This is a genomic window from Pseudofrankia coriaricola (assembly GCF_032027725.1).
Taxonomy (GTDB): domain Bacteria; phylum Actinomycetota; class Actinomycetes; order Frankiales; family Frankiaceae; genus Pseudofrankia.
Genome location: NZ_JASNFO010000033.1, coordinates 115344 through 170702, shown reverse-complemented (window position 1 = coordinate 170702; position 55359 = coordinate 115344). Strand labels below are relative to the sequence as shown.

Below are 55359 nucleotides of genomic sequence, written 5' to 3'. Positions count from 1 at the left end.
GCTCGCCACCCGGCTGTGGTCGACCGCGTCGCTGGCGGCGCCCGCGGCGAGCGCGCTGCGCAAGCTCGCCGCTGGGGGAGCCGCCACCAGCCCCGGCCTGGGCCCCGGTCCGCCCGGTGAGGCCCCCGCCAGGCCGGCCGGGGCGCCGGGGCCGGCGGAGCTGTTCGGCCTCGACGGGCTCGAGCCGCGCGTCGACGCGGCCGAGGCGGCGTTCGAGCCGTGCCTGGCCGCTGTCCAGGAACGCCGTGCCGTGCGCTTCCCGTACCGCAAGCCGGGGGAGGCCGAGCCGGCGGAGCGCCTCGTCGAGCCGTGGGGCGTGCTGTCCTGGCGCGGCCGCTGGTACCTGGCCGGGCACGACCGCCGCCGCGGCGCGCCCCGGGTGTTCCGCCTGTCCCGGGTCACCGGGCCGGTGCGCCCGGTCGGCCCAGCGGGCGCGGTGGCGGTGCCGGCGGGTGTGGACCTGCGGGCGATGGTGACGATGTCCTCGTCGTCCGTCCCCGACCGGGTGCGCACGGCGACGCTCGCGGTCCGGGTCGGCGCCGGCCATGCGCTGCGCCGCCGGGGCCGCCCCGCCGCGGTGTCCGGCGCGGCCGGCGTACCCGTCCCGGTGGGGGAGGCCGGCGAGGCACGCCCCGGGGTCGGCGCGGACATGGAGGTGCTGCGGATCGGCTTCGCCGACGTCGAGCGGATGGCCCGCTGGGTGGCCGGCTACGGCGCCGACGTCGTCGTCCTCGACCCGCCGGACATGCGCGCCGAGGTCGTCCGCCGGCTGCGCGCCGCCGCCGGTGGCGCGGCCGCCTCGGCCTCCGTCCCGACGACCGCCGCCGTGGGCACCACGGACAGGGCTGGCGGCGCCGGCTCCTCGGCCTCCGCCGCGGGAGCGGGCGGTAACGGCGGCGGGCGGCGCCGGGCCGACGGGCCGGCGGGCCGGGCGGCGGGCCGGGCGGCGGGCGAGGCGCCGTCGGAGGACCGGCTGTCCCGTCTGCTGGCGCTGGTGCCGTGGCTGCGCGCGCGGCCGGGGGTCTCCGTCGACGCGGCCGCCGCGGCGTTCGGGATCACCGCCCGCCAGCTGCGCGACGACCTGGACCTGCTGTTCATCTGCGGCCTGCCCGGGGGCGCGCCCGGTGACCTGATCGACATCAGCTACGAGGGCGGACAGATCACCGTCGTCGACCCGCAGACCCTGGACCGGCCGCTGCGCCTGACCGTGGACGAGGCGACCGCCCTGGTCGTCGCCGCGCGGGCGCTCGCCGACCTGCCGGGCCTCGCCGGCCGGGAGGCGCTGGAACGGGCGGTCGAGCGGATAGAGGAGGCGATCGGCAGCCGCCCGACCGAGCGGGTCGGCGTCCAGCTCGACCCGCCGAACGAGGTGCTGACCGTGCTGCAGCGGGCCCTGCGGGAGCGGCGCCGGGTGCACCTGCGCTACCTGGTCTGGTCGCGCGACGAGCTCACCGAGCGCGATGTCGACCCGATGCGGCTGCTGTCGATGGACGGGCACTGGTACCTGGAGGGCTGGTGCCACCGCGCCGAGGCGGTGCGGATGTTCCGTCTGGACTCCATCGTCGGCGGCGCCGCCGGCGTGCGGGTGCTCGACGAGCGGGCGGCCCCGCCGCCGGACGCGGCCGTCCGTGACGTCAGCGCCGGGGTGTTCACCCCGGGCCCGGGCGACCTGCTCGCCGTCGTCGACCTGTCCGCCTCCGCCCGCTGGGCGGCCGACCACTACCCCGTCGAGTCCACCGCGGAGCTGCCGGGCGGCGGCCTGCGCATGACCCTGTACGCGACCGGGACGGCGTGGCTGCGCCGCCTGCTGCTCGGCCTCGGCGGCGACGCCAGGGTCGTCGGCCCGCCCACCCTCGTCACCGAGATCCACGACGCGGCCGCCAAGGCCCTCACGGCCTACGACGACACCGCCTCTTCCTGACAGGCGCGCGGGTAGGGTGATCGGTCATGCCGTGGGTTCTGGTCGACGTCGCGCTGATCGTCGGGTCACTCCTGCTGCTCGTGCTGTGTGCCCTGGCCGTGTGGCGCAAGGTCCGCGCGGCGCGGTCCACGGCGGGCGAGCTCAAGGAGCGGGTCTCCGGCCTGTCGGCCGAGACCACAGCCCTGTCGGCCCGGCTCGACACCGCCGAGGTGACGGCCCGGCTCGCCGAGCGATCCGCGGCGGGCTGACCGACCGACCCGGGCTCGGTGATCCGCCGCCGTCGTTCCTCCCGCGCTGTCCGTAAAACTCGGTGGATGACGTATGTGGTCTGACCAGCCAGGACGGCGACGTAAGGGCTGATCGGCCGGCTTCATACGCCGGAAGATTCATACACCGGAAGATGCAGGTAGACGGGTTGTGGGCTCATTCCGTCATCTGTGGGTTACCTGGCTGTTGTCTGTTCCGACCTATGCTCTCGACGTAACATCAGGCTCGCACCGGTCGCAGCACCGGTCATCGGACACCGGAGGACGTCTGCCATGCCGAACCTGGGTACGACCGAGATCATCATTATCGCGATCGTGGTGCTGGTCCTGTTCGGGGCGAAGAAGCTGCCCGAGGCCTCACGGTCGCTCGGCCGCTCCCTGCGGATCTTCAAGGCGGAGACGAAGGGCCTGCGCGAGGACGACGTGACGCCGACCCCGGCGCCGTCGCCGAAGCCGATCGCCACCCCGAAGGCGGAGCTGGAGTCGTCGGAGGTCGACGCGCTGCGCAAGCGGGTCGCGGAACTCGAGCACGATGCCGTGCAGGCCCCGTCGGCCAACGGTGTCGGCCCGGTCGAGGCCCAGCAGCAGCACTGACCCCTCGTGCCGCCGACGGCACGAGACTCGGGCCGGTGGGGGTCGCGTCGCACGCCAGCCCGGTGCGGGTCGGCGGCCTGACCACGCCGATTCGCCGTCGTACCCGGGTCGGCGGCCGGGCGGGCCGACAGGCCGACCTCGCCGCGCCCCCGGCCGTGGCGCGTCGTGACGGGTGGCCGGCGGCCTTCCGTAGACCCACGTCCCCGACCCAGTGAGCAGGAGCGGCCCGAACGTGCCTGGCCTCCCTTCGCCGCGGCGCCTCGCCTCGTCCGTCAACCACCGGCGCACGCGCACGGTGGAGGACAGCCGGATGCCGCTGACCGAGCACCTGCGCGAGCTGCGCAACCGGCTGTTCAAGGCACTGCTGGCGTTCCTCGCCGCCTTGGTCGTGGCCTTCGTCTTCAAGAACACGATCATGCACTGGCTGACGGGGCCGTACTGCGACCTGCCCGCGAAGCTGCGCGCGCAGCAGGCCGGCCAGAACTGCCAGCTGTACTTCTTCGACATCACCGGCGCCTTCATGATCGAGCTGAAGGTCGCCGCGATCGCGGCCGCGGTGCTCTCCGCGCCGGTCTGGCTCTACCAGCTCTGGTCGTTCATCACGCCGGGCCTGCACCGCCACGAGCGGCGCTGGGCGCTGACCTTCGTGGCCACCTCGCTGGTGCTGTTCGCGGTCGGCGGGTTGTTCGCGTACCTGACGCTGGAGACCGGGCTCAGGCTGCTGCTCGGCTTCGGCGGCGAGCACCTCGTCAGCCTCCTGTCCGCGGATAAGTACCTCAGCTACGTGATCGCGATGCTGCTCATCTTCGGCATCTCGTTCGAGGTCCCGCTGCTGATCTGCCTGCTCAACCTGGCCGGGCTGGTGACCACGAAGCGGCTGCGGTCGTGGCGGCGGGCCGAGATCTTCCTGACGTTCGTGTTCGCCGCGATCGTGACGCCGAGCCAGGACCCGTTCACCATGTTGGCGCTCGGCCTGCCGATGATCGTCCTGTACGAGCTCGCGCTGTTCATCGGCTGGCTCAACGACCGCCGCAGGAAGCTGCGCGGTGACACGTCCGTCTACTCGGACCTCGACGACGACGCGGCCTCGCCGCTGGAGTTCGACGACTCCGGTGAGACGCGGCGCGTGGCGGCTCTCACCGCGCAGGCCCAGCAGGACGGCCGGGCCGGCCGCAAGGCCCGCAAGCAGCTCGCCGAGCTCGCCGAGGCCGGCGCGCCGGCCGACTCGGCCGGCCCCGCTGCCGGCGACGCCACCTGAGCGGTCCGGCAGCTCAAACCACCCGTCCATCCGCCGGCCCACCTGCCGGGCGGCGCCGCCCGGCGCCCGGGCTGGCCTGTCGGTCCGGTCCCGTAACCTGAAGGCGTGACCTCCCAGCCACCCGAGCCGGGTGCGGAAGTCGACGCCGCCACGGGGGCGGACGGCGACGTTGGCGGGGTTGATCCCGCTGACCGCGCCCCGCGTGCCCACCAGTCGTCCGCCAGGTCCGCCGTCCCGGCCGGCCAGGACGGCCTCCCCGCCGCCGGTGCGGTCCGCGGCGCCGGGCCTCCGGGCGAACTCGCCGATCCCGACCAGTTCTCCTACACCGCGGAGCTCACCAGCCGGGAGACCGGGCCGTGGCCGGCCCCCGCGGCCCCGGCCGACGAGCTGACGGCCGAGCTGGACGCCGAGCTCGCCCTGGAGCTCGAGGCGGAGGCCGAGGAGAAGCCCCCCGGGGTGGCGGTCACCGACCCGGTGGTGGCGCTGGCGCAGTTCGCGGCGCGCTACCCGTTCGGGCTCGACCCCTTCCAGGTCGAGGCCTGCGAGGCCCTCGCCGCCGGCGAGGGAGTGCTCGTCGCCGCGCCGACCGGCGCCGGCAAGACGATCGTCGGCGAGTTCGCCGCGTTCCTCGCGCTGCGCGGCGGGCGGCGCTGCTTCTACACCACGCCGATCAAGGCGCTGTCGAACCAGAAGTACGCCGACCTGGTCGCCGCCCACGGCGTGGCCAACGTCGGCCTGCTCACCGGCGACACCTCCCGCAACGGCGACGCCCCGGTGGTGGTCATGACCACCGAGGTGCTGCGCAACATGCTCTACGCCTCCCCGGAGGGCAGCCACCGCTTCGACGACCTCGCCTACGTCGTCATGGACGAGGTCCACTACCTCGCCGACCGGCAGCGCGGCGCCGTCTGGGAAGAGGTGATCATCCATCTGCCGGCGCATGTCCAGCTGGTGTCGCTGTCGGCGACGGTGAGCAACGCCGAGGAGTTCGCCCAGTGGCTGGTCACCGTCCGCGGCCACACCCGGGTGATCGTCTCCGAGCACCGGCCGGTGCCGCTGTGGCAGCACGTCCTGGCCGACCGCGCGCTCTACGACCTGTTCGTCGAGGACGCCGCCCCGCTCGGTGACGTCTACGGCGGCCCTCGCGCGCTCAAGCCCGCGGGGCCCGGGTCCGGTCCCGGCCCTGGTGCCGCCGCCGGCCGGGATCGGGCCCGCGACGGCGCGCGCGGCGAGCGGCCCGGCCGCGCCGGCGCCCCCGGACGGCAGAGCCGCGCGGCCCGCGACGCCGGGCCAGCCCGGCCGGGCCGGGGTGGCCGTGACAGCCATGATGGTCAGCGCGGCCGCGACGACCGCCCGGCCGGGGCCGGCGACGACCGGAACGGCGCGGGGGACCGGGCCGTCGGGGCGGTTGCCTCGGACGGCCGGCCGGTCAACCCCGAGCTGCTGCGGCTGGCCCGGCTGGAGAGCTCTGGGCCGGAGTGGTCGCGCTCCGGGCGGCCGGGCCCCGGCGGACGGCCGCGGCGGCGGCCCTGGGTGCCGAGCCGCCCGCAGGTGATCGAGCGGCTCGACCGCGACGGCCTGCTGCCGGCGATCACCTTCGTGTTCAGCCGGGTCGGCTGCGACGCCGCGGTGGCGGCCTGCGCGGCCGCCGGGCTGCGGCTGACGACGTCCGAGCAGGCCGCCGAGATCCGCGCCCACGTGCGGGCCCGCACCGCCGGGATCCCCGACGGCGACCTGCGCGTCCTCGGCTACTGGGAGTGGCTCGACGGGCTGGAGCGGGGCCTGGCCGCGCACCACGCCGGGATGCTGCCGGTGTTCAAGGAGGTCGTCGAGGAGCTGTTCGTGCGGGGCCTGGTCCGCGCCGTGTTCGCGACGGAGACGCTCGCGCTCGGCATCAACATGCCGGCGCGCACCGTCGTCCTCGAACGGCTGTCGAAGTTCAACGGCCAGACCCGCGCCGACATCACCCCCGGCGAGTACACCCAGCTCACCGGCCGGGCCGGCCGGCGCGGCATCGACATCGAGGGCCACGCGGTGGTGCTCTGGCAGCCGGGGCTGGACCCGCTGGCCGTCGCCGGGCTCGCCTCGACCCGCACCTACCCGCTGCGCTCGTCGTTCCGCCCCTCCTACAACATGGCCGTCAACCTGGTCGGCCGGCTCGGCGCCGAGCGCGCCCGCACCGTGCTGGAGTCGTCGTTCGCCCAGTTCCAGGCCGACCGGGCCGTCGTCGGGCTCGCGCGGCAGGTGCGGCGCAACCAGGCGGCGCTCGACGAACTGACCGCCGAGGTCGAGTGCGACCGGGGCTCGGCGCACGAGTACGACCAGATCCGGCGCGACATCCGCGAGCGGGAGAAGCGCCTCTCGCGCGAGGGCGCGGCCCACGGCCGCGCGGAGGCGGCCGAGGCGCTGGCGCGGCTGCGCACCGGCGACGTGGTCCGGGTGCCGGCCGGGCGGCGGATGGGGCTCGCGGTCGTGCTCGACGTGGCCGTCGACCCGCGCTCCGTCGACGAGCCGCGCCCACTGGTGCTCACCGCCGACCGGCAGGTCAGGCGGCTCTCCCTGATCGACTTCCCGGTCGCGGTCGAGCCGCTCGGCCGGGTGCGGGTGCCGCGGACGTTCAACCCCCGCGACGCCCGCTCCCGGCGCGACCTGGCGAGCTCGCTGCACCACGCCGAGCTGCGCGCCGAGCCCGGCAAGCGGGAGCGGGCCCGCTCCGCCGCGTCCGACGACGCCGAGCTCGCCCGGCTGCGCCGCGCGCTGCGAGCCCACCCGGTGCACGACTGCCCGCGCCGCGAGGAGCACCTGCGCAAGGCCGAGCGCGCGACCCGGCTGCGCCGGGAGACCGAGGCGCTGGCCCGCAAGGTCGAGGGCCGGACCAACACGGTCGCCCGCACGTTCGACCGGGTCCGCGCGGCGCTGACCGAGCTCGACTACCTGGACGGTGACACCGTCACCCCGAAGGGAGCGCGCCTCGCCCGGATCTACACCGAGCAGGACCTGATCGTGGCGGTCTGCCTCGACCGGGGCGTGTGGGAGCCGCTCACGCCGGCGGCGCTGGCCGCCGCGGTGTCGTCGCTGGTGTTCGAGCCGCGCGGCGACGACCTGGCGATGCCGGCGCTGCCCGGCGACGAGGACCTGCGGGCCGCGCTCGGCGCCACCCACCGGATCTACGTCCAGCTGTCCGGCGTCGAACAGGAGCATGGCCTGGACTTCCTGCGCCCGCCGGAGCTGGGCTTCGTCACCGCGGCCTACGGCTGGGCGTCGGGCCGGTCGCTGGAGCGGATCCTCGGCGAGGACGCGACCGAGCTGACCGCAGGCGACTTCGTCCGCTGGATGCGCCAGCTGCTCGACCTGCTCGACCAGATCGCCCAGACAGCCGGCGCCGGGTCCCCCCTGCGCTCCACCGCGCGCGAGGCCATGGACGCCCTGCGCCGCGGCGTCGTCGCCTACTCGATGACCGTTTAGCGCCCCGGGCCGTCAACGGGCGGAGCGGCGGCGGTAGATGACGGCGGAGGCGGTGTAGCCGACGAGCAGGATGCCGGCGCACCAGACCAGGGCGGCGGCCAGGTCCGAGCCGTCGGCACCGCCGCCGACGAGCAGGCCGCGGACGGTGTCGATCACCGGGGTGAGCGGCTGGTGGTTGGCGAACGCGCGCAGCGGGCCGGGCATCGTGTCGGTCGCGACGAAGCCGCTGCTGACGTAGGGCAGGAACAGGATGAAGAACGTCATCCCGTTCGCCGCGTCCGGGCTGCCGGCGAGCAGGCCGAGCGCGACCGACACCCAGGTGATCGCCAGGACGTAGAACGTGACGACCCCGATGGCGGCGAGCCAGCCCCCGACGCCGGCGTCGGGGCGGAAGCCGAGGCCCAGCGCGATGCCGATGACCAGCGCGGTCGCGACGGCGTTGGCGGCGAGGCTCGCGACGACGTGGCCGGTGAGCACCGCCGGGCCGCGGACCGGCATCGACCGGAACCGGTCGATGATCCCGTTCGTCATGTCGGCGGCGACGGCGACCGCCGTGGACGCCGCGCCCCACCCCGAGGCCAGCACGATGATCCCGGGGACGACGTAGGTCAGATACGCGGCCCGGCCGCCGCCGGCGTCGAGCGCGCCGCCGAACACGTAGACGAACAGCAGCAGGAGCATCACCGGCAGCGCGACGGAGATGATCACCGTGTCGGGCTGGCGCGGCAGCCGGCGCAGGCTCCGGCCGATCATCGCGGGGGTGCCGCCGCCGGAACGGGCGGGCCTGGTGGCGGCGGGCGGGCGGCGTGACGGGACGGCGGCGGTGGTCATCGGGTGTCCTTCCGGGACGCGGAGCCGGCGGTGAGGGCGAGGAAGACGTCGTCGAGGGTGGGGACCCTCAGCTCGACGCGCGCGACCTCGATGCCGCGGCCGTCGAGGTCGTCGAGCAGGTGGCGCAGGGCGGCCGCGGTGCCGTCGGTGGGCACGCCGACCCGGCGGGCCACCGGGTCCGCGTCGACGTCGACCTCGCCGCCCGCCAGGCCCGCCCCGGTGGCCGCCGCGTCGGTGTCCGACGCCGCGGACGACGCCGCCGCGGTTGGCGGGGGAGCCGTGGGCTGGGCGGGCACGGCGGCGCGCAGGGTGGCGACGGCACGGGAGTAGGCCGCGTCGTCGGGGAACGTCAGCTCGGCACGTTCGGCACCCAGGCGGGCCTTGAGCGCCGCGGGGGTGCCCTCGGCGACGATCCGGCCCCCGTCGAGGACGGAGACCAGGTCGGCGAGCTGGTCGGCCTCGTCCAGGTACTGGGTCGTCAGCAGTACCGTCGCGCCGCCGTCCGCGAGCCGCGCGACGACGTCCCACACGCCCTGGCGGCTGCGCGGGTCCAGGCCGGTCGTCGGCTCGTCCAGGAAGATGACCTCCGGGTCGCTGACCAGGCCGACGGCGAGATCGAGGCGGCGGCGCTGGCCGCCGGAGTAGGTCTTCACCAGCCGGCGGGAGAACCCGGCCAGGTCGAACGACTCGACGAGCTCCGCGACCCGGCGGCGCGCCACGGCCCGGGGCAGCCGGAACAGCCGCGCGGCGAGCCAGAGGTTCTCCTCGCCGGTAAGCAACTCGTCGACGGCGGCGTGCTGGCCGGTCAGGCTGATCACCTCGCGGACCCGGCGTGGCGCGCGCGCCAGGTCGTGGCCGGCGACGGCCGCCTCGCCGGCGTCGGCGCGCAGCAGGGTCGCGAGAATCCGCACCAGCGTCGTCTTGCCGGCGCCGTTCGGCCCTAGCAGCGCGTGGACGTGGCCCGCCGCGACGTCCAGGTCGACCCCGTCGAGCACGGTGACGCCGCCGAACGCCTTGCGCAGGCCGCGCACCCGGATGACGGCGTCGTCGGCGCCCGGCAGGGTACGAGGCGCCGGGGACGCCGGTGGGAGTGGGGACGCCAGAGGCTCGCGGCCGGCGTCCATGGTGGTCGGCATGGTCATGACCTTCCTGGTCGGGTTTCCCGCGCTGGTCCGGCCTGCTCTGGCCGGGGCGCTTGGCGGGGTGGGGATGGGCTGATCGAGGCGGGGCGGTCTGGCGGGTCGTGCCGGGTGTCGACCGGCGCGCGGCTGCGAGGCGCGCCGGTCGGGGCCGGCGGGATCAGCGTGGCGCGGTGTCGTGATCCGGACACGGGTCCTGGAACCCGGCCCGGGGTGGGGCTACGCCCACCTCGCGTGCCGAACGAAAACTGTGTATGGCATACACAAGATGTACGTTATACACAGTTGTCGGAAGGTGGTCAACGGGCGGTGGCGAGGCATCTCGGTGGCGGGCCGTCCGGGGGGACGACACTCGAGGCCAGCCCCCTTCCGTGCCAGGAGCGGCGCGTGGGCGGGCCGGCGGGCGAGGGAGAACAGGGCGGTGGGATGACGAAGGAGATGGACGGGGGCGGCGGCCGGGCGGGCGGCGGCGAGCGGCGCGGCGCGGCGGCCGGGGGCCCGCCGGGCGCGTTCGAGCTGCTGTGGGGTGCCCCCACGCGGCCGCGGCGCGGGCCGCGGCCGGCGCTGCGGCTCGACAGCCTCGTCGAGGCGGCGATCGCGCTCGCGGACGAGGAGGGGCTCGGCGCGCTCTCGATGGCCCGGGTCGCCGAGCGGCTCGGCTTCACGACGATGTCGCTCTACCGACACGTCGCCAGCAAGGACGACCTGCTGCTGCTCATGCTCAACGAGGCCGTCGGCCCGCCGCCGGACACGCTGGTGACGGACCCGGCCGCTGGCTGGCGGGCCGGGCTCGACGCCTGGACGAGAGGTATGTACGAGCGGGCGCTGGCGCACCCGTGGATCACCAGGGTCGGGATCGGCGGCGCCCCGACCCTGCCCCACCAACTGGCCTGGATGGACCGCGGCGTCGCCCCGCTCGCCGGTGTGCCGCTGACCGGTCAGGAGAAGCTCTCAGCGATCCTGATGCTGTCCCGCTACGCGATGTCCGCCGCGCAGCTGACGAGCGACGTCGTGGCCGCCGCCGGTGCCGGCACGTACGAGCCTGGCGATGGTGACTATGGCGCGACACTGGCCCGGCTGCTCGACCCGGCGCGGTTCCCCGCGCTGCACGCGATCGCCGTCTCCGGCGAGATCGACCCGTCCGTGCCGCCGGAGGGCGTCGCCGATGAGCTGCACGCCGAGTTCCACTTCGGCCTCGCGCGCATGCTCGACGGACTCGACGTCCTGCTGCGCTCCCGCGCGTCGCGTTAGGCCGCCCGGTGGCGTGTCTGCGTGTGGTCCGAGGTCGGTCCTGGTGTGGGCTCAAGCCGGGGTGTCGTTGTTCCGACGGCCCGCAGACCTGCGGTCCGGCGCAGAATGGGCCGGTGGCGGGGGAGATGGTCCGGGATGACCCGGAGTCGGGTGATTCGCGCCGTACCGAGGGGACGTGCGGGATGGTTGTGGTGGCGAACGTTGACCCGGCGGCCGTGACGCCGCGGGAGGAGATCTTCGTCGGCGGGCTGGAAAAGCGGCCGATCGTGATCGCCGCCTACCGCCCCGAATGGGTCACGCGGTTCGCGCACGAACAGGCACGGATCGTCGGAGCACTCGGCGAAGCCGCCGTACGCGTCGAGCATATCGGCTCCACGTCGGTACCAGGGCTCGGCGCGAAACCGATCATCGACATCCAGATCAGCGTCTCCGACATGGCCGACTCGGCGTGCTTCGAGGGCCCGCTGCTGCGCGCCGGCTACATCGTGCGGGTCCGGGAGCAGGGCGAGCACTGGATGTTCCGGACCCCCGAACAGGACGTCCACATCCACGTCTGCGCCGCGGGCAGCGACTGGGAGCACCGCCACCTGCTGTTCCGCGACTGGCTGCGCCACGACCCGGCCGACCGCGCTGCCTACGAGGCCGCCAAGCGTGCCCTCGCGGCCCTCGACTGGCCAAGCATGCAGCACTACGCCGAGGCCAAGAGCACCATCATCCAGGAGATCACCGCCCGCGCCCGCCCCTGGGCCGCCACCACCGACTGGGCCGTCCCCGCCCCCCGTCACTGACAGCCCGCCTCGCCGGCGATGGTGTGCCGCGACCCCTGAGCGGGCGGCTGGCGCCCCCGGACGCCCGGGGGCGTGGCCGGGGGCCGCGCGGCATGGGTGTCGCGATGAAGAGCGGACGTCCATCGTACTTACACTGTGGTCTACGGCGTTGACATGCGGTCTCGCTACTATATGATCTTGTTATGATCTTGTCTGGAACCACTCTCAGTCACCGCTGGCGGCGGGCCTCGCCGTCGGTACGTCATGATCTGGTGGACTTTCCGGGCTGGAGCACCGACAAAGGCACCAGACAGGTAGCAGGTGCCGACGCCAAGCCAGCCCACGATCAGCCCGCCCAGTGCGGGGCCCGCGAGCATGGAGCCCTGGAAGGCGATCCGTCTCAGCGCCAGTCCGGCGGCCAATTGGTTGGTGGGTAGTAGGTGCGGGATGAAGGTGCGGGAGGCCGGGCCGCTGCCGGCGGCGAAGCAGGATTGCGTCGCGACCAGTGCCAGCACCCCGGCGGTCGGAAGGTGCCCGACGAGGCCCTGCAAAGCGAGCAGGAGCGAACACGCGGCCTGCCCGCTGGTCGTGGCAAGGTAGAACGTCCGCCGGTTCACGCGGTCGACAAGCGATCCGGCGAAGAGGCCGAGCGTGACGAGGGGAATCGCCTGGGCCAGGCCGACGGCGCTGGTCCACACGGTGCTCTTCGTCGCCTCCCAGACCTGGAACATCACGGCGACGAGCGTCATCTGGCTGCCGAGCCCGGAGAACGCCTGCCCGATCCACAGCCGCCGGAAGAGCGGCGACGCGCGCAGGGGAGTGACATCCAGCAGCGTGCTGCTCAGCCCCATGCGGGATCCTCCGCCAGCTTCTCGGCGATCCGGTCGCGGAAGCTCTTGCGCTCCAGGGCCCGCTCGATGTCGGAGACGACCCGGCTCAGCGGATACGGGCTCTCAGCCTCGATGTCGGTGAGGGCGGCCTCGGTGGCTCGCCACTCCGCCGCCAGGCGACCGACGACGCCGCGGGCCTTGTCCGTGAGCGTCACCTTCTTGCTGCGCCCGTCGTCGCCCGCGATGGTCTGGACCCAGCCGGCCGAACGCATCGCGGCCACCTTCTGGCTGAGCGCTGAATGGGTCCGCCCGACGGACTCGGCCAGCTCGGTGATGGTCATGGGGCCGGCGGCGTGCAGCCGCAGCAGCTCCATCGCAAAGCTCGGTTTGAGTCCATCGATCCGCGCCTCTGCGTAGATCCGGGCAATATCCGCGTCCATCGACGCTTGGAGGAGGCGCAGGGGCCGCCAGAGGCTCTGCTGGGTGGGATCGAGTGGGTGGTCCTCAGCCATTCCGCATCGTAACAGTGCTTATGTAAGCACTGTTGCGATGCCGAGAGTCATGAGGTCGGAAGGCTACATCCCTGCCACGAAGCGCCGAGGTCCGGCCCCGGCTGCCGGCATGGGTCAGCGACCGGTGGCGTTGACGGCCGGTGTGAGGCGGGCCAGGACGCGGGCGGCGCAGGTGAGGATGACGTCGGCGGCGAACGCGGCGTCGTCGGGGCCCGTCTTCCAGCTCGAGACGCTGAGGCGCATCGCGGTCTGGCCGTGCCACAGGGTCGGCCCGCACCAGATTCGCCCGTCGGCCTGGATCTCGGCGATGAGCGCCCGCGTGAGCGCCTCGCCGGAGGGCTCGTCGCCGCCGGAGGCCCCGGAGCTCGCAGGGCTCTTGGGCGGCGCGTCGAGGCGGATGAGGACCTGGTTGAGGACGACGTCGTTGACGACGGTGAGGCCGCCGTCCGCCAGCCGGCGGGCGATCTCGGCGGCGGCGTCGCAGGCGCGGGTGACGAGGTCGGCGACGCCTGCGCGGCCCAGGGTCCGCAGGGCCGCCCACACCTCGATCTGGCGGGCCCGCTGCGAGGACTGGGGCGTGTGGTGCATGGCGTCGAACGCGTCGCCGGCGGGGGTGTAGCCGGCGGCGGCGGTGAAGGTGCGCCGCAGCGGAGCCGGGTCGCGGACGAAGGCGAGGCCGCAGTCGTGGGTGACGTTGAGCCACTTGTGGCCGTCGGTCGCCCACGAGTCGGCGCGGGTGAGCCCGGCGGCGAGCCGGTCACGCCGGGTCGGGTCGGCGAGGGCCCACAGGCCGAACGCGCCGTCGACGTGCAGCCAGCCCGGCGCGGGTCCGGGGCGGCGGGCGAGCCAGTCGGCGATCTCGTCGAACGGGTCGAACGCGCCGGTGTTGACCTCACCGGCCTGCGCGCAGACGAGTACCGGGCCGGGAAGGCCGTCCGGCAGCGCGTCGGCGCGCATCCGGCCCTGGTCGTCGGCGGGCACGACGTGTACCCGTGAGCGGCCGAGGCCCACCAGGCCGAGCGACTTGCGCAGCGTCGAGTGCGCGCCCTCTCCGATGACGACGTCGAAGGCGGGGGCGCCGAACAGCCCGTCGGCCTGCGAGTCCCAGCCGAGGCGGGCGAGCAGTTCGTCGCGGGCGGCGGCGAGGCAGGCGGCGTTGGCCATGGTGGCACCGGTGACGTAGGTGACCGCGCAGCCCGCGGGCAGGCCGAGCAGGTCGAGCAGCCAGCCGCGGGTCACGTCGTGCAGCCTGGCGGCGACCGGGGACATCGTCGGGAGGGCCGCGTTCTGGTCCCAGGCGTTGGTGAGCCAGGAGGCGCCCAGGGCCGCCGGCAGCGTCGCGCCGATGACGAAACCGAAGTAGCGTGCGCCGGCCGTGGCCATCGTCGCCGGGCTGCCGGTGTCGTGCAGGAGCCGCAGTGTCGCCTGCGCGGGCAGGCCGGCCTCGGGCAGCGGCTCGTCGAACGCGGCGAGCGCCGCCACCGCCTCCGGTGACGGTGCGACGGGCCGGCTGTCGACCGTCGCCGCGTAGTCGAGCGCCATCGCCGCGGCCGCCCGCAGCACGTCCAGGTCGTCCTCGCGATCCACGACGTCATCCTTTCCGCCTGCCCGCGGCCCGGTGTCCGCCTGTCGTCTGCCCGACGACCGTGGCGCCGGTCCAATCCTGCCGTGTGCCCCGGCCGCGGTGGGTCTGAGCGGGGCAGCGGAAGGGGGTGTGCCCGCGCACATGGGCCCACGGGCCTTGATGCAGGGCGGGAACAGCGCAGGCGGGGGCAGGTCTGGGGAGAGGAGCGCGGCCCGGATGTGCGAGACGCGAAGAGGGGAGGCGGGGTGACGAGTGTCGTGGCACCCGAGCGGACCGAGGCCGGCCGTGACGATGGGAGATCGTTTCGCCTCTCATCCACCAAGATAATCAACGCTGTTGACGAGCCAACAGGCTGCAATTTGATCTTGTGATCACTTAAGACCCAACCACCCTCCAACCCCAACATCGACTAAAGACGTCTCCTAAAATCTTGATCTTCGCTTCAAAGGCGGCGACGGGCGCTCATCGCGAACCCGGGCAGGGGCGTTGAAGGTTATGTACGGAGATGGCCGATGGGGTGGGAGGCGAGGGGTGCGTGCCGACGAGGAACGGGCCTTCGAGGAGTTCGTCGCGGGGTCCGCGAATCGGCTGCTGCTGAGCGCGGTGCTGCTGGTCGGCGGTGACCGTGCGGCGGGCGAGGACCTCCTGCAGGGCGCGTTCGAGCGCACCTACCGACACTGGTCGAGAGTCGCCGAGGGACAGCCGGAGGCGTACGTCCGCCGGGCGCTCGTCAACGCGGCGACCAGCCGGTGGCGCCGGCTGCGGGCGCGGGTCACCGAGGTGCCGCTGCTGACCGAGCATGGCCATGGCGGGTTCGGGCCACAGATCGCCGACCATGCCGAGGCGCTGTCGGCGCGCGACGGGCTGACGCGCGCGCTGCGTACCCTGCCGCCCCGCCAGCGCGCCATCGTCGTCCTGCGCTATCTCGACGACCTGCCGGAAGCCGAGGTGGCCGCCCTCCTCGGCTGCTCCGTCGGCTCGGTGCGCAGCCAGGCCTCCCGGGGCCTGGCGAGGCTACGCGACAACGAGCACCTGGCCGGCATCGGCGGCGGCGGCGCCGCTCGCTGGCCGGTGCGGCCGGCCGGCCAGCGGTCCGCGGCGGTGGACGTCCTGACGAACGAGGGGGGCGGTACCGCCGGTGTCGTCCTGGCCAAGGCGCGGAGCACGCCGGCTGGGCGGCACCGGGCGGCGGCCCAGCCGTCCGGCGGCCCCGCGGGCCTGGCGGCACCGGGCGAGGGTGAGGCGGACGCGACCCAGCAGGTGCGAGCCAGCCAGGCAGGGGGGAAGGCGCTGTGAGCACCGGTGGACGCGACGTGGACCCGCATGACGTGCACGCGAGCGACGCGGACCTGAGCGACGCGGACCTGAGCGACGCGGACCTGAGCGACGTCGAGGCGTGGTTGCGCGCCGCCCGGGCCGAGCTGCCCGCCCTGTCGGTCGGGCCGTGGTTCGCCCAGTCGGTGCGGGTCCGGGCGCGCCGCCGCCGGGCGCGGGTCCGGGCCGCCGGGTCGGTGGCGGCTGTCGTCACCGCGGTCGTCGTGCTCCTGGTCTCGGTGGGCCTGCTGGGCGGAGGTGTGGGGACGAACGGGATCGCGCCGGCCAGCACCGTGGCGCCGGGCGCGCCGGGGGCCCACCACTCCTACGGCGGGATCACGGTCACGTGGCTGCCGGAGGGAACGAAGCACCTGTCAGACAAGGCTGGAAGTGACGTCATGCGCTCCTCGGAGGGTGGCGTTCTCGGGTACTTCGCCTACCTGGCGGGCCGCGACACCCAGGGGCTTTACGCGAGCACCTTCGGGCCGTCGGACGGCGGGGACGCGTCGGAGCTGAAGGTGGGGGTCAACTGGTACCCGGGCTCCATCTCCGTCGCGGGGCTTCAGGCGGCCCTGCATGGCGCGACGCCGACGCCGACGACGGTGGGCGGTGAGCCCGCGGTGCGTCTCAGCACGGAGCTCCCGGCGAACATCTCGGGCGGCGGTGAGACCCATCTGGGGGCGCTGTTCTGGAGCGTGGGGGACGGCGGCCCGCTGCTGGTCGTCAGCGTGCGGGACGTCGCCCCACTCGACTGGGCGGAGATCAAGCGGGTGGCGGAGGGTGTCCAGCTAGGCCGCGAGCCGAACACGGTGGATCCGCGGACGGTGGACCAGGTCAAGGCGGCGTTCAACACCGTCTATCTGGCGCGCAACCCGCCGCTGTCGGACGAGGCGTGGGGGGCGGCGGTGCAGGACCCGGCGGAGATCCTGCCGGTCCGCGGCAGGGTCGCCCAGCGGTACCCGGGGCTGGTCGCCACCATCTCCATCGCCTTCGGCAGCATGACGCAGGACTCTCCCACGACCGTCAGCGTCTCCTTCACGCTGACGTTCACGGACAAGGCGCTGCCCGCCACCACGTCCGACGGCAAGTACTCGCTCGGCACGACTGGTACGGCGGTGCTGGTCGACGGCCATTGGCTGGTCAGCAGGGACACGTACTGTTCGAAGGTCGACATGCTGCCGATGTCGGACCTGAAGTGCCCGTGACCCGGCGCCGGGCCCTGTCACCCGGCTGTGGCCCACAGGTGCGGGTGCGGCGGCCGGGTCAGGTGCCGGCGGTGAGGGAGACGGCGGGCAGGGCGGTGTCGTCGTCGTGGCTGTCGCGGCCTGGAGCCGGGCGCCGCTGTCCGGTGTCATCCGCGGCCGGTCCGGCGGTGGCGGGTGTCGCGGGTGAGCTGAGCGTGGCGGGCCGCGAAGCGGGCCCGGGAGGCGTGTTGGCGGGCCTGGCGGCAGGGGTGGCACTGGGTGTCCTGCGCGGGCGCGGCGCGGCAGGTCACGCACAGCACCACCCCCGGGGCCGCCCCGGGCCTGGGGTCGTCGGCGCCGTCGTCACCGCTGGTCCCACCGGCGCTCGCGGCCGGTGGGTGTGGGTGGCCGGCCGTGGCGCGGGCTTCCCGGAGGGCCTCCTGGCGGAACTCCTCGACGCTGCGCCGGCAGTAGCAGCTCGGCGCCGGGCCCGCGAGGCCGGCGACGGCTGGCAGAGCGGTGCCCGCGGCGGCACGTCGTGTCAGCTCCCGCTCCGGGTCTCGGTTCGGGCCGTCCGTCTCGCTCCCGCCCGTCCGGTCGGCGGCCAGTTCGGCGCCGCTGACGCTGGCCGTGCCCGGGCTGGCCGTGCCCGAGGCGGTGGCGGGTTCGGCCTGGCCGGGGAGGGCGCAGCAGGTCACCCATACGGCCGTCGGACCACCGCCGAAGTGGGCCGACCATGGGTGGCCGCACAGCGAGCACCGCGCGGGCGGCGGGACGGGTGTGTCGGGCTCGGCCACGTTCACAGTCGACCATGCTCGCCGCGCCGCGCGCACGATCCCGGCCCGTCCTGGCCTCCCGCGCCGCCGACGTGCCTCCCTCGTGCCGTGGCCATCGGCGTGCCCGTCCCGCGGAGGGGCCCGACGGGTGGCGCCGTCAGGATGCCGGCGGTCGGCGGGGCTGGCGCGGGTCAGCCCACCGAGGTGACCGGGGTCTTGGAGACGGCGAAAGTGGTGCAGCTGGCGCCGAGGACCTGGCCCTGTAGATGCTGGCCGTCCGTGGACGAGGTGCCGGACAGGCGGACCATGATGTAGCCGACCGGGTGGTCGAGCCAGATCCTGCCGGTCAGTTCAAGATCGTCGCCCTGGAGCGTGCCGTCCATCGTGTACGCCCCGGACGGTACGTCGGGGTTGTCCTTCGTCGCCGAGAACGAGAACAGCGCGGTGACCCGGCCGGGTGCCTCCGGCATGTCGAAGATGGTCAGTTGCAGGGCGGTGGCGCCCTGCTGGCAGGTGTAGGTCCCGGTGAAGCGGCCGGCGAGCAGTTCGGTGTCCCCCGCGCCCGGGATGCCGGCCCCCTGGGGGGCCGGGGAGGCGGCGGGTGTGGTGGCGGTGGCCGTCGGGGTGGGCCCGGGTGTCGGGCTGTTCCCGGCGCTGGTCACCGCCGCGGTGATCCCGGCGCCGGCGAGCCCGGACGCGAGCAGCGCCGCGGCCACGGTCGCCACGAACCGGCCGCGCCGGGGCGGGGCCGGCCGCCGGGCGGGTGCCGGGGGCGCGAGGACGGCCAGTGGCCCGCCGAGGGCCGCGGGCCGTTCCCCGTGGCCGGTCGGGGCAGGAGTGTGGGCCGGTTGCGGTGTCGTGCCGGGGGTCGGGTACGCGTCGGGGGTCGGTGGCGGGAACCAGTGCTGCCCGCCGGCCGTGTCCGGCCGGGTGCCGGGTGAGCCCCACTCGCCCGCTGCCGGCGGGACCGGTGTGGGAGGCCCGGCCGGCCATGGCGACGCCGGCGTCGGTGCCGGCCGTGCGGGCGCGGCGCCGCCGGGCGTGCCTGGAACGGAGGCCGGGGGCTGCCAGAGGACTTCCAGCACTCGGGCCGCGGCGGCCGCCGGGTCGGCCGTGTCGCCGACGAGGGAGGCCAGCAGCCTCGTGGCGGACGGCCGGGCGGGCGGGTCGCGGCGCAGCGCCGAGCGCACCACGGCCAACAGCCGCGGCGGCACGCCGGCGAGGTCCGGCTCGATGGTCATCGACCGGTACAGCAGCGCCCCGGCCGTCCCGGTCCCGAACGGCGGCCGGCCGGTCGCCGCGAACGCGACGGTGAGGGCCCAGGCCCACACGTCCGCCGCGGGCCCGGCGCGCCTGCCCTCGGCCTGCTCGGGCGCGAGGTAGCCGGGGCTGCCGACGACGGCGCCGGTCTGTGTCACCTCGGTGCCGGCCGCCGGGTTGGTCGGCACGGCCATGCCGAAGTCGATGACCTTCGGTCCGGCGGCGGTGATGAGCACGTTCGCCGGTTTCAGGTCGCGGTGCACGATGCCCGCGCGGTGGATCGCGACCAGGGCCTCGGCGAGGCCGACCGCGAGGGCCTCGACGGTCGGCGCCGACAGCGGCCCGCCGAGGCCGACGGCCTCGGCGAGGGTCGGCCCGGGGATGTACTCCGTCGCGAGCCAGGGCCGTGGCGCGTCCGGGTCGGCGGCCAGCACCCGGGCGGCGCAGACGCCGGCGACGGCCCTGGCGGCGGCGACCTCCCGGCGGAACCGGGCCCGGTAGTCGGCCGCGGCGGCGATCCGCTGGTGGATCAGCTTGACGGCGACCAGCCGTCCGTCGCCGGCGGCCGCGGGGTCGCCGCCCGCGAGGCGCGGTGCCGTCGGGCTCGCGGCGGGACCGGGGAGGCCGGGAGCCGGGCGGCGGCCCGGGGTGTCGTCCAGCTGGATGGTGGCTGTGTCGTCGGCGACGCCGAGGAACACCACGCCCATGGCGCCGGCGCCGAGCCGGGCGGTCAGCTTGTAGCCGCCGACCCGCGTAGGGTCACCGGCCTGTAGCGGTTCCAGCGGCATCCGCGCACTCCTTTCCTCGGCGCCTGCGCCGGGTCCCCCGGTGGCCGCCCAGTCCCGTCCCGATCCGACGCCGGGGCCGTGCGGGAGGTGGCCGCCGCGCGCCGCCAGTCTCCGCCCGCCGGTACCGGTGCTGGCGGGCGGTGTCGCCTGGATGTCCTGATCCGCTGGGCCGACACGGCCTTGCTTCGCCGTGGTGACCTCAGGGTTCGCTCATCAGATGATGCTGCCGCACGCGCTGAGCGGTGCACCGCGAGGGAACAATAAGTGCGAATGGCACGATGGGCACAGGAAAGATCCGGGCCCGCAACCATGGGCATCCGCACCGTCGCGCGTCGTGCCGGTGCTCGCCGTGGGACGCAGCCGGGTCGGGTTCGCGGCAGCCGCCGCGGGCCGCACCGCCCACGCGGAAGGCGGCGAGGTGCGCGACGGAGCGCTCACGATCGATGGGCTGTCCAAACGGTACGGTGAGGTTGTCGCGCTGCGCGGGATGACGTTCGACGTGCGGGCCGGTGAGCTGTTCGGCTTCGTCGGTTCCAACGGGGCGGGCAAGACGACGACGATGCGGATCGTGCTCGGCGTGCTGACCGCCGATGCCGGTGAGGTCCGCTACGACGGCAGCCTGTTGACCCTCGCGGCCCGCCGCCGGATCGGCTACATGCCGGAGGAACGGGGCCTGTACCCGAAGATGCGGGTCGGTGAGCAGCTGGAGTACCTCGCCCAGCTGCATGGCCTGTACGGGCCGGCCGCGCGCCGGTCGACCCGGGAGTGGGCCGAGCGGCTCGGTATCGCGGGGCGGCTCGGCGACGAGGTGCAGGCTCTCAGCCTCGGTAACCAGCAGCGCGCCCAGCTCGCCGCCGCGCTGGTGCACGACCCGGCGGTGCTGGTCCTCGACGAGCCGTTCTCCGGCCTGGACCCGGTCGCGGTCGACGTGATGAGTGATGTGCTGCGCGAGCGGGCCGCGGCGGGGGTGCCGGTGGTGTTCTCCAGCCACCAGCTCGACCTCGTCGAGCGGCTGTGCGACCGGGTCGGGATCGTGTCGGGCGGCGCGATGGTCGCCGTCGGGCCGGTCGACGACCTGCGGGCGGGGGGCGAGTCGCTGCTCGTCGTCGAGGCGCCGCACGCGCCGGAGGGCTGGGCGGCGGGCCTGCCGGGTGTTCTCGGGGCCCGGGCGGAGGGTGGGCGCACGGTGCTCGCGCTGGCCGCGGGCGCCGACGACCAGCAGGTGCTGCGGGCGGCACTCGCGTCCGGCCCGGTCCACGAGTTCGCGCACCGCCGCCCGACGCTGACCGAGCTGTTCCGCGAGGTGGTCAGCTCGGACCCGGTGTCGGCCGGGCCGTCGGACGACGGCCAGGGCAAGGCCAGGCGCGGGCGTGGCCGGGGGAGACGTGTCGGGGTTGGCGCGTTGGTGCGGGTGAAGGGCGGCCAGCGGTGAGCGGCACCATCGACCTTGGTACCAGCGCCGCCGGCCACGAGCCGTCCGGGCCCGCTGACGCCTCCGGAGCTCCCAGCGGCGGCGCCGGCCGTCCTGGTCGGGGCGGCGAGGACGCGGGGGGCGCGGCGGCGGTGCGGTCGCGCCGCGTGCTGTGGCTCGTCGTGCGCCGCGAGGTGTCGACCCGGCTGCGTTCCAAAGCGTTCCGGATCATGACCCCGCTGCTGGTCGTCGTGCTCGCCGCGGGGATCAGCGTCACCGCCCTGTTCGGCGGCTCGTCGCCGAGCTCGGTCGGTTTCCTGCCCGAGGACGCCCGCTACGGAGCGGCGCTCACCGCTGTCGGTGACGCCGCGGGCGTCGACGTCCGCGCGGTCACCGTCGCCGACGCGGCCGAGGCGGAGCGCCAGGTCCGGGACGGGACGCTCGACGCCGCCGTCACGGCGAGCGGCCCGGACGGTTTTCGCGTCATCGTCCGGCACACCCTCGACGACCAGGGCCGGGGTCTGCTCACCGCCGTCGCCCGCCAGCAGGCCCTCGACGCGCAGGTCGTCGCGCTTGGCGGTGACCTCGGCCGGGTTGATGGCGCCGTCGCCGCGGCCGGCGTCGACGTGGTCGCGCTCGAGGCGCCCAAGGAGCGCGACAACGCGCGGATCGGGCTTGGGGCCGTCACCGGTGTCCTGATCTACCTGTCGCTGCTGATCTTCGGCCCGGTGGTCGCGCAGGGGGTCGTCGAGGAGAAGTCCAGCCGGGTCGTCGAGCTCCTGCTCGGCACGGTCCGGCCCTGGCAGCTGATGTCGGGCAAGGTCATCGGGATCGGCATCATCGGCCTGATCCAGATGGCCCTGTATGCCGCGGTCGGCGTGCCGCTGGCGGTCGCGACGGGGGTGCTGAGCCTGTCGCTGGTGACGGCGCTCGCCTCGGCGGGCTGGTCGCTGGTCTGGTATCTGCTCGGCTTCGCGCTCTATGCGCTGCTGTTCGCGGCCGCGGGCTCGCTGGTGTCCCGGCAGGAGGACGCCTCCGCGGTCACCATGCCCCTCATCATGATCATCATCATTCCGTATGTCATCGGGATCTCGGTGCTTCCCGGCGACCCGGGCAGCGGCCTGCTGCGGGTCCTGTCGCTGGTCCCGCTGTCCGCGCCGCTGATCATGCCGATGCTCATCGCCGCGGGCACGGCCGCCGCCTGGCAGATCGCGCTCGGCACCGCCCTGACCATCGCCACGATCATTGGGCTGGTGCCGCTGACGGGCCGGATCTACGCCGGGGCGGTCAAGCGCACCGGTACCCGCGTCCGCCTCACCGACGCGCTGCGCTCCGGCTGACCCGCGCCCGGCTCGGCCCCGTGGACGACGGGGTCCGGGCGGGCGTGGCCATGCCCGGTGCGCGAGCGCGGCCGGCCCAGGCCCGGATGGGCAGGCGGGCGGGCCGGGGGCCGGTCAGCCGCCGCGGGGGCGTACATCCCGCCCCGCCCCCCCCCCGCGGGGCCGCCTGGTAATCGCCCGCCCGCCGGCCCCCGCCGGGGGGGGGGCGCACGATTCCCGGCATGCCGGCTTTCTACGGCATCCCGGGCTTTAGAGGAAGCCGGTAAGGCCGGTGGGGCGGTGCGGGCCGATGGCGAGGAGCTCGAACAGGCCGTAGCCGACCTGGCCGTCGCGGGTGAAGCGGGCGAAGGTGTCGGTGATGCCGAGCAGGCGGCCCTGCTGGGCGGGGTCGGCGGTGTCGACGGTCTCCCCGTCGACCTTGAGCGCTCCCTGGTACATGCCGTGCTTCCAGCCGGGGTCGAAGCCGTAGCCGGTGCCGACGCCGAGGTGGGCGGTGACCAGCGTCTCGGCGGTGATCTCGGGGAGCTTGTCGTCGCGGCGGGTGAAGCGGATGGCCGCGGACTTCGGGACGCGGGTGCCGGGGTGGAACTCGATGGTGTAGTCGGGGCGGCCGAGCTGCTCCGCGGGTTTGCCGGTCCCGGCGGGCCAGACGAGCAGTGCCTCCTCCAGGGAGCGGCCGCCGGCCTCGTCCTCCTGCAGGATCACGATGACGGAGTGGTCCTCGAACTGGATCGGCAGGTACAGCCAGAACAGGGTGTGGAAGTCGGCGGGCCGGCCGGCGGGCTCGGGCTCGCCGACGGGCCGGATCCCCCAGGAGCGGTCCCTCGTGCCCCACCAGCGGTCGGGGGTGACGTCGGTTGTCTGGCCGTCGGCGGTGAAGGTGCCCGACCAGCGGCCGGTCTGGGCGAGGCGGCAGGCGTCGATGATGACCCGGTCCGCGGCGCCGCGGATGATCTGGCGGGGTTCGAGGGTCGCGGGCATGGCGCCCTCGAACGTCAGGTCCGCGGACAGGCCGAGGTCGTTCGGTTCGAGGACGAACCGCAGCTTCTTGAGGCCTTCGACGACCTCGACGCGGAAGGGCCCGACCGACGTGTCGGAGCGGTCGGTGCCGAGTTCCCTGGAGGCGCGCACGACCCGGTGCTCGGTGCCGCGGCGCAGCAGGGCGAACGCGTCGGCGGTGCCGAGGTTCGGGTACTGGCCCAGGCCGAGGACCAGGAACGTGTCGCCGTCGTGGGAGCCGCAGTTGAAGTAGTAGCGGTCGTAGAAGTTGCGGTCGGAGGTGGCGACCTCGCGGACCGGCGCGGCGGTCTGGTGGACGGGGTAGTCATCGAGCGGCGACAGCACGGAGGCGCTCCTGGAGGTCTCGGGGGCGGGTGCGCGGTGCGTGGCCCGGGGCCGTCAGCCGGCCGCGGCCGGGGCGCCGGCGGGCGCGGTCCGGGGCTCGCCGCGGGGCGGCGGGGCGCCGGGGGCGGGCAGGCCCAGCAGCTTCGCGAGCATCCGGCTGACCGTGTTGTTGGTGATCATGTCGGTGGTGGGGTCCACCATCCCCAGTTCCACGAACATCGCCAGGATCCGCAGCATGATGACGGCGAAGCGGTAGGCGGCGAACACCTCGTAGTAGTCCAGGTTGCGTACCGGCCGGCCGAGGAGCCGCTCGTAGCGGGCGACCGTCTCCTCGCGGGACGGGAACCCTTCCAGGCGCGGCGCGTCGCAGCCCTCGCAGTGGTGGCGGTCGAGGAACAGGAACCAGGCGAAGTCGGTCTCCGGGGCGCCAAGCGTCGCCATCTCCCAGTCGAGCACCGCGGCGACCTGGAACGCGTCGTCGAACAGGATGTTGCCGATCCGGGAGTCGCCCCACAGCAGGACCGGCGGGCCGGGCTCGGCGGGCTGGTGCGCGCGCAGCCAGGCCCGGGCGCTGGCCAGCGGCTCCGGCGGGGTGTCGAACACCTTCGCCGCCGCCCAGTCGAGCATCTCCTCGTAGTACGCGAGCTGCTGGTCGATGCCGGTGCGGCCGCGCCGCGGGCTGTCAAGGAAACCGAGGCCCAGGGCGTCCGGGTCGAGCCGGTGCAGGCGGGCGAGGACGTCGACGCCGCCCCACCACATCGCGGCCCGGTCGGCGGGCGAGACGTCGTGCAGCCAGCCGCCGACGTGGTAAGGCGGGTTGTCGCCCGGTGCCCGGCCGTCTACCGCGCCCATCACGAAGAACGGCGCGCCCAGCAGCGACACGTCCCGCTCGAGGCCGAACAGCTCCGGCATCGGCAGGCCCGGGTCCTGGCCGGTGAGCGCGGTCATGACCTGGTACTGCTCCTCGAAGCGCGGTTCGAGGAACACCTGATAGACGGTCGGCGCGATCCGCAGCACCAGCCGCCGGGTGACACGGTCGGGCCCGTCGCCCCAGGTCGCGTCGAACAGGTGCGTCTCGTTGGAGAACCCGAGGCCTTCCGGGCTGGTCAGCGGCCCGACGTCCACGCCGCCGCCGTTGGCGCCCGGCAGCCGGGAAGCCAGCCAGCTGGCGAGCCGGGAGCGGGTTAACTCAGGGTCGCGTTCCTGTGCCTGCACGCCGGTCCCCTTCTCCAGGCCACTGCTTCTCGAAGCCACGACGGCCCACAGCCGCGGCCGTCGCCCCGCGGCCCGTGGCCACGCGCGGCCGCGGGCCGTGAGCCACGTCACGCAAAACTGAAACTCGTTCTAACCCGCTCCCGCCGGGCTGTCAATCTCCGCCCGTGGCGCCAGGAACGCCACGGGGAGAAAACAGGGAGCAGGCGCTCATGGCGCGCCAGCCCCTGCCGCGTCTGGGATCGCGAGATACCCGACCTGGACGGGAGGCGAGGGGTGCGTGCGGATGACGAACCGGCGTTCGAGGAGTTCGTGGCCCGATCGGCCGAACGGCTGCTGCTGAGCGCGACCCTGCTGGTCGGCGGCGACTGGGCCGCCGGCGAGGACCTGCTCCAGGGAGCGCTGGAACGGACCTACCGGCACTGGACGAAGATCGCCGAGGACAGGCGCGAGGCCTACTCGCCCGTGCCCGGGTTCTGCTTACAGCAGGCCGAGGTTCTCACCGGCCCGCCCGGCGGCGATAGTCGCGGTATGCGGCTGCTGGTGCTCGGTGGGACGGAGTTCGTCGGTACAGCGGTGGTCGACGCGGGGCTCGAACGGGGTTTCGACGTGACGGTGTTCCACCGGGGACAGCACCCGGCGCCGCCGGGGGTGGCCGCGCTGCGCGGGGACCGGACCGCGCCCGGCGGCCTGGCGGCGCTCGCCGAGGCCGACGGCGAGTGGGACGTAGTCGTCGACACCTGGTCGTGGGCACCGGCCGCGGTCCGCGACGCCGCCAGGCTGCTCGAGCCGCGCGCCGGCCGCTACGTCTACGTCTCCAGCCGTTCCGTCTACACGTTCCCCCGCCCGCCGGGGGCGACCGGTCTGGCCGAGGACGCCCCGGTCGTCGACGCGTCCCCCGACGACGCCGAGGACGGCGGCCTCGCCGCCTACAACCGGATGAAACGCGGCGGCGAGCTGGCCGCGCTCGCCGTGTTCGGCGACGGGCGCACACTGCTGCCCCGCCCCGGGTTGATCCTCGGGCCGGGGGAGAACATCGGCCGGCTGCCGTGGTGGCTGAACCGGGTCGTCCGCGGCGGCCGGGTCCTTGCCCCCGGCCCGGCCAACCTGCCGTTCGGGTACCTCGACGTCCGCGACCTCGCGGGCTGGCTGCTCGACGCGGCCGCGGCCGGCGACGCCGGCCCTTTCGACCTGCAGAGCCCGCCCGGGCACGCGACCACGGCCTCGGTGCTGTCGGCCTGCGTGACGACGACCGGCTCCGACGCCGAGCTGGTCTGGACCGACCCGGAGCCGATCCTCGCCGCCGGGGTGCGGCCGTGGACCGAGCTGCCGGGCTGGTTCCCGCCCGGCGAGTACCACGCCGCGTTCCACCTCGCCGACGTCTCCCGGGCACTCGCCGCCGGACTGCGCGCGCGCCCGGTCCTCGACACCGTGGCCGACACCTGGATTTGGCTCCAGAAGATCGGCGGCCAGGCCCCGCACCGCCCCGACCGCCCTCCGGTCGGCCTGGACCCGGCTGTCGAGGCCGCGATCCTCGACGTGTCCGGGGCTCGCGGCCCGCGCTGACCCGGTTCAGGAGGCGACGACGGCGAACGCCTCGATCTCCAGCAGGAGCTCGGGGCGAAACAGGGCCGCGACCTGGACGGCCGTGCTCGCCGGCGGCCGGGCCGTGTCGACGACCGCGTCGCGGGCGGCGCGGACGGCCGGCAGGTGGGCGACGTCGACGACGAAGAACGTCAGCTTGACCACGTCGGCGAACGTCGCGCCCGCGGCCGCGAGACAACGGCCCAGGTTCGCGAACACCTGAACCGCCTGCGCCGCGGGATCACCGACGCCGACGACGGCGCCGTTCTCGTCGAGCGCGACCTGCCCGGAGACGGCGACCAGCCGGCCCGTGCCGGCGACCACGTGGGTGTAGCCGACGCCGGGGGCGACCCCGGCCGGGGCGGCGATGTGGGTCAGGTGTGAGCAGTCCATGCCAGCAGTGTCCCCCGGCGCCCCACACCGACCGGCCGTGGACACCCGCGGCCGGCCCCAGAGCACCGGTGACCCGCGGCCACGGCCCACGGCTTCTCCGGAACTGTCAGATCTTGCCGAGAGCGGTGCGGGCGAGGGCGACGAGCGGGTCCTTGGCGGTGGAGGGGTCCTTGGCGTCGATGGAGATCGACAGGCTCGCGACCTGGGTGCCGCGCAGGTCGACCACGTAGATGGAGGCGAACGTCACGCCGCCGAGACTCGGCGAGGTGCCGTAGCGGGCCGCGGCGCCGAGGCCGGGGATGTCCTCGGCCTTGTCCTTGCCGTAGACGGAGTCGGCGACGGTGTCGTCGAGCTCCTGCTGGGCGGACTTGCCCGTGTCGGCGGCGCGGATAACCAGCGTCACCGCGCCGACCGGCAGGAAACCGTCGGTGACCGTGCAGGCGGCGGAGACATTCCGCAGGCTGAGGCCGGACCGGCCGCTGATCCGCTCGAGCGACGCGGCGTCAACGAGGTCGCAGGTGGACTTGGGGACGGTGAACGAGCCGGGCTTCGGCCCGCCGGGGCTGGCCGTGGTGCTCGGCGACGTGCCCGCGGAGGGCGTGGCCGTCGTGGTCGAGGCCGCACCCCCGGTCGTCGACGCCGGGGTCGCCGGCTCGTTGCTCTCGCTGACCGCGGAGCAGGCCGTCAGTGCGGCCGCGAGGAACAGTCCAAGTGCCGCTGGTGCCACCGCTCGTATCCGCACAGCCGCACCCTAGTGGCCGCGAACCGGACCGGCCGGACCCGAGTCGCCCTGGCGACACCTGGCCCGCCGTCCCACCCCGCGGCGGTGGGTGAGCCGTGATCTGGCGGAGTTTTCCACGCCCCGGCGCGGGCGAATCCCACCCGTGATCAGCGTAGATCTGGGCTGGCCACGTGGGCGAGGGAAATCCGCTGGTGACGGGTCGGGCCGAAGCCGCGGGTGATCTGGTGGAGTTGTCGGGCCCGGGCTCCGAACATCCCACCGGATGCCGTCCAGGACGGTCGGCGTGGGCACGAAAGACACTGTGCCGGCCACGGGGGACACTGCCGGCGTGGAACCCGCCTACCTGACGCACCTCGCCGACTGGAGGGCATCACCCCTAGCGGTGACTACCATCAGGCGATGAGCGGACGTACGTTCCGGGTGACCGTCAGGGGCATGTTCGACAGCCTGTCCGAGGCGCAGCGCGCCGAGCTGCTCGCCAAGGCCGCCGACCACGACCTGTTCCTGGCGGCGTTCACCCCGGAGGGCAACCTCACCTACGACCTCGACGCCCGGCCGTTCTTCGCCTTCCGTTACCTCGACGCCCGCCCCGCGGGCGAAGCCGACGACGACCCGGCCGGCACGCTGACCGCGGCCGTGACCCGCGCCGAGGCCGCGGCGAGCGCGTGGCTCGACGAGCGCGGCTACGGCTACCGGAACCTGCGCAGCTCGGCCGAGGACCTCGCCCAGATGCCGCTCGGCAGCCGCGCCCGCCGCGAGTCCCGCCGCTCCGGCTGACCTGGCGCGCGTGCCCCGGGCCGCCGGAGTGACCGGGGCCCGCCCCACGCGGCACGCGGGCATCCCGACCCGGCGTCCTCGTTGGGCTGACGTCTCCGGGCTGGCCGGCCCGGCGCGGCTCCGGGGGACCGGCGCGGCCGGCGCCGTGGGCGGCGCGCGAGGATCGGGGGCGTGGACAGCCCACGCATCCGGACCGCCGTGGCCGAGGACCTGCCCGCCCTGCTGGACCTGTACCGGCAGCTCGCCGGCGACCGGCCCGAGTCCCAGCCCGCCGGACCTGCCGCCGCCGGGCCGATCCTGGCGCGGATCCTCGCCGACCCGGCCCGTCAGCTGCTGGTCGCCGACGCCGACGGCCGCGTCGTCGGCACCGCCGAGGTGCTCGTCATCGCCAACCTGACACACGGCGGCCAGCCCTGGGCGATCGTCGAGAACGTCGTCGTCGCGGCGGACGCGCGCCGGCTCGGCGTCGGCCGGGCGCTGATGGCCCACATCGTCGAACAGGCCCGCGAAGCGGGCTGCTACAAGATCCAGCTACTGTCCCGCGCCGAACGCGCCGACGCCCACCTCTTCTACGAGTCCCTCGGCTTCGCCCGCTCCGCCGTCGGCTTCCGCCGCTACCTGTCCTGACATGTGGATCCGCGGGTCGCCGTCGACGAGGGCGCACCCGGCGTGATGCCGCGACGGTTCCGCGGGCGGCGCCACCCGCGCTGCTGTGGCCTCCAAGTGGCCTTAAGGGTTGGCCCGACGACATCGTCACACCGTGATCTTGGTCAGCGGTTCTGTATCCGGATCCGAACTGGCGAGGGCTCGCGGTTCGGATCCGGATACAGTCCTGGCGATCTTCCCGCCTAGGGCGGGCGAACGCCGCCGGGGACGGTGCTAGGCGCCGGCGACGTGGTGGGTGGCGACGTTGAGCCGGTTCCACACGTTGATCTGCCCGATGGCGAGCAGCAGCGCGGCGAGCTGGGCCTCGTCGTAGTGCCGGGCTGCCTCGTCGAACACGTCGTCGGACACCGGGTCGCCGCGGTCGGCGATGCGGGTGACGGCCTCGGTGAGCGCCAGCGCGGCCCGCTCGGCGTCGGTGAAGAACGCCGCGTCCCGCCAGCCAGCCACCGTGTCGATCCGCTCGTCCGGCTCCCCGGCCTTGCGCAGCGCGGCCGCGTGCATCTGCAGGCACCACGCGCAGCCGTTGATCTGGCTCGCGCGCAGGTTGACCAACTCGATCGTCTGTTCCGGCAGCCCGGTGTCCTTCACCGCCTCGCTGAGCGCGGCCAGCGCCTTCATCGCGGCCGGGACGACATACACCGGGTGCTTCATGCGTGCTTCCACGAGAACCTCCTGCGGTTCGCGCCAGGCGCGGTCACATCCGCCTGGCGCCGACGGTCAGTGCTATGACCCGACGCGACGGAGGAACGTGACAGATGCGCGAACGTGACAGCCATCACGGCGAGGCTCTCGGCTCTGGCGAGGACGATGCCGACCTCGGTGATGCCCCTGCGGGCGGCGACCAGCGCGAGGAGGGCCAGTCCGACGGCGTGCAGCGGGACGATGACCCGCGCGGCACTGGCCGCGTCGACGAGGCCGGTGGCGGTCCCGGCGCGGTCGGAGAGGAGACGGCCGCGGGGGACTGGCTGGCCGGGCGGTTCGAGGAGAACCGGCCCTACCTGCGGTCCGTCGCCTACCGGATGCTCGGCTCGTTCGCCGAGGCCGACGACGCCGTCCAGGAGACCTGGCTGCGCCTCGCCCGGTCCGACGCCGACGGTATCGACAACCTGCGCGGCTGGCTGACGACGGTCGTCGGCCGGGTGTGCCTGAACGCGCTGCGCTCCCGGGCGACCCGGCGCGAGGAGCCGCTGGAGGCCCGGCTGCCCGACCCGGTGGTCACCCGGCCCGACGACGCGGCCGGGCCCGAACAGGAGGCCGTGCTGGCCGAGTCGGTGGGGCTGGCGCTGCTGGTCGTGCTGGACACGCTGAGCCCGCCGGAGCGGCTGGCGTTCGTGCTGCATGACCTGTTCGGGGTGTCGTTCGACGAGATCGCCCCGATGGTCGGCCGGTCCGCGGACGCGGCCCGCCAGCTCGCCAGCCGGGCCCGCCGCCGGGTCCGCGGCACCGCCACGACCGCGCAGGCTCCCGGCGCCGACGACACGGGTGACCCCGTGGACGCGGCGGGCGGTGTGCCACCGGCGGACCGGGTACGCCAGCGGGCCGTCGTCGACGCGTTCTTCGCCGCCGCCCGCGGCGGCGACTTCGAGGGACTGCTCGCCGTGCTCGACCCCGACGCGGTGCTGCGCACCGACCTCGGGGCCCAGGTGACGCCCGCGCTCGCCGCCGCCGCCGGCGTGCGTCGCGGCGCGCGCGAGGTCGCGGGAAGCGCCCTGAGGTTCGCCAACCCGGCCGCCGTCCTGCGCCCGGTGCTGGTCAACGGCCTCGCCGGGGTCGTCGCCACCGTCGACGGCCGGCTGCGGGCCGTCATGGCGTTCACCGTCGTCCGCGGCCGCATCACCGAGATCGACGCCTGGTCCGGCCCGGACCGCCTGCGCCACCTGGACCTCGCCGCGCTCGACGGCTGAACGGCCACGCCACGGGGCACCCGCCGGCAGACGCCGGCGGGTGCCCCGGCGATCCGGTGGACGAGTCCGGATGCGTCGAGGGCGAGAAGGAACCGCGCAGGATCGAACGTATGGCCGCGGCCCGCGTCAGCCCCCCATGCGGCGGGCCAGCGCGGGCAGGAGCCGCAGCGCGTTCTCACGGTTGACGCGGCGGCGGGTGGCCGGGTCGAGGAACGGGTCGGTGTCGATCGCCCGCGCGTTCAGCCTGGCCCCGTCGGCGGTCGCGGCCGGCCAGTCCGAGCCGTAGAGGATCCGGTCGCTGCCGGCGGCGGCGAGCAGCGACGGGGTGGCGTGTGGTGAGGTGGGCATGGCGGTGTCGTAGTAGAACCGTTTGAGCGCGCGCACGGCGGTGGCCTCGTCGACGCCAGCACCCAGGTAGGTGCCGAGCTGCAGCCGGCCGGCCATGTAAGGGAAGAAGCCACCCCCGTGGGGGAGGATCCACCGTATGTCAGGAAAGCGGGTGAGGGTACCCGCGAGCACCATCTTGACCGCAGCGCGGGTGGTGTCGGCCAGGAAGTCCACGAGGAACTCGGCCACGGGTGTCCCCCCGCATCCGGCCAGGTTGAACGGGTGGGTGAACACCACGGCCTTGCGCCGGTTCAGTTCGGCGAGGACCGGGTCGAAGCTCGGATCCCCGAGGTAGAGGCCCGCGGCGTGCATGTTCACCGAGACACCGTCAGCCTTCAGCGTGTCCAGCGCATATGCGGCGGCTTCGAGGGCGACGTCGACCTGGGTCAACGGTAGGTAGGCGAAGAAGCCGAAGCGTTTCGGCTGGCCGCGGACGACCTCGGCCAACCCGTCGTTCCCGATCCGGGTCATCTCCCGGATCAGGTCCGCCGTCAGGCCGGCCAGGAACTCCGCCGGGACCGGACCGGACAGCACCGCGGCGGCGACCCCGGTCTGGTCCATGATCTCCAGGGTGCTCGCCAGGTCCCACTGGGCCCAGGGCGGCCCGCCACTGGGAGGAAGAAGCCCATGGTCGATCAGCCACTGGCGGGAGGCGGGCGGATTGGCGTGCTGGTGCACGTCGATGCGGCCGGCGGAACCGAGGGTGCTGGTGCTGGCGGTATCGGGGCTGGGGGTGTCGGCAGCGGCGCTGGTGGCCTGGAAGGCCAACGGTGTCAGCGCGGCCGCCCCCAGGGCGGCGGCGCCCAGAACAGCTGTTCGCCGGTTTGGATTCGGCGAAGCATCCAGGTGATCGGGTACCCGGCCTTCGCCGGCTTCGTTCGCGTGGCGCACAAAAACTCCTCTGCTGACAGACCAGGGAATTTCGCGTCGTGCGTGACCGCGTTCGGTGTGATGTTCGGCTGACGGCAGAGCGGCCCGGCACGCCGGGGGATGCGGCGTGTCAGTTGCATAATCAATCAATGGTGCGGAGGGGTGTGATGGGGCGCTGTCACCAGCAAAGGACACGGCCGAGAGCCCGTAGCCGAGCAGTCACCTGATCGCTGGCGACAGGTTACTGCTCATCAGCATTGAGTGTCACCATTTCCATCAATTTGCCTCGGAGAGCTCGGCCGTTATCGGTAGAACCCGGAGGAAAGGGGCCCAACGGTGTCCGACAGGCGGCGGATGACCAGCGCGGCCGGCCGTCCCTCCGCCCAAGCCGGCCGACGCCACCGAGGGAGGCCGGCCCGCGGCCGCGCGGGCGTTACGGCAGCCAGGCGCCAGGGTCGAGCGTTCGATTCTGCCAGTGCTGCTGGTACGCGTCTCGTTCGCCGCCGACGGGGCGGACGTGCTGGCGGCCGCGGCGGGATGCAGTTCATCCTGATCATCTGGCTGATCTCCGGGCCATTCCACCACGGCCCGGTCGTGGTGTTCGCCGTCGCCGCGCTGCGCGGCGGCCGCCCGGTGGCCGTCCCGGCCGGGGTGGCCGGGACTCAGGAGCCGGGCCAGCAGGCGACCTGCGTCGGGCCGGACGGCACACCCGCCGCGCGGGACGCCTCGCCGGCGCCCGGCACCAGCACGCCCCGGCCACACGCCTGACGGCACGGCGGGCGGACCCACGGACCAGCCCGGCCGGGCGCGCGATGCTTCCCCGCTGCGTCGCGCACCCGGCCGACCCGGATCAGCGCACGGAGACCCTCGCGCCCTGCCGGCCCAGCTGCGCGCTCGCCGTCGCCCGCGGCTTCGCGCCCCGGCGGAACGTGACCGTCACGGTGTTGCCCGCGTCCGTGGAGCCCTTCGCGCCCACGACCACCCGCACGGTGCCCAGCTGTGCCGGCCGGTTCGCGTTCGCCGCGGTCAGCGCCGAGATGTCGAGTGTCGTCCCGGCTGGCACCGTCACCGTCAGATGGGTCACCGTGCCCGTCCTCAGCGCGTAGACGCCGACGACCGTGCCGGTCGTGACGTTGCGGACCAGCACCGCCCGTGCCCCCGCCGGCAGCGACGCCGACTCGATGGCGATGTCCACCCGCACCTGCTGATGGGCCGGGTTCGCCGACGCCACCGCCGCCGGCCGCGTCGCCGGGGACGCGGTGGCCGCGCTGGCGGGCAGCGCCGCCACCCCGACGACCGCCGCCCCGGCCAGCGTCACGGAAATGGAACGGCGAACATTCCTGGAAACGCGCACAGGACTTCTCCTCAGCATGCGAAACGAACGATTCACGTCCGGATTCCCGGACCACTTCCGCCGACCGGGCGGGGATGTTATTTCGATGTACTTTCCCAGCTCAGCGGCACAGTCGACACGTTAGTTCGGCTCCCTGTGCCGGGGCCGTGGGAATCCTGTGGGCACGTTAGAGGACACTGTTAAGGATCTGTGCCGCGCGATTTTTCGTACCGTCGCGCGTGGCCGCCCGCACATTACAGAGGTGTAAGATCCGGTGAATGGCAGCGCCTCGTGGCGGGGACCGCGCCATCATGGACGAGTGCTGGAGCTCGCCCTGGACTCGCTACGCGCCCAGGGCCACCCCGTCGACCCCGCCGACGTCGCCCGACTGTCCGCCTTCACCCGCAGCCACCTCAACGTGCTCGGGAAGTACTCGTTCGCGCTGCCCGACCTGCCCGCCGGCGGGATGCGGGAACTCCGCGACCCCGACGCCCCTGGCGAGGAGCACGGCTGACGGTCGGACGGGCCGCCGGTTCACCCCAGGCTTCCCCCTTGGTGGGAGCCGTCGCCGAGGGCCCGACGGATCAGCGGCGCCGGGCGAACCAGACCTCCTCGGCGGGCCAACGCTGGACCCACTCGGGTGGGAACTCCGGAAAGTCGTTGTTGGTGGCATCCGGCGGCACCTGAACCTCGATCAGGTCCTCGACGACGAGGTCGCACGCGGCCATGAGTCGGATCGATTCTCCGTGCGGCAGTGCGAACTGCCGGTACTCCCGGCCCGAGCCGCCGCGGCGTGCCAGCTGGTGTAGTCCGAACAGGCTGTGTACCAGGCGATCGGTGGCCGGTCCGGTCTCCGGCATGCACAGCCGGGCCAAGGGAGAGTGGGTCAAGAACACCAGCCGGCCGCCAGGGCGCAGCAGCCGGGCCGCCTCCGGGATCCAGCGGTAGGGATCGCACCAGACCGCCGCACCGTACTCGTTGATCACCAGGTCGGCGCAGGCGTCGGTCAGCGGCACCCGCTCGGCGTCCCCGTGGATCAGCGGAAAGCGCAGCTCGAACTCGTTCTGCATGCCGCGGGCGGTGGCAAGCTGCCGGGCCGAGACATCGACACCGACCGGGTGTGCGCCGCGACCGGCAAGCCAGGCCGACACGTAGGCGCTGCCGCAGCCCAGCTCGATCGCCGAGGCACCAGCCACGTCCGCCGGCAGGACCGGCAGCCGGGATTGGGGGACGCACCACATGCCCCAGAACGGTTCGTCCGCGGCCCAGCGACGATGCGCGTACCGGTCGAACCAGGCCGACAGGTGCTCGTCCCACTGCCGCCGGTTGACCGGTGCGTGACCGCCCGCCTCATCCGCCATACCGATGATCGTAGGACACCTTTGAATACCGGTTGATCTTCGGTGAGGCCGCCGGCGCGACGCCCTGACGGTGTTCGTTGGGGGATCCCATTGCGTCCTGTTGGGATCTCCTGTGTCACGCCCCCCAGGGGTGCCCCGTTCAGGTTCCCCGTGGAGTGTCAGAGGTGTGGCGCAGCAGGGCGTCCACGACGTCCGGCCACGTCACGCGCGGCACGCCCTGGCCGATGCCGGGCAGTGTGAGCAGAGTGGCGCCCGGGATCTCCGCGGCCAGCGCCACCCCGTTGCCGTGCGGAAAGAACGGATCCTCGTCCCCGTGCACCACCAGGGTCGGTACGGTGATCTCGCCGAGCCGTTCGCGCCACCGCGGCTGGCAGTCGATGGCCGCGAACATGCTGCCGAGATGGCTCGCACGCTGCGCCTTCGCCGTCCGGTCCGCTCGGTCGAAGACCGATCCGGCAGCCGCCCGTACGTCCTGCTCGTCGAATCCCCGCGACCCGGACATCACCCGCACAGAACCGGTCATGTAGTCGACCACGCTGTCGCGATCGGTCCAGTCCGGCGCCGGACGCCCGAACAGCTGCCTGCTCATCTCCGCCGCGTGGTCCGGCAAGTCGGGATCGACCGGACCGGGCGCGACCGGACGGGTGGAGACCAGCGTCAGCGACGCGACCTGGTCGGGATGGTCGAGCGCGAGCAGCTGCGCGATGAAACCGCCAACGCCCACCCCGACCACGTGCGTACGTCCCAGATCCAGCGCCACCAACAGCTCGGACGCGTCGGTGACCAGGTCGCGCAGGTCGTAGGTGGGCGCGTCCGGGTCGACGAACGTCGACTGGCCAGCGTCGCGCAGGTCATAGCGCACCACATACCGCCCGGCCAGCGCCGCGCACAGCTCGTCCGGCCAGCTCAGCATGGTGACGCCGACCAGCAGCACCGGTGGGTCCGCCAGGTCCCCGAAGGCCTCCACGCACAACTCGACACCGCTGACCTTGATCCGCTTCACGAGGGTCCTTCCGGGGTTGGCGATGGTTGGTTCTCAGAGACGGACGATCTGGCGGGGCAAAACTCATCGGACCCTGTCCGCAACCGAACGTATCCAGACGGGCAGCCCGATTGTGTGCCGCCAGGCGGTGACAGCAGGCTGAGCGCCCGCGAAAGCCGGTTGGTGACTCGGCCGGCCGATGAGTTTCGGGTGGTGCGCAGGTCTACCGAGCAGACTGTGTTTGTCGAATCTGCCCGGGCCCGTTCGATGTGATGTAGAAACCCCGACACAGGGCTCGGGCGACAGCGAAAGGACAGGACGATGGCCGACAATCAGGCGTCCGGCGGAACGAGACCGTTTCGATTCGGGGTAGTCGCCCCCCTCAGAACTGATCTACCGGCGTGGCGAGACCAGGTGCGCCGTATCGCCGACAGCGGCTTTTCGACACTTCTGATGCCCGACGTTCAGCAGTGGCAGCCGGCGCCTGGACCCACGTTGGCTGTCGCGGCGACTCTCGCCGACCTGCGGGTGGGTACGTGGGTGTATGCCTCTCCGCTGCGCATGCCCTGGAGTATGGCGTGGGAGGCGCACTCACTGTCGGTGCTCACCGAGGGTCGCTTCGAGATGGGCATCGGCACCGGGAGACCCGGGATCGAGGACGAACTGCGCGAGTTGGGCCTTCCGGTGGTGACACCAGGCGAGCGGTTGTTGCAGGTGCGTGACACTGTCACGTCGCTCAGAGAACTCGATGGCCCGGACCTCCATACGCCCGTGGTGATGGCCGTACGTGGCCCTAAGGCCCAGGCGCTGGCGGCCAACCTGGCGGATACGGTCACGTTCGCCGCGTGGCCGGGTGACTCTCGGGCCGAGATGATGCGGCTGGCGGCCGACTTCCGCGCAATCCGAGACGTCGAACTCGCGCTCCACGTGCCGGTGGTCGGCGACGCCGTTGCCCCATTCATGACACCCCCCGACACGGACCCGGCCGCGCTACGCGCGGCGGACTCGCTCGCGATACTCCCGAGCGACCCGGCGGCGGCCACCGAGGAGATCTTGAGGCGGCGGGAGGACAGCGGCTTCTCCTACTTCGTTGTCGGCGCCAACGCCGCTGATGCGCTCGCTCCTGTCGTCGCCGAGCTGACCGGACATTGACCCGTCGTTGAATTCCGTCGTGACAAACCCGTTGACGGGTCCGACGGCGCGCTGCGCAACTCCGCGCGTTGGCCGTACGCCTCGTTTTCGATGACAACCCCGAGGTTGCCGCCGCCACCGTCCACCAGCTCGCCGGCTACCGATGGGTGCAACCGATCTTCTCTCGTGACGGCTTAGCTGGCGGTGGCCGCACCGCCAGAGATGAAGATTGTGCTCCTCGAATCCGACACCGCATGGCGATGCCCGAGGCGGCGATCAGCACACCCCCACGCCGTATACAGCACGGCGCGCACTCGCACTCGCACCGGCCCGGGATCCGATGCGATTCGCGCTACTTGGTACAGACGAACGGCCAGCCCCGTTAAGCCACCCGCACGCCGGCCACTACCGGGACTCTTCGTTCCGTTGTTCCTCGGGGGCCTTCACCGCGTCGGACTGATCCTCGCCCCACTGCGCGATCCAGTCAGGCGCTGCCGGTCCGGGCTCAGCTATCTGCCCGATGCCGGAGAAACCGCTCCACGATCTCCCGGTCGAGGTCGTGGGCGAGCAGCGACATGGCCGCGTCAGGCGGCAGCCAGCGCAGCTGGTCGACCTCCTCGTTCGGGGCGAACGTGCCGCCGGTGGCACGCAGCGCCCAGTAGCGCACGACCTTGGTCGCCGGGATCCCGTGCCGGTGTACCGGGTAGGTCACGTCACCGAGGGGCGCGCCGACCTCCACCGCCAGCCCGGTCTCCTCGGCGACCTCGCGGACGGCCGCGGCCAGCCACGTCTCGCCGTCGTCGAGCTTGCCCTTGGGCAGCGACCAGTCGTCATACCTCGGCCGGTGCACCAGCACGATCTCGATCCCGCCGCCCGCGGCGGGCCGCCACACCACTCCGCCCGCCGCCCGTACCTCGACGCCGTCGGCGGCGGTCCGCTCGGCCTCGGCGGCCTTTCCCGCCTCGTCCATCACGCCCCCTTTACCCGGGCATCCACCCGCACACCCGCGGACTGCTCATGCTGGCCGGCCGCCCGGGGATGGCTTGCCCGTCCGCCCGGCCCACACGCCCGGCTTACGGGAGGTGCCAGTCGACGGGCTGGGCGCCCTGGCTGAGCAGGAGGTCGTTGGCGCGGCTGAACGGCCGGGAACCGAAGAAACCGCGGTCCGCGGAGCGGGGCGACGGGTGGGCGGACTCGATCGTCGGGGTGCCGTCCAGGAAGGGCCGCAGGCTGCGCGCGTCGGCGCCCCACAGGATCGCGACCAGGGGCTTGCCACGGGCGGCCAGGGCGCGGATCGCCTGCTCGGTGACCTCCTCCCAGCCCTTTCCCCGGTGCGAGCCCGGCCGGCGCGGCGCCGTCGTCAACGCCCTGTTCAGCAGCAGCACGCCCTGCTGGGTCCACGGCGTGAGGTCACCGTTCGCCGGCGTCGGCACGCCCAGGTCCGAGCACAGCTCCTGGAAGATGTTCTCCAGGCTGCCCGGAAGCCGGCGCACCTCGGGCGCGACCGCGAAGCTGAATCCGATGGCCATCCCCGGGGTCGGGTAGGGATCCTGCCCGACTATCAGCACCCGGACCTCGTCGAAGGGCTGCTTGAAGGCCCGCAGAACGTTCTCGCCGGCCGGGAGGTAGCTCCGCCCCGCCGCGATCTCCGCGCGCAGGAAGTCACCCATGGCCGCGATCCGGTCAGTCACCGGCTCCAGGGCCTGTGCCCAGCCCGGTTCGACGAGTTCCCGCAGCGGTTGTGCCGACATGGCTGATCACCCTACCGACGCCGCCCACCGCCCGTGGCGGTGGGCGGGCGTGGCATCCCCCGGGCCCCTCGGAAGGGAGGTCACGCCACGCCGGAGGGTCCGGCCAATCCCCGCCCGCGGGCGGGGATCAGGGACCGGTCTCGGGGTTGACCGTGACCGTCGGGCTGGCGCCGGGCGGCTCGAGCCGGGTGAGCGCGGTACGGGCAAGGTCGACGATGCCCGGCCGCGCCGTCGCCGGCGCGTCGGAGGCGACGGTGACCGACAGGTCTCCGACGCTGCCGCCACCCAGTTCGATCGTCCAGACGGTGGCATAGGTGAGGCCGCCGACGCTGAGGGCGGTGCCGTACTTCGCCGCGTCGCCCAGGTCGGAAACCGCCTCGGTCGTGCTGGACTTGTACAGGCTGCCGGCGACCGAGGCGTCGAGCTCCTCGGCGGCGGTCCTGTTCTCGTCGGCGGAACGGACGTCGACGGTCAGCAGCCCGACCGGGACCGCTCCGTCGGTGAAGGCGCAGGTCAGCACGGTCTGGCCGGAACCGGTCGGCGACCCGCCCACCGACGTCAGCGTCACCGACGCCCGGTTCGTGACCTGTTCGACGGCGGCCGCCTCGACCAGGTCACACCCTGACGCCGGCAGGGCGAACGGCCCTTCCCGCGTCGTGGTCGTCGTGGTCGGTTTGCCGGGCGTGGCCGTCCCGGACGGACCGCCGGTCCCCGCGCTGTCGGACGTGCTGTTGAGGGCGTCGCAGCCCGTCACCGCGATCGCGGCACACAGCGAGACGGCCGCCGCCGTCACCGTTCGGCTCCACATGGCGGGCCCCTTCGTCTGGGTCGCTCTGACCGGTGTGCGCCCTTGCGCCACCTGTCACCCAGCTGCCCGGTTCGGCCCTTCTATAACGCATCCGCCGGACTCGACGTCTGAGCAAAGGCCCATATCGATGCCGGCCGCTGAGAGAATGGGTCGCTGAGAGAACCTCACAGCACGAGGAGATCCCGCATGCGCAAGTTGACCGGCCAGGGCGAGCAGGCCGTCGTGGATCTCGCCCGTCGGTACGGCGTGAGCACCGACGCGGTGCGCACGCTGTTGGAAGCGGTACTGCAGGGCAACGGCACCAGGGCGCAGTTCTCCCATCCCGAACTCGGCGGCAGCGGGCAGTGGATGGCCAGCGGCATGACGATGATCGGCGACATGTTCAACAACGGCCTGAAGGCCACGGTCAGCGGTCTCGCCTCGGAGCTGTCGAACCTGCTCGCCTCGATGCCGGTATACATGCCCGCGCCCCCGCCCCCGCCTCCGCCTGCCGCCGGCGGGCAGCCCGGCGTGGTCCACCCGGCGAACCTGAGCACCTGGTGGCCCGGTGACCTGGGGCAGCCCAGCTCTGTCGGCGGCCAGAACGACTCCCGGTACGCCGTCTTCCCGACCGCGCGACGGCTGGCTGTGCAGAGCGGCGGCGGCCCGGTCCGGATTCACGACACCCTCGACCACCTCGTCAGCGGCGTGCAGCAGCAACAGGGCGCCACGCCCGGGACGTTGTCCTTCTCCAGTCAGCACGGCACCTTCACCGTCGACAGCCTGCCGCTGGCGAGCACGGCACCCCCGGCGTCCGCGGCACCGCGGCAGTACCTGGCCCCCGTGCCCGGCCCGGTCGTTGGCACGCCCGAGCCCGACCCGGCGGCGGCCGCCACGGGAGGCACAGACCCAGAGGTAATCCTGGCGACGATCGACCGGCTGAGCGACCTGCACCAACGCGGTGTGCTCTCGGACGACGAGTTCTCCGCCAAGAAGGCCGAGCTACTGGCCCGCCTCTAGCTCGCTCCCGACGGGGCCCTGGTCGGGCGCACGGCCGAGCGGACCTGCCGGAGACCGGCCACCGCTGAGGCGGATCGGGCACCCCGAGGAAGGTCCCGCCCTCGCGAGGGCGCGACCGCGTGCTCAGCTGGCGGCAGCGCCGAACCACGTGGACAGGTGGGTGAGCAGATCCTGCTGGTCTTCACCGACCCACGCCACGTGACCGTCCGGCCGCAGCAGCGCCGCGGGAACGTCCAGCTCCTCGCTGACGTCGACGACGTGGTCGACCTGGTCCGCCCAGCCTGCCACCGAGAGCCGGCCGGTCTGGTCGAGCAGCAGTCCGCGGCCGCCGTGCATCAGCGCGTAGAGGCGCCCCCGCTTCAGCCCGATGTCCCGCATCCGCCGGCCGAGCAGCTCGTGCCCCTCGCCGAAGTCGTAGCGGACCCCGATCGCGGTGATCTTCTCGGTCAGGTACCGGCTCACGTCCTCGAAGGCCATCAGTTCCGTCAGAAGCCGGCGTACTGCCTGGGAACCCGGCTCGGGGGAAAGCAGCTCGGCCTGCGCGCGGGTGCTGTTCAGCACGTCGGCGGCCACCGGACGCCGTTCGGTCTGGTAGCTGTCCAGCAGCCCCTCCGGCGCCCAGCCGCCCACTTCGGCGGCCAGTTTCCAGCCGAGGTTGAACGCGTCCTGGATGCCGAGGTTGAGCCCCTGCCCGCCCATCGGCGGGTGGACATGCGCCGCGTCGCCGGCCAGCAGTACGCGGCCGGCCCGATAGCGCTCGGCCAGCCGGGTGGCGTCGCCGAAGCGGGTGACCCAACGTGGTGAGTGCACGCCGAAGTCGGTGCCGGCGAGCGCCCGCAGCCGCTGCTTGAACTCCTCGAAGGTCGGCGGGACCATGCGATCCTCGGCCACGTCCTCGGTGCGCACGACGAAGCGGTACATCCCGTCCTCGTGGGGCACGGGGCCGAACTGAACATACTTCTCGCGGACTTCGGCCACCACGGCGTTCAGTGTCTCCAGCGGCGCGGCCACCTCCAGCTCGCTCAGCAGCCACTCGACCCTGGCGGGCTCGCCGGGAAAACCGACCCCGAGCAGCTTGCGCACCGTGCTGCGACCGCCGTCGCAGCCAACGAGGTAGCGCGAGCGCAGCTGTGTGCCGTCGGCCAGTTCGGCGGTCACCCCCTGGTCGTCCTGGCTCAGCCCGACCAGTTCGCGACCGCGCCGGATCTCGGTACCGAGCTCGGTGGCGTGCTCGGTCAGCAGACGCTCGGTGATGTTCTGCGGGATGCCGAGGGTGTACGAATGCGCGGTGTCCAGCCGGTCCGGCGCAGGCTTGGCGATGCCGGCGAAGAAACCACCGACCGGGTACTGCCTGCCGAGCGCGAGGAACCGGTCCAGCAGACCGCGCTGGTCCATCACCTCGATGCTGCGCACGTGCAGACCCAGCCCGCGGGCCTGCACGCTCGGCCGCGTGTCTCTCTCCAACACCAGGACGTGCACACCGTGCAGGCGCAGCTCACTGGCCAGCATCATGCCGGTCGGCCCGCCACCGGCAACGATCACGTCAATCATGAAAACCGCCCCATTCAACAAGGTGCATTTGGCCAGCCGCCGCGCGCAGTCCGGCGGTGCGCACACCCGCCTCCGCGCCGAGTCCCCGCGACCGCGGCGTGAGTCCCACCGGTGGTTCGCCGTCCCGCGGGACCCATACACCGCCAAAAGCCGCGCGTATTTCGCGAATCCCTGACTCCCACGGGTTCTGGCTTCGGTCGAGATTCTGCGGCACGACCCGGGTCTTGCGGCAAGACCCCCGATGTGCTATATATTGAAAGTGGCAAGGAGTGGGCAACCTCCTTGCCTTTGTCTTTTCCCACCCCGCTGTGGACGGGCAAGCTCCTCTCGAAGCGGTGACGCGGCGCGTACGGCGATGGCGCTCTACCCGCTGAATACACCTGGGCCTCATCCCCCTCGGCGGTGTCTGCGGCGGCCGGGTCGCACAAGGGGGCACAGACCGCCGCCAGCCGGGTGGAGTCGCGGGAGCTGTAGGGCTCGGGCCCCGGCTCCCGGCGGCGCCCGCGCTCAGAGGCCGTGCAGGCCGGCGAAGCGGATGGTGACGGGGAACGGCTCCGCGACGATCAGGAAGCCGCAGGGACGGGGGACCAGCAGCGCGCCGTCGAGGAGCTCGTAGCGGTTGGCGTCGCCGGGCAGGGCTGTGAGGTCCTCGACGGTGAATCCGGCCGGGCCGGCGGCCGGAAGCCCAAGATGACCGCCGAGCTGATCGACAAGGCCCAGCGGATGTACGACTCCCGCCAGTTCACCATGGCCGAGATCGCCGCGGGGCTTGAGCAGCGGTCAGTGGCGTTGGCGTGCCCGTTCCAGCGCGTAGTCGTTGGCGACCCGGTAGATGTGGAACCGCGCCTCGCCCAGGGGCTCGAGAACGTGGTCGATTGCACGCACCTGACGAATGGACCGATGCGATCGACGGTGCTGTTTCGTGAGCTGATCGCTCAGCGGGCGTCCACTTGGCGGTTGGGCGCCCATAGCTGGTCGGCGTCGCCGGCGTCGAGCCGGCCTCGGTAGACGTCGATCTTGTGGTCGATGAGCCTGAGGTTCTCCTGCAACTGGGCGAGCGCGGCGGTCACCTCGGCGCGGTGGGCCTCCAGGAGGGCAAGTCGTTCCTGCTCGTTGCCGCGCCCGGCGGATACGAGCTGGGCGTAGCGCCGGATTGTCTTGATGGGCATGCCGGTGGCCCGCAGCCTGGTGCAGACGGTGATCCAGTCCAGGTCTAGCTGCTGGTAGCGCCGCCGGCCACCGGCGGTGCGGTCGACAGGAGTGACGACCAGGCCGGCGCGTTCGTAGTAGCGCAGAGTGTGCACGCTGACCCCGGTGCGGCGGGCCGCCTCAGCGATGCTCAAGCCCGCCTGGGGGTCGGACCGAGCGGGCCCGGGTACCGGCCGCAGCTTGACTTCGAGCACGCTCTAGATCCTAGCGTCGTAGCCATGACAGCAACACTGATCACTGGAGCAAACAAAGGTCTCGGCTTCGAGACCGCCCGCCAGCTCCTTGCCGCGGGCCACACCGTCTACATCGCAAGCAGGGACGCCGAACGCGGCCGCCGGGCTGCCGAGCAGCTAGGCGCACGGGCAGTCCAGCTCGACGTCACCGACGACGCGTCCGTGGAGGCCGCGGCGACGGCCATCGAGGCCGACGGAGGGCTGGACGTGCTGGTCAACAACGCCGGCATCCAAGAAGAGATGGGTGACAACGTCGTGATCGGCGCCGCGGACGTGACCGCCGACCTGATGCGACAGACATTCGAGACGAACGTCTTCGGCACCGTGCGCGTCCTCCACGCGTTTCTCCCGCTGCTGCAGCGTTCCACCGCCCCGGTCGTGGTCAACGTCAGCAGCGGTCTGGCATCGCTCACCCGGGTCACCACCCCGGGCACCCCGGCCTACGCCTACCCGGGCGTCGCCTACCCGGCGTCGAAGACCGCGGTCAACATGATCACCGTGCAGTACGCGAAGGCGTTCCCGAACATGCGGATCAACGCGGCGGAGCCTGGCTTCACCAAGACCGACCTGAACGGGAACACCGGCCTCCAGACCGTCGAGCAGGGCGCCGAGATCATCGTGCGCATGGCGCAGGTGAGCCCCCCAGATGGCCCCACCGGAGGCTACTTCGACGCCGACAACACCCTCCCCTGGTAATCCGAACCGGGCGCCATCAGGTACGCCGACGTGTGTCCAGTACGGGTACACCCCAACACCACACGATCAACTGACGTGAGAAGCGTCAGGTTAGAGTCCATCGCGTCGTTTCCTGGCGTGTGTCCACTCGGTTCCTAGAGTCCACCCTGACATTTCGGGTGCGGAAGGGGCCGGGCGAATGCGGGTCGGCTACGTCAGGGTCAGCACTGCCGACCAGAACACCGTGCGGCAACTCGACGGGGTCGAGGTCGAGCGGATGTTCACCGACAAAGCGTCTGGGAAGGACACCGACCGGCCGAAGCTCGACGAGATGCTCGCGTTCGTCCGCGACGGCGACACCGTGCTCGTGCACTCGATGGACCGCCTCGCCCGCAACCTCGACGACCTGCGCCGCACCGTGCGAGCCCTGACCGGCAAGGGTGTGCGGGTGGAGTTCGTCAAAGAGAACCTGGTCTTCACGGGCGAGGACTCGCCGATGGCGACCCTGCTGCTGTCAGTCATGGGCGCGTTCGCCGAGTTCGAGCGCGCCCTGATCCTCGAGCGCCAACGCGAGGGCATCGCCGCCGCCAGGCAGCGCGGCGTCTACACCGGCCGCAAACCCGCCCTCACCCCCGACCAGGCCCCCCACCGGCCCGGCCCGCACCGGCGCGCGACGACCGACCCGCGCGACCTGTGCCCCGACACCGGCCGGGCCCGCCTCGGCTACGACCGGGCCCGGATCCTGCTCGGCCAGTACGGCGACGGCCTACGCCTCCACCAGCTCCGACACAGCGCGGCCACCCACCTCGGCGACGCCAACACCTCCGCCAACGTGATCATGGCGAAGACCGGGCACAGGTCGCTGCGCTCCGTCCAGCGCTACGTCAAACCCGGCCTCGCGGCCGTGCACCAGGCCACCGAGGCGCTGTCCAGCCCCTACGCGACGTCCCAGTGGTGGTAGTTGGTGTCCCACCGCCACGAGAGGCCCACACCGCGGCACCGAGGCAGATGGCTCCGAACAGGACGGGGACCGTTCTTGGGTTCACGCTTGCTGCTGGGCGCGAACGGTTTCACGGTCCGGGCTGGTCGCCGACGGTGCGGTGCGGGGCCAGGTCCAGGCGTACCGCACGATGAGGGCGAGTAGGATCAGTTCCAGTACGATGCCAAGGCCGTAGAAGTACAGCCAGGACTCGCCCACCGCGTTGAATGCCGTGACGGGAACGTAGAGCGAGGCCACGATGAGGTTCGTGATGCGGGTCGCCCGGGCGGGCAGCGTCATCGACAGCACGACCATGAGGATCGGGATGGCCATTAGGGTCAGCGCCGTGGTCGAAAAGGTCTGGGAGAGGTCGAACTCGAAGACCTTGCCGTCGAGGATGTCTTCGATGACGCCGGGCGTGAAGAAGTTGAGAATGTCCACGTAGGCGCACAGGAACATGAAGCTGGTCCACGCCGCGGCGAGCTTGGCTCTCACCGGGATCGGCTGGTCCTCCAGTGTGGTGGTGGGTTGACGCGTTCTCATCATGGGCTCCGTCGTTGGTGAGGATCGGTACGTCCACGATCGCTGAGCCCGGCGGCGGGCACACCGGCCCGGAGGCCGGAGTTCGCCTGGCCGATGAGATGGTCTCTCTCTCGTGCTTTCGGCTGATCCGCCGCTGCCGCGCTGTCCCTACACTGGACAGAAGGTGACGAAGGCGCTGCGCTCGTTGTGGGCCTCGGTCGCCCCCGGCCGGGACCAGTCGTCGTGCATGTACGTCAGGTTCGGTTCAGTGCCCCACCCGGCCGGTGTCGTAGGCCCACATCGCGATCTCGACCCTGTTCCGGGCGCCGATCTTGGTCAGCAGGCTCGCGACGTGGGTCTTGGCGGTCGTCAAGCTGATGAACAGCTCGGCGGCGATCTCCGCGTTCGTGCGGCCGACAGCGACCAGTTTCAGCACCTCCTCCTCGCGTTGGGTGAGCGGCTCGATAGGTTGGGTACGGCGTTTCGATGAGGCCCCCGCGGCAAGGGTCGCTAGCAGCCTGCGGGTGATGTTCGGCGCGATCAGGGCATCGCCGACGGCGGCGGCATGGACAGCCTGCACCAGCAACTCTGGCCCGGCATCCTTGAGGAGAAATCCTCGGGCTCCGGCCCGAAGCGCGCCGTGGACGTACTCGTCCAGGTCGAACGTCGTGATCACCACCACCGCGATGGGGTCCGCTACGCCCCGCCCTGCGAGGAGCTCGGTCACCTCGATGCCGTCCAGCCCGGGCATCCGAATGTCGACCAGGCACACGTCGGGGCGGAGCCGATGCGCCAGCTCGACGGCGGCCTTGCCGTCGGCGGCTTGGCCGACGACCTCGATGTCGGGCTGGGCGTCAAGGATCATCGACAGGCCGGTGCGCACCAGATCCTGGTCGTCTGCCACCAGCACGCGCGTCGTCATAGGGGCAACTCCATCGGCAGCTCGGCGTCGACCGCCCACCCGCCCTCGGGCGTCGGCCCAGCGCGTAGCGTGCCGCCGAGCAGCTGCACGCGCTCGGTCATCCCCAGCAGCCCGAAACCGTGGGTCGCTGGCCGCGCCGGGTCGATCTGGCCGTCGTCGGTCACGCGGAGCCGCAGCCTTCCTGCGCCCTCGACGACCCTGATCTCCACACGCGAGGCGTTTCGGGCGTGCCGCAGCGCGTTGGTCAGCGCCTCCTGCGCCATCCGGTACACGGCGGCGTCGACCTGGGGCCGAAGTCCGGCCAGATCACCCGCCAACTCCACGTCGACGACGGGGTCCGGTTCGCGGCGGGCGAGGAACACCAGGTCGGCGACGCCGGGCTGGGGACCGTACTCCGCCGGCGCTCCGTCACGCAGCACCCGGACCATCGCTCGCATCTCCGCCAGCGTCCGCGACGCTTCCCCCTCGATGATCGCAAGCGCCTCGAGCGCCGCTTCAGGTCGCTTCGCGGCCATCGTCATGCCAGCCTGCGCTTGCAGAGTGATCGCCGAGACGTGGTGGGCGACCGAGTCGTGCAGCTCGCGCGCGAGGCCGACGCGCTCCTGGCTGCGGACCTGGTCGAGCGCCCGGCGCCGACTCTCGGCGCGGTAGCGGAACGCCGCTCCGCCCGCTGCCGCCGCCGCCAGGACCGCCAACCCGCCGAAGAGCTCGGCTGGCCCGGTGTAGTCGGTCGCAAAGCTGAACACCGCGGCGACCGCAACCACCAGCAGCCCAATCACGATCTGACGCCCTGTGCCCCAGCGGACCAGCGAATAGACGAGCACCAGGATGTAGATCATCGTGTTTAGGCCCACGCCTGGGGTCCCGCCCAGCCAGCTCGCCAGTCCTAACGCCATCCCGGTGCCGAAGCCCACCACGACGCAGACCAACGGGTGAGCACGCCGCCATAGCAGCACCGGCGCAAGTCCGACCGTCACGATCGTCACGACCGGCCCCCAGGTGACGTCCTCTCGGAGGGTTCCTTCGAGCAACGCCGCCACCATCACCACGCCGACCAGCACCCGGTCGAGCCACACCCGTTCGGGCGTGTCCGCGGCGCGGGGCTCGTCCCAGAGCGAGCGCAGGCCGGTAGTGAACACACACCCAGCCTAGAGACAGCCCAGGCGTCGGAGACCCACCGAAAGAACGAGACGCCGCTCCCCCCAATGGCAGAGGCGGGTCCGGCCTCGACGCCGATGTGCCGGAAGGCCGGCCGCGGCGAGGCTTCCGGTCATGATCACTGTTGACCACCTGACCAAGAGCTATCGCGGCATGACCGCGGTCAACGACGTCTCGTTCACCGCCCGACCGGGCCGCGTGACTGGCTTCCTCGGCCCCAACGGGGCCGGCAAGTCGACAACCATGCGGATCATGGTCGGCCTGAGCCCGGCCACCTCCGGCCACGTGGAGGTCCTCGGCGCCCGGTACGCCGACCTGCCAAACCCGGGCCTCGCCACCTTGGCGGACTCGACCTCGGGCCGTCAAAAATTTTGACAGCAACACCGGTTTTTCGTTCCGTTCCTACCGGGACCCCGGATAGCCGGGGCCGTCCGGTGAGGTTGGGGGCGCTCAGTCGTCGGCGGGCCTGGGGCCGCGTATGCCTGTCGGACTCGCCCCCACCCGGTGCCGGTGATCGCTTGGGAAGAGGTTGCAGTCGCACGGCGTCGCCTGGTCGGTGTCCAGCCGGCGGTCGTCAGCCGAGAACTCGATCTCGTTCTCGGCTGGGTCGAGAGAGACGAGCAGCGTGTCGGTGACTGGCTGCCAGGGCCCGTAGGTACCACCCGTAGGCCTACGCTGGATGATCCGATAGAGCACAAGGCAATTCTTCCGCTACCCGGCGGGCGGGCAAGACCGCGACCCACTGCTTGGGGCCCGCTTCTCCCGTGCGCCAGGCCACCGAGGCGCTCTCCAGCCTGCCCCACCAGGTGTAGCTCGGCATCACCGCAGGTCAGCCATATCCGCCCGATTTTTCTCCGATGCTACGGCGACCCCGTCCTCAGGGATGGTGAGGGTGCCAGCCTCCGTCTCACGGACCGCCCAGCGGCATGCCACCCTCCATCGCGATCTCCATCGCTCACCTTCGACAAGTGTTACTTCCTTGACAAGATTTATTGTCAACGGCACGATGAAGGCATGCTGGATGTGGCGGTGATCGAGGACGCGCTCGCGGCGGAGGCGTCGCTGGACCCGATACGGGCGCGGCTGCTGGCCGCGCTGGCCGAACCGGGGTCTGCCACGACGCTGGCCGCGAGGACCGGGCTGACCAGGCAGAAGGTGAACTACCACCTGCGCACGCTGGAGCAGCACGGGCTGGTCGAGCTGGTCGAGGAGCGGCGCAGGGGCAACTTCACCGAGCGGGTCCTGCGGGCGACCGCCGGCTCATACGTCATCTCACCCAACGCGCTGGCCGACGTCGCTCCCGACCCGGACCGCGCCCGGGACCAGACGTCGGCCCGGTGGATGCTCGCCCTGGCGGCCCGGCTCATCCGGGAGGTGGGCGAGCTGCTCGCCGGCGCCACGGCGGCCCGCAAGCGGCTCGCGACCTTCGCGGTCGACAGCGAGATCCGCTTCGCCACCGCCGCCGACCGGGCCGCGTTCGCGGCGGAACTGTCTGACGCCGTCACCGCGCTGGTCGGTAAATACCACGATCAGGCAGCAGCCGGCGGACGTCCCCACCGCCTGATGATCGCCCTGCATCCCAGCTTGAAATCCCCGAACGCGACGAACAGCTCGGCCCCGTGACGACCGCTGACCGCTCTAACCGCTAACCATCAGAGGAGAACCAGATGCGCACGCTGATCGTGACCGCCTTCGTGTCGGTCGACGGTGTCATGGAGGCACCGGGCGGGGAGTCCGGCTACCGGAACACCGGCTGGACCTTCAAGGACATCGACTTCGACCCCGCCGCCTACGAGATCAAGGGCCGCGAGCAGGAGGAGACGACGGCGCTGCTGCTGGGACGGACCAGCTACGAGGTGTTCGCCCCCGTCTGGCCGACGATGGCCGAGTTCGCGGGCTACAACGCCATGCCGCGCTACGTCGTGTCCACCACCCTCGCCGAGGCCGACCCGCGCTGGCCGGCGACGATCCTGCGGTCCCTCGACGACGTGGCCGCACTGAAGGAGACCGACGGCGGCCCGATCGCGGTGCACGGCAGCGCGGCCCTGGGCAAGAGCCTCGCCGACGCCGGGCTGGTCGACCGCTACCACCTGCTCGTCTTCCCCGTGCTGCTCGGCGCCGGGAAGCGGCTGTTCAGCGAGACCGACAAGGACAAGACCATGCTGAAACTCGTCGAGTTCGAGGCCTACCCCAACGGCGTCCAGAAGCAGGTTCTCGACGTCGTGCGCTAAGCCCCCGGTTCGGCGGCCGCCGCGCCTCCGGCGGGACGGACGGCCGCGTCGTCGGCGACGACCGACAGGATCTCGATCACGGTGGGCCCGGCCAGATAGGCGTGGTTCTCCTCCTTAGTGGCTGCGGGCGGTGATGTCGCCGTGGGAGGTGGTGGCGCGGATGTCGAGTTCGGCGGTGCCGTCGTTCTTGAGGGCGTTGCTGATGCGGCCGTAGCCGGTGCCGGCGTCCAGGGCGGCCGAGACACCGGCGGCGGCGACGACCGAGATGTCGCCGGACTGGGTGCGCAGCACGACCGTGCCGCGCACAGCCTCGGTGATCCGGATGTCGCCCCTTGCGGTGCTGATGTCCGCGGGGCCGCCCAGCCGGCCGACCTCGACGTCGCCGTCGATCGCGGTGAGGCGGACGCTCGCGGCCTCGTCGATCTTGATCTGGCGGTACGCGCCTTCGAAGACGACATCGCCAAGGCGTCCGACGCCGCGGAGCTCGGAGCTGGCGGCCTTGGCCTCGATGCGGGAGCCGGCGGGCAGCTGGACGGTGACCTCCAGGGATCCGGAGGCGCCGAGGAGCTGGTTCCTGGGCTCGGGGGTGTGGATCCGCAGGACGCCGTCGGCGTAGGCGACGGTGGTCTGCTCGGCGGTCTGGACGTCGCGGCTCTTGGAGGGGCTGGCGGGCAGTACCTCGACCGTGGTGTCGGCGCGGTCGGCGGCGATGAACTGGATGCGTCCGGCGGGGATGTCCAGGATGGCCGAGATCGGGGCGGGGGTGTCGAACTTCTGCATCGTGCTCTCCTGTGCTCGCTCGTTGTTTCTGACACCGGAAACGCTACGTTGCTTTCCATGATCAGGCAACACGCTCGTTGCATGGAATCTGCATCTCTGCAGGTCAAGTCCATAGAGATGTTGCAACAACCTCCCCATTAACGCAACGATGGCTCTTCCGAGCATTGCAATGGACGACGAGTGAACGCTATGGTGGGGGAGCAGGGACCATCACGAAGGATCACCAAGGAGATCGCGATGCCGGGAGGCAGGCTCACTCAGCGGGAACGCCAGCAGATCGCGCTGGGACTGGCCGACAGCCTCGCCTACGCCGAGATCGCCCGACGCCTCGACCGTCCGACCTCGACGATCACGCGTGAGGTGATGCGCAACGGCGGCGCCACCGCCTACCGCGCCGACCTGGCCCACCGCGCCACCGAACGCCGCGCTCACCGGCGCGGGCCCGCCTCCTCCCGAGGGCCGGAGTCAGCCCCCCAGCCACACGGACGCGACGCCGAGGCCGTGGCCGAGTACGAGGAGACGCTCACCACCGTCCTCATGGCTTCGGGCCTACCCAAGATGACGGCCCGGGTGCTGACCTGCCTGTTCACCGCCGACGCGGGCAGCCTCACCGCGTCCCAACTCGCCCAGCGCCTCCGGGTCAGCCCGGCGTCCATCTCCAAGGCGATCGCCTTCCTGGAGAGCCAGAGCCTCGTCCGCCGAGAACGCGACGAACGCCGCCGTGACCGCTACATCGTCGACGACGAACTCTTCTACCAGGCGACGATCGCCAGCGCCCGATCCAACGACCAGCTCGTCGAGACCGCACGCCAAGGCGTCGCCATCCTCGGCCCCAACACCCCCGCCGCCATCCGCCTGGAGAACATCGCCCGCTTCCTCGACTTCATCAGCGAAAGCATCACCCGCGCCGCCGAACAGGCCCGTGAGGTCCTCCACACCAAACCCGAAACAACCTCGGACGACACCGCCCAACCAAGTCGAGACCACGGGTAGACAGCCGTCTCGATCGTCGGCGCCGGTCGGCTTGGACCGCTCCTCGTCAGATGCCGTGCAGGTCGGCGAGGCGAATCGTGACGGGAAACGGCTCGGTGACAGCCAGCGTGCCGTCCGGGCCGACGATCTGATCGTCCTGATAGCCACTGCCAGCCGGGTCGAGGCGCAGCACGGTGACAGCCGGGCCCGTTCGCGGCGACGGGTCGACGATCCAGTACGACGCCAACCCGAGTCGGGCGTAGACGGCGCGCTTGACCATCCGGTCCATCGTTCGGAGCTGGTCGCGCGCTTGAAGGAGCTCGGGGCGACGCCCGCCGACGTGGGCCAGGGCGACGTCCCATGGACGGTCCTGGCCGACCCGGCGGGTAACGAGTTCTGCGTCCTCGCCCCGAGGCCTGACGCGGAGCCGCCCCCGCCTGCGTGCCGCCCTGACCAACGCCATCGACTACCTCTACGCCGAGTGGGGCGGCAAGGCGGTCGGCTACGTCGGCTACGGCATCTTCGGCGCGGTCATGGCGGTGCAGAAGCTGCGCGCTGCCTCCAAGGCCGCTGCCTGAACAGCCGGAGGTCGACGGCGACGCGTGCGCGTGGCTACAGCCTGATCACGATCTTGCCGTGGGCGTGGCGCCCGGCCTGCAGCGCGACGGCGTCGCGGATCTGCTCGATCGGGAAGGTCGCGGCGATGGGCACGGCGATCCTGCCGGCGAGGATCGCGTCGGTGATCCGCTCCAGGTTGGCCGGTCCGGCTTCGCTGCCCCCGGTCGCGCGCACGCCGCCGGGAGGGTTCGGGCCCGCGGCGATCGTGGAGATCCGCTCAGGCGGTATGCCCAGCGCGAGCGCGGTCTCGGCCGTCTCGGTACCGAACAGGTCCGTAGCCGCGGTCACGCCATCGGGAGCCAGCGTCCGCACCCGGTCCGCGAGCCCCGGGCCGTACGCCACAGGCTCGGCGCCCAACTGCCGCAGGAACTCGAACGTGCGCTCCGAGGCGGTCCCGATCACTCGGGCGCCAGCGAGTTTCGCGAGCTGCACGGCGAACACGCCCACGCCGCCGGCGGCACCGCCGACCAGGACGGTGTCACCGACCCGCAGGCCGATCGCCTCCAGAGCGGCGGCGGCGGTCAGGCCGGCCACCGGAATCGTGGCCGCCACCTCGTCGCCGATGCCGTCCGGCGTGTGAAAAAGCACGTCGGGTGCCGGAGCTGGAATCTTCACTACCAGGAAGTCGGCGGCGGCCTTCGCCATCGCGCCGCCATAGACGCGATCACCCGCGGCGAAACCGTCGGCGCCGGCTCCGACCTCGTCGATGACGCCGGCGAAGTCGTACCCGAACCCGGCCGGCACGGTGACGCCGAATGCGGCCGCCGCCGCGGGGGTCGAGGAGATGACCCAGTCCATCGGGTTCAGGCTGGCGGCTGTCACGCGGACGCGCACCTCGCCCGGGCCGGCGTGCGGCTGCGAGACGTCTCGCAGCTCCAGTACCTCCGGACCTCCAAACGTCTGATAGACGATGGCTCGGCTCATGGGCGGGCCTCCCGATGGACAGACGGACGCGTGATGGAACTTGGTCCCATCACTGTACACAGGTGACGGGACCGAGTGCCGTACCCTGTTCTCGTGGCCCGCTGGCAACCCAACGCATCGGAGCGACTCGTCGCCGCCGCACTCGAACTGTTCGAGGACCGGGGCTATGAGCACACGACGGTGGTCGAGATCGCGGAGCGCGCGGGGCTGACGAAGAGCACCTTCTTCCGGCACTTCCAGGACAAGCGGGAAGTCCTCTTCGGTGGGGACACGATGACCGGGCTGCTCGTCGGGGGGATCGCCGCGGCGCCGGCGACCGCCACGCCGTTTGAAGCGGTGGCTCATGCTCTGGACGCGGTCGGGCGGGAGGCCTTCACACCCGCTCGCCGCGAATTCAGCGCCCGCAGGCGGGCAGTGATCGCCACCAACCCGGAACTGCAGGAACGCGAGGCGCTGAAGGGCCTCGGTCTCACCGCATCGATGACCGACGCGCTCAGGCGGCGCGACGTTCCCGACCTGACCTCGTGCGTGGCCGCGGAACTGGGCGCACTCGCCCTGAAAATCGCCTATGAGCGCTGGAGCGACACGACCAACGGCGACGACTTCAGTGAAGTCGCGCGGCAAACCCTCCGCGATGTGCACGCAGCCAGCGCCTTGTGCTGACGGGGCCGGAGCCGGCGCAACGAGTCATGATCTTTCTGGCGCCAGCCGACCTTGAACACGAGATTCCTGCCGGCGGCGCCCCACGTGGGCGCCCTCACGCGCACTCGCCGCCTGGTCGACCGCTTTCCCATGGGCTGTCTCCGGGCGTGCCGGGCATTGACTTGCAAGGCCAGCTTGGCCCACCTCTTGCGGTCCTCGGAAGCGTATCGGTCGTCCTGCGCGTGGAAAACCGCGGCCGTCCTGATGTGCTCCAGGTCCTGGCCGTGATGGTCGGGGCGTTGGGCCCATGCCCGAACCTCGTCGAAGGTCCAGGTGCTGAGGTCGCGGGGTGACTCGCCCGGCGGGGAGACGCTGTCCATGGAGCCGAGCGTGCCTCATGGCCTCCAGGCGGCGGATCCGCTCCGTGGCCGCTTCCAAGCGACGCAGCAGCGAGGCGTCCGATACTCGTCCGCGTGAGCGATGCGAATCTGGTCCCCCTCGCCGCGGACGAGAACGGGAACCTCCTGGTGGCGTTCCACGAGGTCGGCGAGAATGCCGACCTCCGTGACGCTCCGCTGCCCGCCTCGTTGGTCGCGCTCTGGACCGATGACGGCCGCCTCCTGCTGGTGTTCGACCGTCATCGGCAGCGCTGGGAGTTGCCAGGAGGGAGGATCGACCCAGATGAAACAGCGCGGCAGGCGGCGGTACGGGAGCTACACGAGGAATCCGGCTACCAGGTCGAGCGGCTCCTTTTCGCCGGCTTCGCCCGGTTCATTCTGGGCCCCGAGCAGCGTACCGAGTACGCGGCGGTGTACGCCGGACGCGCCGCCTCGGGCACCCCTTTCACCCCTAACGACGAGATAGCCGCGATCACCTGGTGGGACGGTACCGCGCCGCTCACGGGGCGCGTGCAGCCTCTTGATGTGTGTTTGGGACGGCTGGCACGGGCGGCCGTGCTGCGCCAATCCCGCGTTCCTCCGGCGCCTGACCGGAGGATCCTGTACCGAGCAGCCCGCCCGCATCGTCCCGGTGCGCGAACTCGAGATGCACCCTGGCCTGGTCGTCGATGTCGCCGATGTCGGCCGCGCAGAGAGTGGAGGGCGACATCGACGACCGGACGCCGGGCCCAGGCGGTATGGCTGTCACGGGCGTCGGCGGACCCGGTGGAGCGGTTCAGCCACACGCGTCAAGTCCTGGAGGCCGAGGG

Annotated in this window: 54 protein-coding genes and 3 pseudogenes (2 of these 57 running past the window's edge); 28 read left to right on the top strand and 29 right to left on the bottom strand. The window is 72.6% G+C overall.

Annotated features, from left to right (window positions below; all coding sequences use genetic code 11):
• The 5 genes from QOZ89_RS19145 to QOZ89_RS19125 form a co-directional block, all read left to right on the top strand.
• Positions 1 to 1921, top strand: partial view of a helix-turn-helix transcriptional regulator gene (locus QOZ89_RS19145; RefSeq protein ID WP_312624389.1) — the 3' portion only. 302 nt of this gene lie to the left of the window's left edge; only the last 1921 of its 2223 coding nucleotides appear in the window; its start codon lies beyond the left edge, outside the window; it ends in the stop codon at positions 1919 to 1921.
• A gap of 26 nt (positions 1922 to 1947) precedes the next feature.
• Positions 1948 to 2169: a hypothetical protein gene (locus QOZ89_RS19140; RefSeq protein WP_312624388.1), complete on the top strand. Its 222-nt coding sequence runs from the start codon at positions 1948 to 1950 to the stop codon at positions 2167 to 2169.
• A gap of 291 nt (positions 2170 to 2460) precedes the next feature.
• The gene (gene tatA / locus QOZ89_RS19135) at positions 2461 to 2781 is read left to right on the top strand and encodes a Sec-independent protein translocase subunit TatA (RefSeq protein ID WP_071050429.1); all 321 of its coding nucleotides are present in this window, start codon (positions 2461 to 2463) and stop codon (positions 2779 to 2781) included.
• Between the two features lie 232 nt (positions 2782 to 3013).
• Positions 3014 to 4039 (top strand): twin-arginine translocase subunit TatC, encoded by a 1026-nt coding sequence (gene tatC / locus QOZ89_RS19130; RefSeq protein WP_312624387.1) that lies wholly within the window; start codon positions 3014 to 3016, stop codon positions 4037 to 4039.
• Between the two features lie 456 nt (positions 4040 to 4495).
• Positions 4496 to 7504, top strand: coding sequence for a DEAD/DEAH box helicase (locus QOZ89_RS19125; RefSeq protein WP_491723661.1), 3009 nt, complete (start codon positions 4496 to 4498; stop codon positions 7502 to 7504).
• A 12-nt stretch (positions 7505 to 7516) separates the two neighbouring features.
• Here the strand turns inward: QOZ89_RS19125 and QOZ89_RS19120 are convergent, their stop codons facing one another.
• Both QOZ89_RS19120 and QOZ89_RS19115 read right to left on the bottom strand, forming a co-directional pair.
• Positions 7517 to 8335 (bottom strand): ABC transporter permease, encoded by an 819-nt coding sequence (locus QOZ89_RS19120; protein ID WP_083419054.1) that lies wholly within the window; start codon positions 8333 to 8335, stop codon positions 7517 to 7519.
• Positions 8332 to 9471: an ATP-binding cassette domain-containing protein gene (locus tag QOZ89_RS19115; protein WP_312624386.1), complete on the bottom strand. Its 1140-nt coding sequence runs from the start codon at positions 9469 to 9471 to the stop codon at positions 8332 to 8334. Before QOZ89_RS19115 ends, QOZ89_RS19120 begins: the two co-directional genes overlap by 4 nt.
• Before the next feature lie 390 nt (positions 9472 to 9861).
• On the opposite strand from QOZ89_RS19115, the gene QOZ89_RS19110 reads away from it, so the two are divergent.
• On the top strand, positions 9862 to 10725 hold the full coding sequence (locus QOZ89_RS19110) for a TetR/AcrR family transcriptional regulator (RefSeq protein WP_241841928.1): 864 nt from the start codon (positions 9862 to 9864) through the stop codon (positions 10723 to 10725).
• Positions 10726 to 10907: 182 nt separating this feature from the next.
• Positions 10908 to 11513 (top strand): GrpB family protein, encoded by a 606-nt coding sequence (locus QOZ89_RS19105; RefSeq protein WP_071050443.1) that lies wholly within the window; start codon positions 10908 to 10910, stop codon positions 11511 to 11513.
• 167 nt (positions 11514 to 11680) lie between these two features.
• Here QOZ89_RS19105 and QOZ89_RS19100 read toward each other — a convergent pair whose 3' ends face one another.
• The 3 genes from QOZ89_RS19100 to QOZ89_RS19090 all read right to left on the bottom strand — a co-directional run bounded on the left by QOZ89_RS19100 (position 11681) and on the right by QOZ89_RS19090 (position 14421).
• A complete protein-coding gene (locus QOZ89_RS19100) occupies positions 11681 to 12343 on the bottom strand; it encodes an MFS transporter (RefSeq protein ID WP_312624385.1) in 663 nt (220 codons plus the stop codon).
• Positions 12334 to 12834, bottom strand: a complete 501-nt coding sequence (locus QOZ89_RS19095; RefSeq protein WP_071050444.1) for a MarR family winged helix-turn-helix transcriptional regulator — start codon at positions 12832 to 12834, stop codon at positions 12334 to 12336. The genes QOZ89_RS19100 and QOZ89_RS19095 overlap by 10 nt, the downstream gene beginning before the upstream one ends.
• A gap of 114 nt (positions 12835 to 12948) precedes the next feature.
• Positions 12949 to 14421, bottom strand: coding sequence for a pyridoxal phosphate-dependent decarboxylase family protein (locus QOZ89_RS19090; RefSeq protein ID WP_312624384.1), 1473 nt, complete (start codon positions 14419 to 14421; stop codon positions 12949 to 12951).
• Between the two features lie 529 nt (positions 14422 to 14950).
• Between QOZ89_RS19090 and QOZ89_RS19085 the strand changes: the two genes are divergently transcribed.
• Together QOZ89_RS19085 and QOZ89_RS19080 are read left to right on the top strand one after the other, a co-directional pair.
• Positions 14951 to 15715 (top strand): SigE family RNA polymerase sigma factor, encoded by a 765-nt coding sequence (locus tag QOZ89_RS19085; RefSeq protein WP_083419059.1) that lies wholly within the window; start codon positions 14951 to 14953, stop codon positions 15713 to 15715.
• Entirely contained in the window at positions 15712 to 16938 is a 1227-nt protein-coding gene (locus tag QOZ89_RS19080; protein ID WP_312624383.1) for a hypothetical protein, read from the top strand. The genes QOZ89_RS19085 and QOZ89_RS19080 overlap by 4 nt, the downstream gene beginning before the upstream one ends.
• Positions 16939 to 17084: 146 nt before the next feature.
• On the opposite strand, the gene QOZ89_RS19075 is transcribed toward QOZ89_RS19080, so the two are convergent.
• Both QOZ89_RS19075 and QOZ89_RS19070 read right to left on the bottom strand, forming a co-directional pair.
• Positions 17085 to 17720, bottom strand: coding sequence for a hypothetical protein (locus QOZ89_RS19075; protein WP_312624382.1), 636 nt, complete (start codon positions 17718 to 17720; stop codon positions 17085 to 17087).
• Positions 17721 to 17884: 164 nt separating this feature from the next.
• The gene (locus QOZ89_RS19070; RefSeq protein ID WP_312624381.1) at positions 17885 to 19741 is read right to left on the bottom strand and encodes a serine/threonine-protein kinase; all 1857 of its coding nucleotides are present in this window, start codon (positions 19739 to 19741) and stop codon (positions 17885 to 17887) included.
• 418 nt (positions 19742 to 20159) lie between these two features.
• On the opposite strand from QOZ89_RS19070, the gene QOZ89_RS19065 reads away from it, so the two are divergent.
• Both QOZ89_RS19065 and QOZ89_RS19060 read left to right on the top strand, forming a co-directional pair.
• Positions 20160 to 21173: an ATP-binding cassette domain-containing protein gene (locus QOZ89_RS19065; protein WP_312624398.1), complete on the top strand. Its 1014-nt coding sequence runs from the start codon at positions 20160 to 20162 to the stop codon at positions 21171 to 21173.
• Positions 21170 to 22492 carry an ABC transporter permease gene (locus tag QOZ89_RS19060; protein WP_083419060.1) on the top strand — a complete coding sequence of 441 codons (1323 nt, stop codon included), beginning with the start codon at positions 21170 to 21172 and terminating at the stop codon, positions 22490 to 22492. The genes QOZ89_RS19065 and QOZ89_RS19060 overlap by 4 nt, the downstream gene beginning before the upstream one ends.
• Before the next feature lie 249 nt (positions 22493 to 22741).
• On the opposite strand, the gene QOZ89_RS19055 is transcribed toward QOZ89_RS19060, so the two are convergent.
• Complete coding sequence (locus QOZ89_RS19055) at positions 22742 to 23836, bottom strand: Rv3169 family protein (RefSeq protein WP_071050451.1); 1095 nt, start codon at positions 23834 to 23836, stop codon at positions 22742 to 22744.
• A 54-nt stretch (positions 23837 to 23890) separates the two neighbouring features.
• The gene (locus QOZ89_RS19050; RefSeq protein ID WP_071050498.1) at positions 23891 to 25051 is read right to left on the bottom strand and encodes a phosphotransferase family protein; all 1161 of its coding nucleotides are present in this window, start codon (positions 25049 to 25051) and stop codon (positions 23891 to 23893) included.
• A 273-nt stretch (positions 25052 to 25324) separates the two neighbouring features.
• On the opposite strand from QOZ89_RS19050, the pseudogene QOZ89_RS48290 reads away from it, so the two are divergent.
• Both QOZ89_RS48290 and QOZ89_RS19040 read left to right on the top strand, forming a co-directional pair.
• A pseudogene (locus tag QOZ89_RS48290) lies at positions 25325 to 25507 on the top strand (SigE family RNA polymerase sigma factor); the annotation flags it as partial.
• Positions 25508 to 25579: 72 nt separating this feature from the next.
• Positions 25580 to 26614, top strand: a complete 1035-nt coding sequence (locus QOZ89_RS19040) for an NAD-dependent epimerase/dehydratase family protein (RefSeq protein WP_071050452.1) — start codon at positions 25580 to 25582, stop codon at positions 26612 to 26614.
• A 6-nt stretch (positions 26615 to 26620) separates the two neighbouring features.
• Here QOZ89_RS19040 and QOZ89_RS19035 read toward each other — a convergent pair whose 3' ends face one another.
• On the bottom strand, positions 26621 to 27025 hold the full coding sequence (locus tag QOZ89_RS19035; protein WP_071050453.1) for a RidA family protein: 405 nt from the start codon (positions 27023 to 27025) through the stop codon (positions 26621 to 26623).
• A gap of 106 nt (positions 27026 to 27131) precedes the next feature.
• The gene (locus QOZ89_RS19030; protein ID WP_071050454.1) at positions 27132 to 27752 is read right to left on the bottom strand and encodes a hypothetical protein; all 621 of its coding nucleotides are present in this window, start codon (positions 27750 to 27752) and stop codon (positions 27132 to 27134) included.
• Between the two features lie 414 nt (positions 27753 to 28166).
• On the opposite strand from QOZ89_RS19030, the gene QOZ89_RS19025 reads away from it, so the two are divergent.
• Positions 28167 to 28544, top strand: coding sequence for a DUF6204 family protein (locus tag QOZ89_RS19025; RefSeq protein ID WP_071050455.1), 378 nt, complete (start codon positions 28167 to 28169; stop codon positions 28542 to 28544).
• 141 nt (positions 28545 to 28685) lie between these two features.
• A pseudogene (locus tag QOZ89_RS19020) lies at positions 28686 to 29171 on the top strand (GNAT family N-acetyltransferase); the annotation flags it as partial.
• A 252-nt stretch (positions 29172 to 29423) separates the two neighbouring features.
• Here the strand turns inward: QOZ89_RS19020 and QOZ89_RS19015 are convergent.
• Positions 29424 to 29873: a carboxymuconolactone decarboxylase family protein gene (locus tag QOZ89_RS19015; protein WP_071050456.1), complete on the bottom strand. Its 450-nt coding sequence runs from the start codon at positions 29871 to 29873 to the stop codon at positions 29424 to 29426.
• A gap of 92 nt (positions 29874 to 29965) precedes the next feature.
• Between QOZ89_RS19015 and QOZ89_RS19010 the strand changes: the two genes are divergently transcribed.
• Entirely contained in the window at positions 29966 to 31114 is a 1149-nt protein-coding gene (locus QOZ89_RS19010) for a sigma-70 family RNA polymerase sigma factor (RefSeq protein WP_312624380.1), read from the top strand.
• Between the two features lie 126 nt (positions 31115 to 31240).
• Here the strand turns inward: QOZ89_RS19010 and QOZ89_RS19005 are convergent, their stop codons facing one another.
• On the bottom strand, positions 31241 to 32392 hold the full coding sequence (locus QOZ89_RS19005) for an amidohydrolase family protein (RefSeq protein WP_312624379.1): 1152 nt from the start codon (positions 32390 to 32392) through the stop codon (positions 31241 to 31243).
• A gap of 516 nt (positions 32393 to 32908) precedes the next feature.
• On the opposite strand from QOZ89_RS19005, the gene QOZ89_RS19000 reads away from it, so the two are divergent.
• Entirely contained in the window at positions 32909 to 33139 is a 231-nt protein-coding gene (locus QOZ89_RS19000) for a hypothetical protein (protein WP_071050458.1), read from the top strand.
• An 82-nt stretch (positions 33140 to 33221) separates the two neighbouring features.
• On the opposite strand, the gene QOZ89_RS18995 is transcribed toward QOZ89_RS19000, so the two are convergent.
• Positions 33222 to 33725, bottom strand: coding sequence for a transcriptional regulator (locus tag QOZ89_RS18995; protein ID WP_071050459.1), 504 nt, complete (start codon positions 33723 to 33725; stop codon positions 33222 to 33224).
• Between the two features lie 253 nt (positions 33726 to 33978).
• On the opposite strand from QOZ89_RS18995, the gene QOZ89_RS18990 reads away from it, so the two are divergent.
• A complete protein-coding gene (locus QOZ89_RS18990; protein WP_071050460.1) occupies positions 33979 to 34218 on the top strand; it encodes a Tn3 family transposase in 240 nt (79 codons plus the stop codon).
• A 70-nt stretch (positions 34219 to 34288) separates the two neighbouring features.
• Here QOZ89_RS18990 and QOZ89_RS18985 read toward each other — a convergent pair whose 3' ends face one another.
• On the bottom strand, positions 34289 to 35065 hold the full coding sequence (locus QOZ89_RS18985; RefSeq protein WP_083419066.1) for a class I SAM-dependent methyltransferase: 777 nt from the start codon (positions 35063 to 35065) through the stop codon (positions 34289 to 34291).
• A gap of 139 nt (positions 35066 to 35204) precedes the next feature.
• On the bottom strand, positions 35205 to 36068 hold the full coding sequence (locus QOZ89_RS18980; protein WP_312624378.1) for an alpha/beta fold hydrolase: 864 nt from the start codon (positions 36066 to 36068) through the stop codon (positions 35205 to 35207).
• Between the two features lie 300 nt (positions 36069 to 36368).
• Here QOZ89_RS18980 and QOZ89_RS18975 point away from each other — a divergent pair, with 300 nt between their 5' ends.
• Positions 36369 to 37199, top strand: coding sequence for an LLM class flavin-dependent oxidoreductase (locus QOZ89_RS18975; protein WP_071050463.1), 831 nt, complete (start codon positions 36369 to 36371; stop codon positions 37197 to 37199).
• A gap of 484 nt (positions 37200 to 37683) precedes the next feature.
• Here the strand turns inward: QOZ89_RS18975 and QOZ89_RS18970 are convergent, their stop codons facing one another.
• The 3 genes from QOZ89_RS18970 to QOZ89_RS18960 form a co-directional block, all read right to left on the bottom strand.
• Positions 37684 to 38148 carry an NUDIX hydrolase gene (locus QOZ89_RS18970; RefSeq protein WP_071050464.1) on the bottom strand — a complete coding sequence of 155 codons (465 nt, stop codon included), beginning with the start codon at positions 38146 to 38148 and terminating at the stop codon, positions 37684 to 37686.
• A gap of 103 nt (positions 38149 to 38251) precedes the next feature.
• Positions 38252 to 38929 carry a uracil-DNA glycosylase gene (locus QOZ89_RS18965; RefSeq protein ID WP_071050465.1) on the bottom strand — a complete coding sequence of 226 codons (678 nt, stop codon included), beginning with the start codon at positions 38927 to 38929 and terminating at the stop codon, positions 38252 to 38254.
• A gap of 127 nt (positions 38930 to 39056) precedes the next feature.
• Positions 39057 to 39722 carry a hypothetical protein gene (locus QOZ89_RS18960; protein WP_312624377.1) on the bottom strand — a complete coding sequence of 222 codons (666 nt, stop codon included), beginning with the start codon at positions 39720 to 39722 and terminating at the stop codon, positions 39057 to 39059.
• Positions 39723 to 39923: 201 nt separating this feature from the next.
• Between QOZ89_RS18960 and QOZ89_RS18955 the strand changes: the two genes are divergently transcribed.
• On the top strand, positions 39924 to 40736 hold the full coding sequence (locus QOZ89_RS18955; RefSeq protein ID WP_312624376.1) for an SHOCT domain-containing protein: 813 nt from the start codon (positions 39924 to 39926) through the stop codon (positions 40734 to 40736).
• Between the two features lie 123 nt (positions 40737 to 40859).
• Here the strand turns inward: QOZ89_RS18955 and rox are convergent, their stop codons facing one another.
• Positions 40860 to 42287, bottom strand: a complete 1428-nt coding sequence (gene rox / locus QOZ89_RS18950; RefSeq protein WP_312624375.1) for a rifampin monooxygenase — start codon at positions 42285 to 42287, stop codon at positions 40860 to 40862.
• Positions 42288 to 43222: 935 nt separating this feature from the next.
• Positions 43223 to 43690, bottom strand: a complete 468-nt coding sequence (locus tag QOZ89_RS18945; protein ID WP_071050470.1) for a MerR family transcriptional regulator — start codon at positions 43688 to 43690, stop codon at positions 43223 to 43225.
• Between the two features lie 24 nt (positions 43691 to 43714).
• Between QOZ89_RS18945 and QOZ89_RS18940 the strand changes: the two genes are divergently transcribed.
• On the top strand, positions 43715 to 44425 hold the full coding sequence (locus QOZ89_RS18940; RefSeq protein WP_312624374.1) for an SDR family NAD(P)-dependent oxidoreductase: 711 nt from the start codon (positions 43715 to 43717) through the stop codon (positions 44423 to 44425).
• 178 nt (positions 44426 to 44603) lie between these two features.
• Positions 44604 to 45365: a recombinase family protein gene (locus QOZ89_RS48285; RefSeq protein WP_491723660.1), complete on the top strand. Its 762-nt coding sequence runs from the start codon at positions 44604 to 44606 to the stop codon at positions 45363 to 45365.
• An 81-nt stretch (positions 45366 to 45446) separates the two neighbouring features.
• Here QOZ89_RS48285 and QOZ89_RS18925 read toward each other — a convergent pair whose 3' ends face one another.
• The 3 genes from QOZ89_RS18925 to QOZ89_RS18915 all read right to left on the bottom strand — a co-directional run bounded on the left by QOZ89_RS18925 (position 45447) and on the right by QOZ89_RS18915 (position 47966).
• Entirely contained in the window at positions 45447 to 45929 is a 483-nt protein-coding gene (locus QOZ89_RS18925; RefSeq protein WP_241841933.1) for a DUF6326 family protein, read from the bottom strand.
• Between the two features lie 241 nt (positions 45930 to 46170).
• Positions 46171 to 46827: a response regulator gene (locus tag QOZ89_RS18920; protein ID WP_071050472.1), complete on the bottom strand. Its 657-nt coding sequence runs from the start codon at positions 46825 to 46827 to the stop codon at positions 46171 to 46173.
• Entirely contained in the window at positions 46824 to 47966 is a 1143-nt protein-coding gene (locus QOZ89_RS18915; RefSeq protein WP_071050473.1) for a sensor histidine kinase, read from the bottom strand. Before QOZ89_RS18915 ends, QOZ89_RS18920 begins: the two co-directional genes overlap by 4 nt.
• Before the next feature lie 133 nt (positions 47967 to 48099).
• Between QOZ89_RS18915 and QOZ89_RS18910 the strand changes: the two genes are divergently transcribed.
• A complete protein-coding gene (locus QOZ89_RS18910; RefSeq protein ID WP_071050474.1) occupies positions 48100 to 48360 on the top strand; it encodes an ATP-binding cassette domain-containing protein in 261 nt (86 codons plus the stop codon).
• Between the two features lie 75 nt (positions 48361 to 48435).
• Here QOZ89_RS18910 and QOZ89_RS18905 read toward each other — a convergent pair whose 3' ends face one another.
• On the bottom strand, positions 48436 to 48681 hold the full coding sequence (locus QOZ89_RS18905) for a hypothetical protein (RefSeq protein WP_071050475.1): 246 nt from the start codon (positions 48679 to 48681) through the stop codon (positions 48436 to 48438).
• A 318-nt stretch (positions 48682 to 48999) separates the two neighbouring features.
• On the opposite strand from QOZ89_RS18905, the gene QOZ89_RS18900 reads away from it, so the two are divergent.
• Together QOZ89_RS18900 and QOZ89_RS18895 are read left to right on the top strand one after the other, a co-directional pair.
• Complete coding sequence (locus QOZ89_RS18900; protein ID WP_312624373.1) at positions 49000 to 49608, top strand: ArsR/SmtB family transcription factor; 609 nt, start codon at positions 49000 to 49002, stop codon at positions 49606 to 49608.
• Between the two features lie 44 nt (positions 49609 to 49652).
• The gene (locus QOZ89_RS18895) at positions 49653 to 50216 is read left to right on the top strand and encodes a dihydrofolate reductase family protein (protein WP_312624372.1); all 564 of its coding nucleotides are present in this window, start codon (positions 49653 to 49655) and stop codon (positions 50214 to 50216) included.
• 114 nt (positions 50217 to 50330) lie between these two features.
• Here QOZ89_RS18895 and QOZ89_RS18890 read toward each other — a convergent pair whose 3' ends face one another.
• The gene (locus QOZ89_RS18890) at positions 50331 to 50996 is read right to left on the bottom strand and encodes a DUF4097 family beta strand repeat-containing protein (RefSeq protein ID WP_071050478.1); all 666 of its coding nucleotides are present in this window, start codon (positions 50994 to 50996) and stop codon (positions 50331 to 50333) included.
• A 237-nt stretch (positions 50997 to 51233) separates the two neighbouring features.
• Between QOZ89_RS18890 and QOZ89_RS47420 the strand changes: the two genes are divergently transcribed.
• Positions 51234 to 51989, top strand: a complete 756-nt coding sequence (locus QOZ89_RS47420; RefSeq protein WP_071050502.1) for a helix-turn-helix domain-containing protein — start codon at positions 51234 to 51236, stop codon at positions 51987 to 51989.
• 46 nt (positions 51990 to 52035) lie between these two features.
• Here QOZ89_RS47420 and QOZ89_RS18875 read toward each other — a convergent pair whose 3' ends face one another.
• Positions 52036 to 52248, bottom strand: a complete 213-nt coding sequence (locus QOZ89_RS18875) for a Uma2 family endonuclease (RefSeq protein ID WP_157910555.1) — start codon at positions 52246 to 52248, stop codon at positions 52036 to 52038.
• A gap of 332 nt (positions 52249 to 52580) precedes the next feature.
• On the bottom strand, positions 52581 to 53510 hold the full coding sequence (locus QOZ89_RS18870) for an NADP-dependent oxidoreductase (protein ID WP_312624371.1): 930 nt from the start codon (positions 53508 to 53510) through the stop codon (positions 52581 to 52583).
• 75 nt (positions 53511 to 53585) lie between these two features.
• On the opposite strand from QOZ89_RS18870, the gene QOZ89_RS18865 reads away from it, so the two are divergent.
• Together QOZ89_RS18865 and QOZ89_RS18860 are read left to right on the top strand one after the other, a co-directional pair.
• Complete coding sequence (locus tag QOZ89_RS18865) at positions 53586 to 54173, top strand: TetR/AcrR family transcriptional regulator (RefSeq protein ID WP_241841934.1); 588 nt, start codon at positions 53586 to 53588, stop codon at positions 54171 to 54173.
• 452 nt (positions 54174 to 54625) lie between these two features.
• Positions 54626 to 55021, top strand: a pseudogene (locus QOZ89_RS18860) (NUDIX hydrolase); the annotation flags it as partial.
• Between the two features lie 273 nt (positions 55022 to 55294).
• Here the strand turns inward: QOZ89_RS18860 and QOZ89_RS18855 are convergent.
• Positions 55295 to 55359 carry the final stretch of an abortive infection family protein gene (locus QOZ89_RS18855; RefSeq protein ID WP_071050482.1) on the bottom strand. 193 nt of this gene lie beyond the right edge of the window, so the window shows 65 of its 258 coding nt (coding positions 194-258); the start codon falls outside the window, past its right edge; the stop codon is at positions 55295 to 55297.

Bases quoted from the DNA above. Each gene is read 5' to 3' on its own strand.
- QOZ89_RS18925 (WP_241841933.1), bottom strand. From the start codon at position 45,929: ATGATGAGAACGCGTCAACCCACCACCACACTGGAGGACCAGCCGATC.
- QOZ89_RS19025 (WP_071050455.1), top strand. From the start codon at position 28,167: ATGAGCGGACGTACGTTCCGGGTGACCGTCAGGGGCATGTTCGACAGC.
- QOZ89_RS18910 (WP_071050474.1), top strand. From the start codon at position 48,100: ATGATCACTGTTGACCACCTGACCAAGAGCTATCGCGGCATGACCGCG.
- tatA (WP_071050429.1), top strand. From the start codon at position 2,461: ATGCCGAACCTGGGTACGACCGAGATCATCATTATCGCGATCGTGGTG.
- QOZ89_RS19070 (WP_312624381.1), bottom strand. From the start codon at position 19,741: ATGCCGCTGGAACCGCTACAGGCCGGTGACCCTACGCGGGTCGGCGGC.
- QOZ89_RS18965 (WP_071050465.1), bottom strand. From the start codon at position 38,929: ATGTCGGCACAACCGCTGCGGGAACTCGTCGAACCGGGCTGGGCACAG.
- QOZ89_RS47420 (WP_071050502.1), top strand. From the start codon at position 51,234: ATGCCGGGAGGCAGGCTCACTCAGCGGGAACGCCAGCAGATCGCGCTG.
- QOZ89_RS19105 (WP_071050443.1), top strand. From the start codon at position 10,908: ATGGTTGTGGTGGCGAACGTTGACCCGGCGGCCGTGACGCCGCGGGAG.
- QOZ89_RS18920 (WP_071050472.1), bottom strand. From the start codon at position 46,827: ATGACGACGCGCGTGCTGGTGGCAGACGACCAGGATCTGGTGCGCACC.
- QOZ89_RS19095 (WP_071050444.1), bottom strand. From the start codon at position 12,834: ATGGCTGAGGACCACCCACTCGATCCCACCCAGCAGAGCCTCTGGCGG.
- QOZ89_RS18870 (WP_312624371.1), bottom strand. From the start codon at position 53,510: ATGAGCCGAGCCATCGTCTATCAGACGTTTGGAGGTCCGGAGGTACTG.
- QOZ89_RS19040 (WP_071050452.1), top strand. From the start codon at position 25,580: ATGCGGCTGCTGGTGCTCGGTGGGACGGAGTTCGTCGGTACAGCGGTG.
- QOZ89_RS19035 (WP_071050453.1), bottom strand. From the start codon at position 27,025: ATGGACTGCTCACACCTGACCCACATCGCCGCCCCGGCCGGGGTCGCC.
- rox (WP_312624375.1), bottom strand. From the start codon at position 42,287: ATGATTGACGTGATCGTTGCCGGTGGCGGGCCGACCGGCATGATGCTG.
- QOZ89_RS18985 (WP_083419066.1), bottom strand. From the start codon at position 35,065: ATGGCGGATGAGGCGGGCGGTCACGCACCGGTCAACCGGCGGCAGTGG.
- QOZ89_RS19140 (WP_312624388.1), top strand. From the start codon at position 1,948: ATGCCGTGGGTTCTGGTCGACGTCGCGCTGATCGTCGGGTCACTCCTG.
- QOZ89_RS18900 (WP_312624373.1), top strand. From the start codon at position 49,000: ATGCTGGATGTGGCGGTGATCGAGGACGCGCTCGCGGCGGAGGCGTCG.
- QOZ89_RS19120 (WP_083419054.1), bottom strand. From the start codon at position 8,335: ATGACCACCGCCGCCGTCCCGTCACGCCGCCCGCCCGCCGCCACCAGG.
- QOZ89_RS18890 (WP_071050478.1), bottom strand. From the start codon at position 50,996: ATGCAGAAGTTCGACACCCCCGCCCCGATCTCGGCCATCCTGGACATC.
- QOZ89_RS48285 (WP_491723660.1), top strand. From the start codon at position 44,604: ATGCGGGTCGGCTACGTCAGGGTCAGCACTGCCGACCAGAACACCGTG.
- QOZ89_RS19000 (WP_071050458.1), top strand. From the start codon at position 32,909: ATGCAGTTCATCCTGATCATCTGGCTGATCTCCGGGCCATTCCACCAC.
- QOZ89_RS18970 (WP_071050464.1), bottom strand. From the start codon at position 38,148: ATGGACGAGGCGGGAAAGGCCGCCGAGGCCGAGCGGACCGCCGCCGAC.
- QOZ89_RS18895 (WP_312624372.1), top strand. From the start codon at position 49,653: ATGCGCACGCTGATCGTGACCGCCTTCGTGTCGGTCGACGGTGTCATG.
- QOZ89_RS18875 (WP_157910555.1), bottom strand. From the start codon at position 52,248: ATGGTCAAGCGCGCCGTCTACGCCCGACTCGGGTTGGCGTCGTACTGG.
- QOZ89_RS19010 (WP_312624380.1), top strand. From the start codon at position 29,966: ATGCGCGAACGTGACAGCCATCACGGCGAGGCTCTCGGCTCTGGCGAG.
- QOZ89_RS18955 (WP_312624376.1), top strand. From the start codon at position 39,924: ATGCGCAAGTTGACCGGCCAGGGCGAGCAGGCCGTCGTGGATCTCGCC.
- QOZ89_RS18940 (WP_312624374.1), top strand. From the start codon at position 43,715: ATGACAGCAACACTGATCACTGGAGCAAACAAAGGTCTCGGCTTCGAG.
- QOZ89_RS18975 (WP_071050463.1), top strand. From the start codon at position 36,369: ATGGCCGACAATCAGGCGTCCGGCGGAACGAGACCGTTTCGATTCGGG.
- QOZ89_RS19100 (WP_312624385.1), bottom strand. From the start codon at position 12,343: ATGGGGCTGAGCAGCACGCTGCTGGATGTCACTCCCCTGCGCGCGTCG.
- QOZ89_RS19115 (WP_312624386.1), bottom strand. From the start codon at position 9,471: ATGCCGACCACCATGGACGCCGGCCGCGAGCCTCTGGCGTCCCCACTC.